This window comes from Mesorhizobium sp. M0119, assembly GCF_040322615.1.
GTDB lineage: Bacteria > Pseudomonadota > Alphaproteobacteria > Rhizobiales > Rhizobiaceae > Mesorhizobium.
This window is the reverse complement of record NZ_JAMYTU010000027.1, coordinates 1-53,734: the sequence shown is the minus strand read 5'-3', so window position 1 is coordinate 53,734 and position 53,734 is coordinate 1. Positions and strand designations below refer to the sequence as shown.

Here is a 53,734-nt window from a genome sequence, read left to right as displayed (position 1 = left end):
CCCATGTTTGTTTTGCCACCCGCCCTTATTCGCATTTCCTCCGCCTGCCTAAATATGAGGCATCGCGAATACAGCGCCCGAACGCCCGATGCAAGGGAAGGTTCCGGCGCGCAGAGGTCACGAAATAATAACACGAAGGAAGCAGGGCCAATGGTCCGGCCGGAGGTAGGACTTAGGTACGACGCCCCGCCGGACAGAGGGCTCCGGTGGCTTATCGGCTGGCGAGGACCATGCGGTTGCCTTCGCTGTCGCGAAACTCCGCCACCGTGCGCCCCGGCTGCCACGTCGCCTCATGCGGTTCGGTGACGATCTCGACGCCGCCCGCCTTCAACGCCGCGATCATTGCTCCGACATTTTCGTCGACCAGCACCAATACGGGCTCCGCGCCGGGGGCGGCGTCGGCGCGCCTGGTGAAATGCAGGTTCGTCACGGCATGCGGAAATGCCAGCTCGATCCAGCGCCAGCCGCCATCGCCCATCTTCTGGTCGGCCAGCACCTGACAGGCGAGATGCCTGGTGTAGAACGCCTTGGCGCGATCCTGGTCGAATACCGGAAGCTCGGCAAACTGGATATGCATGATCGTCTCTCCTGCTTGATGGCTGCCGCGCAGCCGCCCACGCGGGAAAGACGATGCGGGCAACCGAAAAGATTCTTCGGCAAGGAGAATCTTTTCAGCGCAGCCGGTCGTCCTTCGTTCATACCAACCAATCAGGAGACGACAATGGACTACGCGCTCATTCGATACGGTGTGAACCAAGCCGACCTGGCAGATAACCGCGCGCTGGTCGAACTAGTGTTCGAAGCTCTGGGCGAGGCGGCACCGCCGACGGTGCGCTATCTCGTGCTCGAGCTTGACGATGGCTCGTTCGTCCACATCGTCGGCCAGGACGGCGATTCGTCGGCGCTGACCGGGCTTGCCGCCTTCAAGGCATTTACGGAAAACCACGCCGAACGCCGTTCGACCCCGGCAATGCGATCGCCTGTCAAAGTCATCGGCAATTACCGTATGCTGGCGGATCAGAAGGCGGGATAGCGCCTGCCATGCCGCTCGCGCAGATACGGGATGCTACGCCGAAATGAACAGGGCGACTTTGGAGGCGATGCTCGTCGAGTTGCGGCCAAGGCTGCATCGCTACTGCGCGCGCATGGCCGGCTCGGTGATTGACGGCGAGGACATCGTCCAGGAGGTGCTGATCAAGGCGCTGCAGGCGATCGACGGGGGCGCCATGGTCGAACGGCCGGAGCAATGGCTGTTTCGTATCGCCCACAATGCCGCGCAGGATCATCTGCGGCGGCGCAATCGGGAAAGGTCGCGCATGACCGAGGCCGACATGAGCGTGATCGAGGATCCCTCCGGCAGCGCCGATAGCCGGCTCGCCGCCCAGACCGGCCTGCGCTCCTTCATGCAGCTTTCGGTGCCGCAGCGCAGCGCCGTGATCCTGGTCGACGTGCTCGGGCTCAGCCTGCATGAGACCTGCGAAGTGACCGGCGCGACGCTCGCCGCCACCAAGGCGGCACTGCATCGCGGGCGGGCGCAGCTCAAGCTGCTGGCGCTGCAGCCCGAGCAGGCGCTCGCCCCGAGGCTCGACGCCGACGACGAGCGCCGGCTGCGGCGCTATGTCGACCTGTTCAACGCGCGCGACTTCGACGCGGTCAGGGCACTGATCGCCGAGGACGTCCGGCTCGATGTCGTCAACCGCGTCCGCCTGCGCGGCAAGGCCGAGGCGTCGACCTATTTCGGCAATTACGACCGTATCAGCGACTGGACATTGTCGCTCGGCTTCGTCGACGGCAGGCCGGCGATCCTCATCCGCGACCCACAAGCGGCCGACGGCGCCGTGCGCGGCTTCATGCTGGTCGAATGGGCGGGCGAGGAGGTCATCCAGATCCGCGACTTCCGCTATGCGCCCTGGTGCCTGGTCGACGCGGAGATCAGGGCCGTCGAGAGGTGAGGAGGGGCTGGAAATGGTGCCGAGATGGCGCGCGGAGGCGACGTGGCCAAGGTTGCGCCACCGGACAAGTCTGCCATCGCCTCGATCACCAAGCTGAAGGGCTCCGCTTCCGATTTCGGGAGCGGTATCGTCGCGAAGAGGATCTACGGCCTACACCCGTCATGCTCGATAAATAGCGGTGCCAGCTTTCGGATCAGGCAGCCTCCTCCTGGGTGACCCAAACGCAATTGCCACATGCCAGCAAGTTCTTAGAGCGGATCCGGTTCTCCTGGAACCGGTAACCCGCTCTAACTATCTGTTTTGCCGCATTTATGCGGACGCCAAATGCTTCCATTTGGCTCAAAATGCTCTAGCCGATACGCACGCGGCGCGTCACCTGGCCATTGCTTTCCCAGTATGTGTGTTTCTTGGCAATCAAGGGATCGTCCATCGCCGGTTGAATTTGTCCCGTGGTGCTGACCGCGCGCGAGGTCACCGTGTGTTCTCCAGGAGAAGGATTTGCCCAAGCCAGGGACCAGATTTTCCAGGCGTGCTCGGCCTCCTCACTATGGTCAATGGTCGCTGGTGCCCAAGGCCCTTGATCGATTTGCACTTCGACCCGTTCGATCGGCGCCCCCCAGGCTGCTCCAACGATGCGGTAATCTGAGTCTTTCCGGGTAACCTTCGCAGGCGCGGACTTTATCAGCGCTCGCCCGACCGAAGTCTCGGCCCATACGGTCTCGCCGTTGTGATCCTCCTCCCGGATGGTGACATAGTCACGGGCCATCAGAAGGCTCATGAACCGCGTATCGCGAACCTCGATGCGTTTTAGCCACTTGACGTTGGCGATCCCGTACCAGCCTGGAGCAATGAGCCGTACCGGGAAGCCATTGGCCGCCGGCAAGGCGGCTCCATTCATTTCATAGCAGAGGAGATTGTCGGGGTTCATCGCGTCGGCGAGCGACATGCTACGAGCGAAGTTCTGCTTCATTTTTACGTCGCGTATCGGGATCTCGCCGGTGTCGGTACCGAAAAAGACGACCTCGATGCCCTTCTCCAGAACACCGGCTTCCTCGAGGATCGGGGCGAGCGGCGTCCCTGCCCAACGGGCATTGCCGATGCCGCCGGTGAAAAAGGGAAATCCGTGGTTGCCCGAGCATTCCACTGTGAAGACGACCTCCTGCCGCGGTCGCGCCTTGATGTCGGCGAGCGTTAACTCCAAGGGCTTCTTGACCAGGCCTCCGATCTCCATCGACCATGTCTTCTCGTCGATCGTTGGTCGGTTGAAATGCGAGATGCTGAAGAACTTGTCGTTTGGCGTTATCCAGCTGTCCAAATCCTCCCAGACAAGCTGCTTCTGGATACCCACCGGATCGGGATTTTTGGTCGGCTGATCCAGCCACGGAATAACTTCCTCGCTCGGCCGTGTTGGAAAAGCGTAAGCCCGACGCGAGGTATAGAGAGCAGCAATTGCGGCAAGAGCCGCGCTTCCTTGAACAAGAAGTTCTCTGCGCTGAAAATCAGGCATGTTGTTTACCTCCCAGTTGATCCGGAACGGGCTGCAACGTGCCTTCGGTCGTAGCCTGATCACGGATAGGCGACACAATGTGAGGTCTGCCCATTCGGAAGTATCCGGATAGGTCAGACAATCACCGACGCAAGTCAGGCATGTGAAGCGTTGGACGAAACTCTGGCTCGCGTTTCGCATGCCAAGAGTGCGCCTTTGAGAAGAAAGTGTCCACAACTTGGACGGGACATGATGATCATTGCAGCATTCCATGCCGATTTCCGGTCCTGCCAAATCGTTGCTGCTCGGATCGCTGCCGGAACGCCCGCTTCTGGGGTCATTTCCGGACCTTCGTGGGTTATGGTCGAACCGGTGTTTCCTGCCGGCCCGTGGGTTGGCCGGGCGGCCGGCATCGCCCTGATCGCCTGGGGCAGCGCAACGCTTTTGGCCTGACGACCAGGGCCGCCTCGAATGTCGCTTTTGCAGGAAACGATCCCTCCTGACGCAAAGTGCATCGCACCGCCCCAGCCAGGCCGGCTCACAACGCGTCGGGGCGGACCGGCGGTGACGTCAAGCTTACGCAGGCACTCAGGCGTCGAGGAACTTTGAATCTTGGCGTCCGTTTATCCGAATGTCGGGTATGAAGGGCTCCGCCAATGAATGTCAGCGATGAAAGGACTGTATCGCTTTGGGCGGCAACCGAAGTCGCGCCTGATACCGTTCCGCTCGAGCGGAGTGAACAGGTCGATGTCGTGGTCGTCGGGTCTGGAATTGCCGGACTGTCGGTGGCGTACGAACTGGCCGGCGCCGGGCAAAGGGTGGCAGTGCTCGATCGCGGCCGGATCGGAAGCGGCATGACGGCACGCACCACCGCGCATCTGTCATCGATCTGCGACGACTATTTTTCGGAACTGATCAAATTGCGCGGCGAGGAACTGGCGCGGATTTACTACCGAAGCCAGTCGGCCGCTATCGACCGTATCCAATCGATCCAGGACGCAGAGGGTATCGCGTGTGATTTCCGCCGCCTCGACGGCTTTCTGTTTCCGGCGTCAGGCAGAAAGGAATCCGTCATCGAGCGCGAACTGGACGCCGCTCTGAAAATCGGAGTCGACGTCGAGAAAATCGTCGGCGTGCCGCTTGCAGGATTTTCGGATGCGCCCGTCCTTCGCTACGCCAATCAGGCGACATTTCACCCGCTCAAATATCTCCGCGGGCTGGCTGCCGCCATTCGCGCGCGCGGCGGCGCGCTTTATGCTGAGACCATCGTCGACAAGGTCGAGGAGACCGACGGCGGCGTGCGCGTAAGCACGGTCTCGGGCTTTGCCGTGTCTGCCAGATCGGCCGTTGTTGCCACCAACTCGCCGATCAACGATCGGGTCGCGCTCCATACCAAGCAAGCGCCGTATCGGACCTACGCGATGGCGTACGAGATCGCGCGCAACGTTTTGCCGGATGCACTCTATTGGGACACGCTGGATCCCTATCACTACGTTCGCCTGCAGCCTGGTGAAGGCAAAACCGACTTTCTGATCGTCGGTGGTGAAGACCATAAAACAGGGCAGGCCGACGATGCCGACGACCGCTTCGCGGCCCTGGCGGCCTGGACCAAAAGGTTGGTGCCCGATATCGGCGCTGAAGCCAATCGATGGTCCGGGCAGGTAATGGAGACCGTCGACTATGCCGGCTTCATCGGCCGCAATCCCGGCAACCGGCATGTCTTCGTGGTCACAGGCGATTCCGGTCAGGGCATCACCCATGGGGTTGTTGCCGGCCAACTGATTTCCGACCTGATCCTGAAGGGGGAAAGCCCCTGGCGGGAACTTTACGAACCCTCCCGCAGGACGGCACGCGCGATCGGCGACTATCTGGCGGAGAATGCGACAGCGATCAGGAGTTTTGCCGAGTATGTCGCGCCTGGTGAAATCGATTCCGCCGACAAGCTGCGGCCGGGAGAGGGCGCTATCGTCCGCGAGGGACTTACCAAAGTGGCGGCTTTCCGCGATGAGGACGGCACGCTCTACAAATGCTCGGCCTCATGTACCCATGTCGGCTGCCATGTCCATTGGAACTCGTTGGAACGCTGCTGGGACTGCCCCTGCCACGGCTCGCATTTTGCCGTCGACGGCACGGCCTTGAACGGGCCGGCCGTATCGCCCCTAGGTTCTGTCGGATAGTCTTTTTCGACATCAGTATCGCCAGACTTTCGCCCCGGCCAGGCCGGCTCACAACTCCTTTTCGGCCAGTTCGCGAAAGGCATCGGGAACCGACCGCTGTAGTCCGAGCGCGACCGAGGCGTAGCCGACCGCCTCCCAGCCGAAGCGGTCGCGGATCTTGTCGATGGCGCGGTCGGCGGTCCAGCGCGCCGCGCCCTTCCTGGTGCCGGGGCGGCGGCGGTCGTCGTCGAGCCCGAGCGGCAGTTCCAGTTGCAGGCCGGCATGCTGCTCCAGATGCGATACGGCGATCGCCAGCAGCGAGATGGTCTTTTCGTGCGGATGATCGATAAGCACCTTGCGCACCAGCGCCTCGGCGATCTCGGCCAGCATGGCGGTTGCCGATATCGGCTGGTCGAGCGTGATCGAGCGCGTCACCGATCGCAAATCGGCAAAGCGGACGCGAACCGTGACGGTGCGGCCGGGCCGGGATTTCGCCCGCAACCTCGTGGCGACCCTGTCGGCCAGATGCAGCAAAGCGGGTACGAAGACGTCCTCGTCGGCCGGTTTTCGGCCAAGCGCCGATTGCGCGCCGGCCGATCGCGCGCGGCGCTGCGTCTCGAGCTTGCGCGGATCGCGGTTCCACGCCAGCGCGTTGAGTTTTTCTCCGGCCGCCGGCCCGAGCAGGCGCTCCAGCGCGCCACTGTTGGTCTTCGCCAGCTCGCCGATGGTGTTGACGCCGATGCCGGCCAGCCGCTCCCTGGTGACCGGGCCGACGCCCCACATCAGCTCGACCGGCAGGTGGTGCAGGAACTCCAGCTCGTGGCGCGGATCGACCACCACCAGCCCGTCGGGCTTTGCGACCTGTGAGGCGATCTTGGCCAGATGCTTGGTGCGGGCTACGCCGACCGAGATCGGCAAGCCGAGCTCGGCCCGCACGCGGCGGCGGATCTTGCTGGCGATCTCGGCCGGCGAGCCGAACAGATGGGTGCAGCCGGCGACGTCGGCAAAGGCCTCGTCAATGGAAATCCGCTCGACCACCGGCGTGAAATCGCCGAGCACCTTGATGGCCGCATCGCCCAGCCGCTGATAGTCCTTGAAATGGCCGCCGACGAAAATGAGTTGCGGGCAGAGTTCCCGCGCTCGCCGTCCCGGCATGCCGCCGCGCACGCCGAACGCCTTGGCTTCATAGGATGCGGCAAGCACTACCCCGCCGCCGACGGCAATCGGCTTGCCGCGCAAGGCCGGGTCGAGCAATTGTTCGACCGAGGCATAGAAGGCATCCAGATCCGCGTGGAGGATGTTGGCTTCCATCCGGCCCGTTCGCCCGCGGCGGTTCGAACGCCGCATTGTCTCGAGTTGTGATGAGAACATAAAGAGAACATTGCCGGCGGATTGTCAAGCAGCGCGGAGGCTGCCGCAGATGACGAGAGGGCGGCAATGTTCAGCCGCGCAGCCGATCGCGGGCCTGCATCAGCGCGAATCCCAACAGGTTCTCGCCGCGCCACAGCAGCGGGTTCACCGCCCTCTCGTCATCCGCCGCAAGGCCGTTGCCCCACACCCGGTCGATGGGGCTCGCCTCGACCAGCACCCGGTCATGCGTCGACAGCAGATATTCGCGCAGCGCCGCGTTCTGGCGGAACTTCTGAAAGCTCCCTTCGGTGACGATGCGATATTTGTCGGCATCCCATTTGGTGCCATCGAAGCCGCTCACCTGGCGGCCAAGTTGCTTTGCCTGCTTGGGGCTCGCCGCCTCGAGGATTTGTGTTGCCGTCTGAGCATCACCGAACAGGCGTGCCTTCTCGGCCATCATCCAGTGTTCGGCAGTCGGATAGCTCAGACCATCGACGGTAAAGGGCGCATGCCACCACTGGCTGAAGCACGACGTGGTTATGCGGCCGTCCTTGGACGGCTGATGGCCCCAGAAGAACAGGAACTTCTGCCGGGGCTTTGCGCGAAAGGTTTTTTCAAGCCAGGTTCGGTCGTAAATCATCGAGCGGATGGAGCAGGGCGAAAGGTCGGCTTGTCAATGCTCCATCCAGAGTGGGGTAGCGAAGATGAGCGGTCGGCGCTGAATGCGATGAAATGCTGATCTACAGCGCCATCTTGTAGCCGAGATGACTGGCGGTGAAACCGAGGCGCTCGTAAAAAGCGTGCGCCTCCCGTCGACCTTTGTCCGTGGTGAGCTGGACGAAGCTGCAATTGCGCGAACGGCACGTTTCAATCGCCCATTCGATCATCAGCTTGCCGACCCCGCGGGACCGCCATTGCCGGGCGATGCGAACGCCTTCGATCTGGCCGCGCCAGGTGCCTTTCCTCGAAATGCCTGGAAGGAAGCTGAGCTGCAGCGTTCCGACCACTTGCCCGGCGTCGACGGCGACGGCCAGCAACTGGTTGGGATCGGCATCGATTGCGCTGAAAGCATCGAGATAGGATGGCGCAAGCGGCGTGGACGGGTCTTCCCGGTCTGCGCCGAGCACATCGTCGGCAAGCATTGCAACGATCGCCGGCAGGTCAGGCGCCTGGGCACGACGGAATTCGATCTCGCTCATCGCGCGGAGACATACGGCGCAGTGTTGGCGATCGCAATATCCGTTTTGCCTTGCAAGGGAGGCGCGCGTCTTCAGGCGGCCTCGAGCGCCCAGAGACGATGACCGTAGCGGCGGAAGAAGCGGGCGAAGAGGTGTTGTTGCCTGGCGCGGGCGAGGTCTGCGGCGCGCCTTTCCTGCCGCCAGCGCGGCATGTTGCGGAACATCGACAGGAAGCGGGCGGCGTCATCGAGTGCTTCCTCGGCTGACTGTGCCGGGCGGATCGCCGCCAGGAACAGAGCGCGGCTCGGCTTCATCTGATCAATCGCCGCCTTGCGCTGGCGATGACCCTGGCGTGCCTTGCGGATGCCGTGCTGGCGGATGGCCGCGAAAGCGGCAAGCATAGCCGGGCTGTCGCCGCTATAGCCGCAGGCATGGGCGAACTGGGCTGGGTCCATCGTCATTCCCTTGCTGCCGGCCGGCTGCGGTTCTGTTGCTCGCGCCGATTCCAGTCCGCACCAGATATAAGCATAACTCAAATAATCGAACAAGCGAAACTTTCATGTTGGTGTAAGCGGAACCGACTCGACTCCGCTTGGAAAACCGATAATGATGCGAACAAAGCAGGAACAACGATGGGGATGGCCATGGCATTGGCAGGCAAGGAAGCGACGATCGCCGATGTTGTCTCGATTGCCGTCGAGTGCATCGACTGCGGACGCAACAGGTGGTGGAAGCCGGCCGAGCTCAAGCGGCATGGGGTGATGCCGGAGACACCGCTGGCCGCACTTTCGGGGCGCCTGATCTGCAAGGCCTGCCGGGCCGACGGCCTGCCGGGCGCCGCGGTCTCCATCCAGGCCGCCTTCATCGACGACCGGCAACGGACCCGCGCCGAGGCGCGCCTGCTCAACGGTCGAGAGCTGGAGCAGTCGAGGCGGGCTTGAGGGGGCGGGCGTGGTGCTCTTCCCTTCTCCCGCAAGGGGAGAAGGCAACAAGCCTCAATACCCCAGCAATTCCTTGAGCGGGATGACGCGGAAGACGTTCTTGATGGCGTAGCGGTTGAAGGTCAGCGTCTTCGGCGGGTTGTACTGTTCGACGATCAACTCGGCGGCGGTGCGCTTGACCAGCTTCTTGATGAAGGCCTTGCCGTTTTGCTCGTTCTCTTCGGGCAGCGTCTCGATCACCACATGGTCGCCGGGCAGCGCTTCGCGGCCGCCGCAATAGATCATCTCGCCGGGCTCGTAGCGCGGCACCATCGAATCGCTCAGCACGTGCAGCGCAAACACATTGCGCAGATGCCGGATCCCCGGCGGCCGCTGGACATAGCCGGCCGGCTGGCCGTTGAAGGTGAAGTCGCCATCGTCGCCGCCGACGGCGGTGCCGAGAAGCTGGATGTCCATCGGCCCGGCGGGCAGGGGGCCGGGATCGGTGACGATCTCGGCATCGGCGACCGGTCCGGCATCTTCGAGGAAGACGACCTCGCCCTTGCCGAGCGCCACCGGGTCGACGCGCAGGAAAGCGGCGGTCTTCAAAAGGTTCTCGGTCTTGGGCAGGTTGCGCCCGGTCTCCCAATTGCCGACGGCAGCGACGTCGGTGTCGTTGTGCTCGGCAATGTGGCGCATCACCAGGCCGCGCTGCTTGCGCGCCCGGCGGATCGCCGTTCCGACCTTGATCGACAGTGCAGTTTTCGCCATGGCTCCATCTGAGGCATAAGATTCGATTTCGTCTATGCAAGAATCGCTTGCATTTACGGTTTGAGTTATGCTCTTATGTGGGCATGCACAAGTCGCTTCACCAGCAATCGGTCATCGAATCCGCTCTTCAGCGCGCCGGCAGCGCTCGCCTGGAGGCGGTACCGCAAACGATCGCCAAGGCCATGCATGTGCCAACCCTTTCCCCTTCGTCGCGGCTGTCCTCCTCCCCAGCCGGGACGATGCCCGAGGCTCGCGCCTCGGATCCGGCAGCCCAAGCGGCCGGAACGGCCGGAGCCGTTCCCCTCACGGCTCCGGCCACGAATTACCTGCCGGCCGGCAATGCGGATGCCGCGGTTTCCTGCATCCGCACCGAAGACGGCACGGTCATCGCCTTCGACAAGCGGACGGGCAAGACAGTGTCCGGCGCAACAAGGCAGGCGGCCGAGATGAAGCTCGATCGCAGCAGACCACGCGAAGGCTGACCGGCTTTCGGGCCTGAGGCCGGCGAAGCCGGCGCCGCACACAACCATCTTTGCAGGGAATGAAACATCATGGCCGCCCGCTATTCCGCCTCGGAACTGGAACAAATCGAGAACTGGCTGATGAGCGGACTGTCGGCCGCGAAGATCGCCACCAGGCTCGGTGCGCAGCGTGGTAGCCCGGTCTCACGCGCGGCCATCATCGGCATCGTCCATCGCACCGCCCGTCTGCGCGCCATCGGTCTTGCCAGATCCAAGGGCTGGTGTGGCGGACGGTCGGGCGGCCGGCTCGGAAATTCGGCGCCTGAGCCATCAAGCACCGCAGGTCAAGCGGAGGCGGCTCCGAAAGCCGAGCCACGCTGCCGCCTGGCAAGGCTGTCGGCCAGGCTGGCGCCGCCGGCCTGGCAGCCGGGTCCTGCTCGGATCACCGGGGCCGATGGCGCGCCGCTCGAAATGCCGGCGCCGCGCCCGATCGCCGCCGGCGGCCGCCAGCCGCATTTCGTTGCCATGCGCTTCATCGATTGCCTGTTCGAGCGCTGCCGCGCGCCGCTCGACACGACGCTGCAGGAGGATGCGGAAAACGACGCCCCCGGCTGCCGGCCCGGTTTGGACATGCTGTGCTGCGGACTGCGCACGAAGCCATCGAAAAGCTACTGCGCCTATCACGCTGCGCGCTTCCTGCGCACGCTGCCGGCCGAAGCGATTTGAGCCCGCTTCCATGAGGCTGGAAGTTCGCCACAGCCCGACGACCAAAACCCAGGAGGACTGACCCGATGAGCAACAAAACCGCCCAGAAGGCCAAAGCCAGGCCACCGAGATTGCCGAAAGGCGAGGCCGAGCAGGTGCGCATCCGCAAGGAGATCGGTCATGATTTCGCGCTGAAGGACGACCGGTTCGGCCGCAAGCGGTTGGCCAAGGGGACGCAGGAGGGCGCGCGCCTCTACGAGGTTTCCAATGATGGCCACACCGCGACCGGCGGTATCGCTCGGGTGCGCAATGTCGACCCGCTGAGCGGCCTCACCTCGCTGTCGCGCCAGCAGCGCGAGGCGGGCATGCGCTATCGCCAGGATTTTCGCGACTCGTCAGAGGCAACCGCCAAGCCGATGGCCTGGGCCGAGCGCGTCGACGGCGGCCGCACCGGCAGCGGCGTCGCCGAACACATCCTGTCCGCCGGCCGCGACCATGCCGAGGCCACCAGGGCGCTTGTCCATTGGGAGATCGCCGGCATCGTGCAAAAGGTCTGCTGTGCCGACACAACGGTCAAGAGCCTGGCGGAACAGGCCGGCGAGCCGCGCGACGTGGTGGTGAAACTACTCAAGATCGGGCTCGACATATTGGCCGTGCATTACGGCATGATGCTGATGCGCAAGCCGAGATGAGAAGCCCCGCCGATCCGGCCGGCACTACCGGCCGGATCGATCCGTCAACGACGGCAGACACGGATTCTTTCGATGATCCGGTGGTGATGACGCCAGTGCCTGATGACTTCGGTGTGGCAGCGCCGGTGGTACCGGTACCGGTAGCGCGGCGCGTAGTCCTCGTTGTAGACATCATAGCGGTAACGGGGGACGTACTCATCGTCGTAATCGGAATACCGATGGTGGCGATAGTAATAGTCGTCGTCATCATAGCCGTTGCCGATGCCGATCGTGACGCTGCCGCCGGCATTCGCCGGGCCGATCACGGAAGCCGCCGAGGCGATGGCGATCACCGAGGCAAGCAGGAGCTTCTTCATAGCTACCTCCTTCTTTAACGTCCCTCTAATAGAAAAACCCTTGAGGGGCAGCCTCGTTCCATAGATTGGCAAGATGTAACGAACGGACGAGCCCGAAGTTTAGCGCCTGGTGGCGCGAAAATGCCGCTGGCTGCGGCGGGGTCGGATCGCCGACGCGGCGTGGCCGCTCCTCTCATGGAACAGCGGCAAGCGTCTTTTGCCGACGTCTGCCTACAGAACATGGCCCAGTTCCAGCAAAACGAAAGCGGTCGCACCCAGCACAGCGAGGGCATAGGCCGCATAAAGAACAAGCAGCATCACCTCAAAGTCCCGGACGAAGCTTGCGGCAATCCTGGTCTCCTTAGGCTCCGCTTTCTCGATGCGGTCGGTTTCCAGCTGCTCCGTTGCCACGACGAGGCAGACGATCCTGTCGTTGTCGGCCGCCTGTAATATCCGTTCCGTCGAATCGACGGCAATCACTGGATCATCGGCCAACTGATCCCGCGATAGCCGGCTCTCAGTGACGGTCTGGATTTCACGCTTTCTCACGCACGCATAATTGCGTCGACTAAATTAGGTTCCACTAAAATACATAGATTGCCTCGGACCCGATCGCGATGGGTGAGGCGTGAGCCCAGCCGGGGGGAACTCCCGCCCGAGGCCCGCATTTGTCGACTGTCGAGGCGAATCCTCGATCCGCATCCTCCGATCAAAGGGCGCGGGCTTCTTCATAGGCTGCTACGATGCGCCAGTGCTGGTAGGTCGCAATGCTAAAGCCGCCAAACCTTCATATCGCGAACGCCGCGCCGACGTCTTCGGTGCTGACCGGTTATGATGAAGATCGCATGCTTACTTATATCCGGCTGCTCGACGCTTCGGCGGAAGGAACCGATTGGCGCGAGGTCGCCCGCATCGTTCTGCATATGGATCCGGAGCGGGAGCCGGAGAGGGCTTTCCGGGCGTGGGCGACACATCTGGCGCGTGCACGATGGATGACCAGGAAGCGGAACGAACTGCGCCAATTGCATGATGAGTGGTGGGGATGAGCACCATCTAAGCGGAACTGCCGTCCGGTCTGGCCGTTGAGGGAGGAGGCCAACATGGAAAAGCGACCAATGATTTCTTGGCCAGCCAATACTTTCGAGCTGTGCTGCCTTCTTGCAGTTCCGCTGTCGCTGATCCTTACGGTCTTCCTGGCTGGTCTTATCCTTAGCTGACCCCGCATGGTTGCTTGCCGGGGCTGGGTCGTGATCCGACAAGATCCGGTACCGTTACTTTACAGCCGCCGCCATCACATCCGAAAACAGCGCCCGCTCCACTGCCGGTTCCAGCGTTTCGGCGAAGGGCGTCGCCAGGTGGTGGCGGTCGCGGAAGGCTAGTTTGCCGTCGATGAAGACATGGCAGGTGGTCTGGTCGCAAAAGCGGTCGGTCATGTCGATGTAAGCAGCGTTCGGTGTCGAGCGCACGATATCGCGCTCGACGGTGGCGATGTCGTCGTTTGCCGCCATGATCCGAGGCGTGTCGCATGTCGCGGGCGTCTGGCCCCGCCACAGCGCCCGCGCCACGCATTTGTCGGCGTAGCTTGCATTGTAGGGAACGTCCCTAATGACGGCGACCTTGATTCCGGCCTGGCTGAAGGCTTGAAGCGTCCAGGTGAGGCCCGTCCGCCACTGCGCTTGCCAATCGGCGTGCTTCAACTCCTCGGGCGATTCCTTCATCACGTTGCCGATCGAGAATTCCGAAATCACCACCAGTTGCGGATGGAGCGCGATGATGTCCTTGACCGACTGCTCGCGCCATTGGTCGCATTCGGTGTAGTCGCGCTTCAGCCGCCAGTTCCAGGTCGTCACCCGCGAAGCCCGGCAGGACGATTTGAGAAAGGTGACGACGCGAAAGTTGTTCTTCTCGGCCGCCTTGATCAGCGGCGTCGACCAATGGTCGGCATGCGAGTCGCCGAACAGCACGACCGAGCGCTGGGCATCCTTGCGGCCGAACATGCAGGGTTTTGGCTTGACGGTCTCGAAATCGAGCACGCAGCCGCCATTGGTCGCGCGCACGGTGGAGAGTTGGGCGGCGCTGTCGGCGATGACGTGCTGTTCGGGGCTGAGATTGTGCTCGGCAAAGCGCGCATTGCCGTAGGCCGCGACCACGCCGGCGCCGGTCAGCGCGACGGCGGGCACCAGCGCCCGCGCTGCTCCGGCCATCAGCCAGCCGTTGCGACGGATCGGGTTCTCGATGAAATGATAGGTGAACGTCGATAGAGCCAGCGTCAGCGGCGCGCAGGCAAAGCGGTCGAGGATGGACAGGCTCGGAACCACCATCGCCGCATAGACGATGACCGGCCAGTGCCAGAGATAGAGCGAGTAGGAAAGCCTGCCCAGCCATTGCAGGGGCGGCAGCGCCAGCACGGCGCTCGGCAGATTGCGGCCGCCGCTGCCGCTGAGCAGCAGCAGCACGGTGCCGGCGACAGGCGCCAGCGCATTCACCCCGGGAAAGGGCGAGTCTTCGTCCAGCATCAGATAGGCCCAGGCGATCAGTGCCAGACCGAGGCATGCCTGGAGGGTGGCCAGCAGCGGCCGGTCGCGCCAGATCTTTGCCGGTGCCATGGTCGCGAGGCCGCCGGCGGCGAATTCCCAGGCCCTGAGCGGCGAGAAGTAGAAGGCCCAGGGCTGCGACACTTCCGTCAGCCAGGCGCAGGCGGCGAAGGAGCCCGCGCCGGCGACGCCGATGACGACGATAGCGGTGCGCTTGCCGGGGCGCAGCCATGCGGCAGCAAGCAGCAGCGCCGGCCATGCCAAATAGAATTGTTCCTCGACCGAGAGCGACCAGAAGTGGATGAAGGGGTTGTTGGTGGCGTCGGCGGCGAAATAGTCGAACGACCAGCGGATCAGCCAGAGGTTGATCATGTAGGCGGAGGCGAACATGGCGCCTTTCGAATAGAGCGCCTGTTCCTCGGGCGACAGGATGAAGTAACCCGCAAACAGCGTGGCGAGGATGACGAACAGTGCCGCCGGCAACAGGCGCCGGGCGCGCCGGGCATAGAAGCGCCAGAGGTTCAGCCGCCCGGTCTCGGTGATTTCCGTAACCAGGTGCCGGGTGATCAGATAGCCCGAGATGACGAAGAAGATGTCGACGCCGGCAAAGCCGCCGGGCAGGCCGGAGAGACCAAAATGGAAGGCGATGACACCCGCCACCGCCAGCGCGCGCAGCCCTTCGATGTCAGGCCGAAATGATGCCGACACAATCACCTCATGCAAGGAATGCCCACCTCGCAGAGGCTCGACCTGATGCGCCGATATTGCAATGCAACAAATCTAACGCAGTGCAACATTGGGGGAGGGCGAGGTTCCTCGCGTGGGCGATTCACTCAACATGAGCGATTCGAGACCGATTGATATGGAAGCGAAGGGTGCCGAGGCAATCAGGCCTTTTTCAAAAACTCGGTCTTCAGCACCAGGCCCTTCACCTGCTTGGTGCTGCATTCGATCTCGCCGGGATTGCCGGTGAGGCGAATATTCTTCACCAGCGTGCCGCGCTTGATCGTCTCCGACGTGCCTTTGACCTTGAGATCCTTGATCAGGGTCACGGAGTCGCCCTCGTGCAGCGCCGTGCCATTGCTGTCTCTTACGATCGCGTCGGTCATGGCAGGTCTTTCGCGGGGCTCCGATGCGGAGGCGGTTGGCTCACTACCCGGCCTATTCCACGGCTGGCGGCGAGGTCAAGCGTGCTGGGGGTCAAGTCCACTGGGTCAAGCGTGCCGGCTGTCAATGCCATGCGGACGGCCGATCCGAAAACCCGGGTTGCGAGCAGACGGGACCCCCTGGGCCCATAGTGGCATTGCCGCTCCGCGACATGCGCTCCGACCAGGCCGTCATCCGTGCGATGGCGCCACGACAATCGAACAAAAGCCGTGGCCTTCATTACGTGGATATTCCGGCACGAGTTCAAATAGTTGAACGCCCGCCGGTGCGGACTGGAAGGTCGCACAAGGGCGGAGCTGCCCGCCCTTTCGCTTGGTCCGTTATTGCAATCGGCAAGAAGCCGGGGTCACTTGTTCCCGAGCTGGTTGGCCATCTTGCAGAAGTCGGCATGCATCTTGGCAATGCCTGCGTCGCTGCATTCCTTCAACATCATGGCCCGGTCGCTCGTGGACATGGCCATCCATGCCGCCTTGAATTCGGCTTCCGACCTCATGCTCTTCATGCCGGCGTCGGTGAAAAAGGGCGTCATTTTCTGCGGATCGTCGAGCGCCGAAGTGCCAGTGGCACCGGCGGCAAGCGCTGCGCCGGTCATCATCGAAAGCGCGATCGCGCCCATGCAAAGCATCTTGATGTTCATGATCATTCCTCCTGAGCTGCTGCTTTGAGGTTGTCCATCAGCGATCTACGAAGGAACGGTGTTTTGACCCGAAAGTTCCACGTTCTGGCGCAGGCATGGAACAGGATTGCCCGTGACGCCATTAATGCAGAAAATTCTACCATGACTGAATTTGCGGCGCTGCCGACGAGGGCAATCGGCGTCCAGCTGGGTGAGACGCTACGAAGTTGCACGCCGGCTCAATATGCCCGATCATGGCGACGGCGGGGCGGAGGTATCAAGTGGCGGCAAATCGTCGAAACGGCGCGCACCTGTCGGAGCCCCGGCGGGCGGGCATTGTTTCCGCGGCTAGGGCGCTTCCGCGCACATCCTTGCCCAGCGTAGCGTCGGTCGTGACGGCCGTCGCGGCGCTCTATTTCGGGCGCGAGGTCTTTCTGCCGATCGCAATCGCGCTGCTGCTTACCTTTGCGCTCGTACCCATGGTTTCGACACTCAAGCGAGCCGGCATTCCGCGTCTTCCTGCCGTGATCGCCAGCGTGCTCGGCGCATTCACGGTGTTGGCGCTGTTCTCCTTCATCGTCGCCACGCAGGTCAGTGAACTGGCGCAGAACATTCCGCTTTACCAGGCGAATATCCTGACCAAGGTCCGGTCGCTCAAGGAAACCGGCGTCGGCGGAGGCATCGTTTCCAGATTAAGCCGGGTGATCGAACGCGTCGGCCAGGAGCTCGATAGACCCGAACCCGCTCAACCCGCCGCCGATCAGCCTCCGCGGGAGCCGATCCCGGTCGAAATCGTCGCGCGCGAACGACCGCTCGAAGTTCTCCAGAATCTGATCGGCCCGCTGCTGAGCCCGCTGGCATCGGCCGGGCTGATCGTCGTGGTCGTCATATTCATGCTGCTCGAGCGGGAGGATCTGCGCGATCGCTTCATACGCCTCGTCGGCTACGGCGATCTGCATCGAACCACCGAGGCGTTGCAGGATGCCGGCAAGCGCGTCGGCCGCTATCTGCTGATGCAATTGGTCGTGAACATCGTCTATGCCGTCCCGATTGCAATCGGACTTTGGCTGCTGGGCATACCCAATCCATTGCTGTGGGGTTTGCTGGCGCTGGCGCTGCGCTTCGTTCCCTATATCGGCCCGGTCATCGCGACGCTGTTGCCTCTGTTCCTGGCGCTTGCCGTGGCGCCCGGCTGGTCGCTCGTGCTATGGACCGCCGGGCTTTTCGTCGTGGTGGAACTGATCACCGGCAACGTGATCGAACCCTGGCTCTACGGCTCGCGCACCGGGCTGTCGCCATTGGCTATCATCGTTGCGGCGATCTTCTGGACCTGGCTCTGGGGGCCATTGGGCCTCGTTCTGTCGACGCCGCTCACGGTCTGCCTCGTCGTGCTCGGCCGCCATGTGCCGCAGTTCGAATTCCTCGACGTTCTTTTCGGCAACGAACCCGTGCTCGAACCGCACGCCCGGCTTTACCAGCGGCTGCTGGCCGGCGATCCCGAGGAAGCGACGGACCATGCCGAGGAGATGCTGGAGGAAAAATATCTGGTCGAGTTCTACGACGAGGTCGCGATTCCCGCACTTCTGCTCGGCGAGCAGGACCGGGTGCGTGGCGTGTTGAGCGATGAGCAAAGACAGCAGGTCGCGGGCAGCGCGCTGACGATGGTGGCGAACCTCGACGACAGCGCGCAGGAGGAGGCGGAAGAGGAGGACACGGCCGCGACCGAGGACAACGGCTCACGCGAGGACAAGCAGGTTCAGGGGGAGGTTCAGGGCGAGGACGACACTGAACTGCCGGATGGCACGGGCATGTCGGTGCTGTGCGCCGGAGGGCGCGGCGAACTCGACGATGCCGCTGCCGCCATGCTGGCGCAGGTGCTCGAAGTCCAGGGCGCTACGGTGTTGAGAGCGAGCTTCGCCAATATGGAACCGGGGAGCATTCGCCGCCTTGAACTCGACGCCGTCGATACCGTCGTCGTCGGATTTTTGAACCGGGATTCCGTCAAGCACGGCCGGTTCCTGGTCCGTCGGCTGAAACGCGCCAAACCAAGGTTGCGGGTGGGCATCGTATTGTGGTCGGAAGCCGACAGCGACAACCAGGAGGCAGACGCCAGATTGGCCAATGAGATCAGCGCCGATTTCGTCGCACACGGCATGGTCGGTGCGGTGCTCGGTGCGTTGTCCAGCGCTCCGCCGGTGGCGCTGAAGACCACCGCCAAACGCCGCGTGCGCCGCCTGGCGCCGGCGCGCAAGAAAGAGTCGCTCGCCGCGGCAAAATGAGCGCGGCGAAGACCGCGGCAGGTCGGGTTATTACCGCTTTCGCGAAAACGGCAATAACGAAACGGATCAGGTGTCTTCGCAAGCGTCGCGCTGAACCGTTCGGATGCTACCGCGACGAACGGCGCCAGTCTTCACACAGTCCAGAAATAGCGCACCGTATGGAAGAAAACCGGGGCGGCGAAGACCAGGCTGTCGGCACGGTCCATCATGCCGCCATGGCCTTCGATCAGATGGCCCCAGTCCTTGACGCCTTGATCGCGCTTGATGGCGGAGGCGACCAGCCCGCCAAGGAAGCCCATCAGGCAGGCGATGAAGGCGACGCCGGCTGCCTGCAGCGGCGAAAACGGCGTCAGGAACGACAGCAGCGCGCCTAGCAGGCTCGATGCCGCCAGCCCGCCGACCAGCCCCTCCCAAGTCTTCGACGGCGAGACCGTCGGCGCCAGGAGATGCCGGCCGAACAGCTTGCCGAAGATATATTGCAGCACGTCGCTGCCTTGCACGGTGATGATCAGGAAAGCGATCAGCAACAGGTTGCGGCCTTCGAAGCCTGGCACCTCGAGCGTCAGCAGCGCCGGCACGTGGCTGACGCAGTAGACCGAAATCATGACGGCCCATTGCTGCGCCGAGACGCGCTTGAGAAAGCGCTCGGTGTCGCCGTGCAGCGCGGTGATCGCCGGCATCAGCAGGAAGCAGTAGACCGGGATGAAGATGGTGAAGAGCCCGTACCAGGCGGTCCACACCAGCCAGTACTGGAACGGGATAACGATGCCGAACATGCCGAGCAGCACCCAGTGGTCGCTGCGGCGGCTGTGGGTCAGCGTCACGAATTCGCGCAGCGCGGCGAAGGAAATCAGCGCGAACAGGATGGTCATGCCGGGGCGGCCGAAGAAGAAGGCGACGGTGATCGCCACCACCATCACCCACCAGGCATTGATGCGCTGGGTGAGGTTGACCAGCGTCGGCGACAACGGCTTTGGCGCGCGCCATGACAAGACGCCGGCGACGACGCTGGCGCTGATCAGCACCGCCAGCAGGCCGACAATCAGAATGAGGGTTTCGTGCATCATCGGCAGCATTTTGCCTTGGTCCTCAATCGTCTCGCTGCGGCCGGGGGTTCAGCGCCAGCAGCGTTTCGCGGGCGCGGTCGAGAAAGGCGCGGCGTTCCTCAACCGGTTGAATGGCGATCGGCGCGCCGAAGACGACGCGGCAAAGCAGCGGCACCGGCACGAATTGCCCCTTGGGCAGCACCCGCGACATGTTCTCGATCCAGCACGGGATAAGCTCGACATCGGGTCGCGCCATCGACAGATTGTAGAGGCCTGAGCGGAACGGCAGCACCGGTTCGTCGGTCATGTTGCGCGTGCCTTCGGGAAACAGGATCAGCGAATGGCCCTGGTCGAGCACCGACAGCATGATCGAGATCGGGTGCTGCGTTTCGTCCGTCCATTGCCGGTGGATCAGCACGGAAGACAGCATGTCCTCGGCGATGAAACGGCGCAGCCGCGTCTTGCCCCAATAATCGGCGGCCGCCACCGCATGGGTACGGGCGCGTTCCTTCTCGCTGAGGCAGGCCGACAGCAGGATGAAATCGCCGTGGCTGGCATGGTTGGCGAAGTAGATACGCTGCCGGTCCGATGGCTGGCTGCCGTTCCAGATCGGCCGCACGCCGGTGACCACCCAGGCCAGTGCCGACAGGCCGACCGAGGTCACCGTCTGCAGCAGGGTATAGGTGCTGACGCGAAGCTTTGTCATGGACGGGCTCAAAAGAATGCCGTGACGACCGAGGCCGCCGCGAACAGGCTGAAGGCGATACGCTGCTTGGCGAGCAGGCGGCGCGTGCCGGCCATCCGCTGGTCGAGCGAGCGGCCGCCGGCCGCCGTGGGTTTCATCCGCATGCGCGCCAGCACGTCGTCGATCGCCGCACCGCCGCCCGCCTCGCTGGCGTGGCTGGCCATCAGCCGGAACAGCAGCGCGTCGAACAAAAGCAGGGCCGAGAGAATAATTGTGGCTATGGCACCCGCGGCGGCGATCAGCCAGGCCGCCGCGGATAGCGACGATGTTTGCGGCGCAGCCGCCAGCCCGATGACCGGCGCTGCCAGCAAGGCAGCAGCAATCAACAGCAGCGGCCATGCCACCTGCACCATCAGCCCGGCGGCGAACGCTTCGGCCCTGTCACGATAAGCGGTCATGTCGCCGCGTCCACGCCAAGATGCACTGGCCGGCCCGCGGCGGCGAGCTTGCCTCGCGCCTGATCCGGCGTGGCGGCCCGGCCGCTGGCGACCAGCCACTCGGCGACGACGGCAGCGCTGCGCTGGAAGCCGAGCGCACAGCAGACCAGCACCGTGCCCTTACTCTGCGCCGTCTCGATCGCCGCCACCGCTTGCGCACGCGCCTCGCGAGACGGCGGCAAAAGGTCGACCATGGGCAGGCTCACCCAGCGGATCGAGGCGCCACGCGGCCTTTCCAATTCGCCGGCAAGGTCGATCACCGTGCCGAAGGCGGCTTCGGCGGCGGTCGGAAAACGGCCAAGGGAAACGCCGTCGGCGATGACGATCTGCGCCGGAAACTTTCGCGTCCATGCCCACACATTGGCCTTGGCGCCAAGGCGGTAGGGCCAAAGCAGAACACGGCTGGCCAGCGACACGCGGCCATCGGCTGTTTTCTGGAACACTTTGGCGCCGGCGCCGGCATAGGCGAAAGCGACGATGGCCAGCGCCAGTGCCGGCCACAACAGGATGAGCCACAGCGCCGAGGTCAACGCGCCGGCAGCGGCGCCGGCCAGCGCAAGGGTTGCGCCGAGCGCATACAACAGAGCCAGCCGCCGCGCCTTCGGGTCAGCGCTCAGGCGGAAGCCGGCGAACGGCAGCGCGCCGTCGCGCGGAAACAGCCACAGCGCGAAAAGGCCGAGCAGCGCGCCGGTCGGAATGTCGATGAAATGGTGCTGCCACGTCGTCAGCACCGAGGCGCCGATCAGGAAACACCAGACATGCCAGGCGACGCCGGCGATGCCGGTCAATCTGTGACGCCAATGGTCCCAGATGATGACCAGCAGCGCAATGTGCAGCGACGGCGCCTGGTTGAAGGGTTTGTCGAAGCCGCCGAGTACGGCGAACATGAAACCGGGCAGGCCGCTCGTCTGCGGGCGCACGAAGGTCGCCGTCAGCGGGAACAGGATGAAGCAGGCGACGGCGACGAGCTGCGCCGTCAGATAGCGGCCGGCAAGGCGGTCGACGCCGCTCTTCGAATTGTTCAACAGCAGCGACAGGCCATAGAACAGATTGATCGACCAGTAAGGCACGATCGTCCAGGCAAGGAACGGGACGCCATGCTCCCAGCCGAAGACGATGCTGCCGACGTCGTCGCGCCGCGACGCCAGCCAATTGGCGAAGCCGTAGGTGGCGTAGAAGAACGGCGCCAGAAATGCCAGCCACAGTGCGGCGCGCAGGACTATCCCGGGATACGGCTCGCGCGGCAAGGCCGGAAGGGCAGGGGCATCGCGAGGAAAGGCAGAAGCAGGCAAGTCCATGTTCAGACGCGCCGCGCGACCGAAACGGTGAAGATGCCCCACTGGTCGATGCGCTGGTCGAGCTTCTCGAAGCCGGCGGCCGCCACCAGCTGGTCCATCTCGGGCTGCGTGCGGCGGCGCATCACCCAGGCCTGGCCGCCGCGGTGCGAGGTCAGGCTGCGCGCGATCATCTCGAGCTGCGGATGCCAGGGCTGGTTGGTGTAGACGAGCAGGCTTCCGGGCTGCATGGCGCTGGCCAGTCCACCGAGCGAGCGGGCGATCATGGCATTGTCGGAAAACAATTCGTAGAGCCCCGAGACGATGGCGAGATCCGGCGCCGGGTCGAGCCCGGCCAGCATCGTGGCGTCGAAGGCGTCACCTTGATGAAACGAGACGCTCGCCGGCAGCTTGCGCTCGGCGATCAGCTTGCGGCCGAGCGAGACGTTGAGCTCGGAGAAATCCTGCAGCCGTACGCTTGCCGGCGGCTCGGCGCATTTCTGCACGGCATCGAGCACGTAGCGGCCATGGCCGGCGGCGATATCGACGATATGGACCGGCCGGCCGGCGGCCTTCAGCGTCTCAGCGGCGCTGCCGATCAGCTCTTCCAGATGCAGCTTGCGCTGGCGGATGCCGCGCCAGCCGATGGCGTCGAGAAAGGTGCGGTCGATCATGCGGCCCATGGGGCTGATGCCGCGCGCCTCGTTCTCGTAGACATAGTCGAGCGTCGAGCCGGAATCGAAGCCGGTGACGATGCCCGTCTTCATGCCGGACGACAGCCAGGCGCCCATGCGGATCGAGGCGCGGCTCATTGCCCAGTAGAGGCCCCTTAGCGACAGCAGCGGCAGCGGCGAGGCCAGCCGGTCGGCCTCGTCGCGTGTGTAGCCGGCGCGGTCGGCCTCGGTCAGGTCGACCGGCTTTTCCGGCGCAGCGAATTGCCTTTCGAGGAAAGGCCCGATCAGGTCGAGTGCCTTGTGGCGGTCGCGCTCGCCAAGCGTGTCGTGGAAGAAGCTGGGCAACACATGCCGCTCCTTGGCCGGGCTCGCCAGGTTGACGAAAAACTCGTGCTGCGGTCCATGCCGCACCACCCAGTCGCTGCCCGAGATCAGAACCTGTGTCGGCACGGTGATGGCACGGGCGTCGGCGACGATGCGCGCGGCATGATCGTAGAGCTCGACCAGGATGTTGGAGGCGATTGGCCGGGTGATCAGCGGGTCGGCGTCGAAGGAGGCGATGCGCTCGGGGTCATGCGTCAGGAATTTCGCCTTGACGTAGGAATTGACGAAGAAGCGGCCCTTCAGCTTCTGCCACAACGCAATGCCTTGCTTGGCCAAGGGCACGTAGAGCTTGACCGAGAAGGCCGGCGAGGCCAGCACCAGGGCGCGAATGTCGGGCGCATAGTCATGCACCCAGGCGGCGGCAAGCACGGCGCCGAAGGACTGCGCGATCAGCGCAATGTCGCGCCGGGCAAAACCGTCACTGCCGATCTCGCGCACGAAACAATCGATGTCGCGCACCAGCGCGGCAAACGACGGCGCATAGCCGCGTTCGCCGGCGGAGCGGCCATTGCCGCGCGCGTCCCAGGCATAGAAGGCGTGGTCGGGCATCTGGAGCTCGTCGACCAGATGTGCCATGCGGCCGCCATGCTCGTGGCCGCGGTGGAACAGCAGGATGGCACCCTTGCGGTTTTCCGACAGTGCCGGCCAATAGCGATAGAAGATCTCGGTGCCGTCATGGCTCTTGAAGCTGCGCTCATGCGCCACCCGCTCGATGTTGGCTGGAGCCACGGCGGCAACCGTCTGTTGGTGAAGCATGTTGTTCTCCCTGGCGAGACCGGAATTCAGCTGCCGCTCCCGTTAAGGCCGCTGCGTATCCGGTTGATGGCGGTCACCAGCGAGAGTGTAGCCATGGCCGGAAACACGAGCGGCGTGAGCGCCGGGACCCACAGGCCGGACGCGATAAGCACGGCGAGGATGCCGAGCGCCAGCGCCCGGTCGCTTTTGCCGAACGGGCCGGCATAGTTGCGCCCGGTTCCTGCGGCGATGCCGAGCACGCCGGCGAACTCCGTAATCATCGCCGCGATAGCAAATGCAACGACGCCCCAGGCAGGAAAAAGGACGGCAAAAGCCAGGATCAAAGCGAGATCGGAGACAACGTCGCAGAGCTCGTTGAGATACATGCCGAGCTTCGAGGCCTGGCCATGTTCCCTTGCGAGCATACCGTCGATCGCATTCAGCGCCATTCGCATAAACAGCACGAGCGGCATCAGCAGAAAGACCACGCGGTGGCCGGCAAGGGCTGCCACCACAAGGCCGGTGGCGAGCGAGAGGGCCGCGGCCAGCAGCGTGATCTGGTTGGCGGTGATGCCCGCCCTGGCCAGGCCGTCGGCAAGCGGCCGCAGCCTGGCCTGGAAGGCCGGTTTCAGCGCATAAAGCGTCGGCATATGCGAACCCCCCGGCCGCGGTGCAAAGTGATGTTGGCGAGGATGGTCAATTGGCGCGCAAGACGCAAGCGCGGCGCCCTGCCACTTTTCGACATCCGGTTGCGTCGGCGCTAGCTTTCGCTGTCGCCACTGTCGCCCGGGAACCGTGCGGGCAAGCTTTCTTCGGCCGCCGCCCAGGCGCGACTATGATAACGCCGCAGGATGAGAATGCATGTCGCGAAGACCGCCAGCCCGCAAATCACGCCGGGCGACATGCCTCCGCCGAAAGCGGACTTAGCAACGATGCCCGCGAAGACGCCGGCGATGGCGCCGTTGATCGTGCCCACCATCCCCGCGGTGGTCATGAAATATTGCAGCGGCGAGGGCCTGAGACCTTTGTCGACCAGCACCGCCGAGGGGTCGTCATGCGTGGAATTGACAAGGTATCTTTGCAGGACGGGCGCCAGTTCGACGAAATAGTGGCGGATCCTGGCCATGCCGCGGGCATGCACCATGTCCTCGATGGCAACCTGCACCGCGCGCACGAAGGTGACCAGCCCGATGAAGAAAAGGCAAGGCAGCAAGATCAGGCTGAACAACACGAACGGCCTGCCCATCTCCGTGACCTGCGCGACGAAGGACAAGGCAATCGTTGCGCTCGAGACCGAGGTCAGGAACAGATCGGCTCGCTGGTTCGCTTCCTGAATGGTCGCGGCGCGAGCGTTTTGCAGCACGAAATGCTCGGTCGTCAGGCACTGCAGGGCGTGCTGCGCCTGGTCAGGCGGAACCGGAGTGTCGGGAGAACGGGTCATCGACATTTGCCCCCCTCTGCCCGCCGGAACCGGCAGGGCAGAAGGGGCGTCGTCCTGCTGCGAGCCATCAGGACTTGCCGTTGCCGTCGTTGATGGCGATACGCTTGGCCTTGGCCTGGGCGCGCTCCGTCTTCGGCAGCGTTACGCTGAGCACGCCGTTCCGGAACGCCGCGTTCACCTTGTCTTCGTCGACTTCGTAGCCGAGCGGGATCCGCCGCTCGAAACGGCCATAGAAGCGTTCGGAGAACTGCCTGTCCTTGTCCTCGGTCTCTTCGCGCTTCTCGCCGCGCAGCGTCAGCACGCCGTCCTCGAGCAGCAGCTCGACGTCCTTCTCGTCCATGCCGGGAATCTCGGCGGTGACGCGGATCTCCTTTTCGCCATCGGAGATTTCGACACTCGGCCAGCTGGCGCGGGCAGCGGAGAGGCCACCGAGCGACGGCAGCCGCGTGTCGAAGCCGCGGAACGCCTCGTCGAACAGGCGGTTCATTTCGCGATGCAGCGCCAGGAAGGGATCGCGATCGCCGTGGCGGAACAGGCTGGGGGCCTGATTGTTCTCCCGGCCCCAGGGAATGAAATCACGAATAGCCATTGCATAGTCTCCTTTCTCGACCGGTGCGTTCAGGCGGCCTGCATGTTTGCTTCGACCTGCGCGACCTTCGGCCCGGTCTTCGGCGCGGCGACGTCGGTCGCGATGGCGATGCGCCGCGGCTTCATCTCCTCGGGTACCTCACGTACCAGATCGATGCTGAGCAGGCCGTTGTCGAGCGAGGCGCTTGCGACCTTGACGTGATCGGCAAGCTCGAAACGGCGGGTAAAGGGCCGTGCGGCGAGGCCACGATGCAGATACTCCGCGTTATCCGGATCCTTGTACCGGCCCGAGACGATCAGGAGGTTCGGCTCGTGGGTTATCTCGAGGTCGTTCTCGGAAAAGCCAGCGACGGCGATGGTGACGCGGTAGTTGCTCTCGCCGCTGCGCGCGATGTCATAGGGCGGCCAGGCGTCGAAAGCCTGCGGAGCATTTTCCAGCAGGTTGAAGACGCGGTCGAAGCCGATGCTCGACCGATAGAGCGGGGAAAAGTCGAATGCGGTTCTCATAGCTACATCCTCCATCGAGCAACATAGATACGAGGAGCGCCAAAGAGCTGGCGCTCCCTGGTTTCACCGGCCCCGTTTCGGCGACCGGTGCCTTCGATCTGGTTACTGTCCGCCGCAAGTCAAGACCCGGTGGCTTTCGCGTTGCCGGTTTTTCGGGCCGGTTTTTCGGTCGGTTCGGCGAGGCTGCCAATCTCCCCGCTTGCGGAGAGATGTCCGGCAGGAGATTGCCTGTTTGCCCGCTGGCTTCAATCGCCAACGCCGACTTCCCCGGCCGGTTATTGTCGGCCGCAGGTCAAGACACAGATTCTTGTGTTGCCGGGCCCATTCCCGGCACTCGCAGATGGAGCTGACCATGACACGCGACGAGATCATTTCTGTGCTGGGCCCGGTCGACGACGCCGTCATCGCCGACATTGCGGCGACGGACGGGACGGTCCAGGAATTGCGTGAGGCCCTGGCCTGGATCGCCGCCGACGAGGCGCTGGTGAACGAGGGCCGACCGCTGCCGACGGCAAGAGTAGCGATGCTGATCGAACTGCTGCAAGGGCCGGACGAGGAAGAATAACCGGCTGTTGCCGCGATGCTCTTGAACCGCGCAAAGAGACGACCACCTTCGGCGGCGCCGGCCGGCCGTCGGTGCCTGCCAGCATAACGTTGCTTGCTCAAACAAGAAGACGATCAGAAAACAAGGAGGAAGTGATGGACGACGTCCGCTTTGCCGAGCCGATCACGTTGAAATTCCAATCCAGCGAGCGCAAGGCCGCCAGCAGTTGGGAAGCCATCGAATGCATGCGCCAGCAGTGGGCGGACCGTGCACGCGGCCGGAGTTGGCGCGCCGCCTATCGGACCTGCCGCGACGCGCTCGACGGTTGGCGTACCGCGCGTGATGCGCGCAAGGCCTTCGTCAGGGCGGCGCGCAAGGCCGGATTGCTCGCATCGGCCCGCAAGCCTGTCGACCACGCCGGCTGGCCCGGACCCCGTCCGATATCGTGAGATCCAAAACAAGTGGGGGAGAGGCAGCTGCCTTTCCCCCACCTCGGAGCTTTGTCTGCTGTCTAGCGGCAGATTGGCTTGCTCCTCAGTGGACGGTGATAATGCCGTTTACGGCCCGCCATTCGGAGGGCTGGATCAGGTGATGATGGGCGACGCGCACCGAATGCAGCGGGCCTTCGATCTCGCGCTCCCAGAAATCGAGGAAATGCTTCAGCGTCGGGAAATCGGGGGCAATATCGTATTCCTGCCAGATGTAGAGCTGCAGCAGGCTCCGATGATCGGGCAGGCGGTAGTGGATCTCCGCCGTGGTGAGGCCAAACCCTTGCATCTGGAGCTGAAAGTCCCTGCTGGTCATGCGAGCTGTCCTTTTCAATGAACCTCAGTCTGCAAAACGCCTCGCCTTCCACATAGGTTCCAGCTCGCCGCGAGCGGCTCCGGTAACGGACCGATTTTGGAAATCCCGCTAAAATTTCAAGCGTCATCGCGCTGGCAACGGCGGATGTGCGAGCAATTACAGCGCATTGGCACTCTCAGGTGTCGAGTGCTAAAATTTTTGCGCGATCCTCTTGAAAGCTGAAAAAGGCGCGACTAGTTCGTATGCGCGCGATGGCTGATGAAGGGGTCGCGCACCCCGTGCCGGGCCGATTATTGCCGGTCCGGTCAGGAGGATGTTCGAAAATCTGTTTGTCCCGAGAGGAGAACGATATGACGTTCCGTCCATTGCACGACCGCATCCTGGTCCGCCGCATCGAGGTCGACGAGAAGACCGCCGGCGGCATCATCATCCCCGACACCGCCAAGGAGAAGCCGCAGGAGGGCGAGGTCATTGCGGCCGGTCCGGGCGCGCGCGACGACAGCGGCCAGTTGCAGCCGCTCGACGTCAAGGTCGGCGACCGTATCCTGTTCGGCAAATGGTCCGGCACCGAGATCAAGCTCAATGGCGAGGATCTGCTCATCATGAAAGAGAGCGACGTGCTGGGCGTTATCGAGGGCGCCGGCGAGATGATGAGGGCCGCCTGAGCGGGGCCTGAACAAGCATTCCAGTCAACGAAAAGCTGCCTATTCGAAGGAGTGATCCAATGGCTGCCAAAGATGTGAAATTTCATACCGAAGCCCGCGAGAAAATGCTGCGCGGCGTCGATATTCTCGCCAATGCGGTGAAGGTAACGCTCGGTCCCAAGGGCCGCAATGTCGTCTTCGATAGGTCGTTCGGCGCCCCGCGCATCACCAAGGACGGCGTGACTGTCGCCAAAGAAATCGAGCTGGAGGACAAGTTCGAGAATATGGGCGCGCAGATGGTGCGCGAGGTCGCCTCGAAGACCAGCGACACCGCAGGCGATGGCACCACGACCGCGACGATTCTTGCTCAGGCCATTGTCAGGGAAGGGGCCAAGGCGGTCGCTGCCGGCATGAACCCGATGGATTTGAAGCGCGGCATCGACAAGGCGGTCGACGCCGTCGTCGCCGACCTGAAATCCAATGCCCGCAAGGTGACCAGGAACGACGAAATCGCTCAGGTCGGCGCCATCTCTGCCAATGGCGATGCCGAGATCGGCCGCTTCCTCGCAGAGGCGATGGAAAGGGTTGGCAATGAGGGTGTCATCACTGTCGAGGAAGCCAAGACCGCTGAGACTGAGTTGGAAGTGGTCGAAGGCATGCAGTTCGACCGTGGCTATCTCTCCCCCTATTTCATCACCAACCAGGATAAGATGCGCGTCGAACTCGAAGAACCTTATGTGCTGATCCACGAGAAGAAGCTGTCCAACCTGCAGGCCATGCTTCCTGTGCTCGAAGCCGCGGTGCAATCCGGCAAGCCGCTGTTGATCATCGCCGAGGACGTCGAAGGCGAGGCGCTGGCGACGCTGGTCGTCAACAAATTGCGCGGCGGCCTGAAGGTTGCGGCCGTCAAGGCGCCGGGCTTCGGTGATCGCCGCAAGGCCATGCTCGAAGACATTGCCATCCTGACCGGCGGCACGGCGATCTCGGAAGACCTCGGCATCAAGCTCGAGAACGTCACACTAGAGATGCTCGGCCGCGCCAAGAAGGTGCTGATCGAGAAGGAGAACACCACCATCGTCAACGGTGCCGGCCGCAAGGATGAAATCCAGGCGCGCATCAGCCAGATCAAGGCGCAGATCGAGGAAACCACCTCCGACTACGACCGCGAGAAGCTGCAGGAGCGGCTGGCCAAGCTCGCCGGCGGTGTCGCAGTCATCCGCGTCGGCGGCTCGACCGAGATCGAGGTCAGGGAGCGCAAGGATCGCGTCGACGACGCCATGCACGCCACACGCGCGGCGGTCGAGGAGGGTATCCTGCCCGGCGGCGGCGTGGCGCTGCTGAGGGCGGCGAAGGCGCTCGATAACGTCGTCGTCGACAATCCCGATCAGAAGACCGGTGTCGACATCGTGCGTCGCGCCATCGAAGCGCCGGTGCGCCAGATCGCCGAGAACGCCGGTGCGGAAGGTTCGATCATCGTCGGCAAGCTGCGCGAGACGACCGACTTCGGCTATGGCTGGAACGCCCAGACCAACGAGTTCGGCGACCTGTACGGGCAGGGCGTCATCGATCCGGCCAAGGTCGTGCGCACTGCGCTGCAGGGTGCCGCCTCTGTTGCCGGCCTGCTGGTGACGACCGAGGCGATGGTGGCCGAGAAGCCGAAGAAGGAAACGCCCATGCCTCCGATGCCCGGCGGTGGCGGCATGGACTTCTAAGGTCAGGCTTCCAAAGCGCGATTTCGAAACGGCAGATGGACCGTGTCCGCCAAAGGCGGGCACGGTTTTGCCGGTCCGGGAACTGATGCTGAGCAGGTGTTGCCATGGATATGACGGACAGTTTTGGAAAGATCGCGGCGCCGACCCGCCCGAAGAACGATTTCAACTATGAAACCGATTGCAGGGCGGCGCTGGCGCCTTTGGTCGACGGCTTGCTGGATATGGCTGCGTCGGCCGGCTGGGATCGCCGCAAGGCGGCCTACACGCTGATGTTTCTGGCGGCTCAACGCGTGGGAGCCGGCATGGAGGAGCGCAAATGATCGCGGCGCGGATGCGCGATTGCCTGCTCTAGTGGGGCGATTGGCAGCTTCGCCGACAGCGCTCTAAGCCATCGGCAGCAGCCGGCGCATGATCAGCGAGGCGCGGCCTTCCACGCCATGCGCGGCCTCCCTGCGCTCGACCACTTCGAAGCCGTGCTTGCGATAGAAGGCGATTGCGCGGTCGTTGCCCTCGATCACTTCCAGTGCGATGCTGGGAATACCCGCATGCGCGGCAAGAACGGCGAGCAGCAGGTCGGCGGCAAGGCCGGTGCCGTACTCGCCTTTGTCGATATGGAGCCGCTCGAGCATGACCTCGCCCTTGTCGTCCATCGCCGCCATCGCGTAGCCGGCGAGCGAGCCGTCAGCCCGCTCGGCGACGAAGGACATCTTGTTGTCGTTCCTGAGCTCGGCCGCCAGCCGCTCCGGCGCGTGCTTCTCATCCGAAAGCCGTGCCGTGGTCTCGGCACCCAGGATGGGCGAATAGGTGTATCGCCAGGACTCTCCAAGGAGCCGCGACACCTTCGGCACGTCCTGTTCGGTCATGGTTCTTATCTGGGTCATTGGCACCTCGCCTCAGAAACCTGCCCCTTTTGAGCGGAGATGTCCGGCAGGACAGAGGGGTGCCGTCCCGCCGACCATGCACGGCCGAGTCCAGCGCGCATCCGCGCCGGCCACCATCACTATATGCTGGCAGACATTGTCGATATCGCGAATGACGTCGTCGTTCCAGAAGCGCAGGATAGTCTAGCCGCTGCTCTCCAAATAGGCGCTGCGTATCCTATCCCGCTCGGTGTGCTCAGCGTCGGCGTGCTGGCTGCCATCGACCTCGACGACGAGGCCGTGCGTCGGACAGGCAAAATCCACAATGTAGGGCCCAATCGGCACCTGCCGGCGAAAGCTCAAATCCATCAGCCGATGCGCGCGAAGCTCATTCCACAGTTTCAGCTCGGAGTCGGTCATCACGCGACGCATGGATTTTGCATTCTTGCGCTGGCGTGACGGAACGAGATCGTGCCCCACTAGGCGCCCCTGTCTTCGTGATTGGCGAAGTCATGGGTGACCGCCGATCTCCCCCCTTGCGGGGGAGATGCCCGGCAGGGCAGAGGGGGGGTGCTGTCCCGCCAGCTTGTCAGCCATTTGCAGTCTAATCCTCCTGCTGGAATGGGCTTGGAAGCGGCTCACATTGAGACGTTGGCGATCCTTCCCACCCCCCTCTGTCCTGCCGGACATCTCCCCCGCAAGGGGGGAGATTGGCTGTTGCCAGCGCTTTCGCCAACCTCCTGCTGCCTTGCAGCGAAAATCGTCGCTCCTCCACCATCACCGCCTTACCCGCGATTTCAGCCAGCGGTCGAAGGCCACGGCGAGGATGAGGATCAGGCCGATGACGATGCTTTGCGTGTAGGACGAGACGTTGTTGAACTGCAGCCCGTTCTGCAAGACGCCGATCAGTCCTGCACCGACCACCGTGCCGCCGACGCTGCCGATGCCGCCGAACAGCGAGGTGCCGCCGATGACGACCGCCGAGATCACCGTCAGCTCGTAGCCGATGCCGGCGACGGCTTCGGAGGAGTTGAGCCGCGCCGACAAAACGAAGGCGGCAAGGCCGGCGAAGAAGCCGACGATGATGTAGACCGAGATCAGGATGCGGTCGACCCGCAGGCCGGAGAGCCGCGCGGCCTCGGCATTGCCGCCGACGGCGTAGACGGCGCGACCGTAGCGCGTGTAGCGCAGCACGATGTGGCACAGGATTGCGGCAATCGCGAAGATGATCGCCGGCACCGGCACCGGGCCGATCAGGCCGGTACCGAACCAGCGCATCGAGGCGTCGAAGCCGGAGATCGGACCGCCATTGGAGATTGTCAGCGTCAGGCCGCGAAACACGGTGAGGCCGCCGAGCGTGACGACGAAGGGCGGCACTTTCAGCCTGGTGATGGCAAAGCCCTGGGCGCCGCCGGCCACGGCGCCGACGACGACGGCGGCGAGAAGGGCGGCGAACCAGCCATAGCCTTGCGTGCCCGTTGTCGACAGCGACAGCGTGTTGGCGGTGCCGCCTTTGGCTACCACGGCCGCGACCATGCCACAGAAGGCGAGCAGCGAGCCGACCGACAGGTCGATACCGGCGGTCAGGATGACGAAGGTCATGCCGAGCGCGATCAGCCCGGTGATCGAAATCTGGCGCATGATGTTGAACAGGTTGATCGGGTCGATGAAGCTCGGCTTCAGCACGGTGAAGACGACGATCAGCAACGCCAGGAACATCAGTGGGCCGAAGCTCATCAGCAGGCGCGCAATATTGACGCCGCCGCGCTGGCTCCGTTCGGTCGTGCTGGTCATTGCGTTGCTTCCTGCTTCTGGTCGAGCGCCATCAGTTCCATCAGTTTCTCCTCGGTCGCCTCGATGCCGGGCATCTCGCCGGTGATGCGCCCGCGCCGCATGGTGACGATCCTGTCCGACACCGCAAGCACTTCGGGCAGTTCCGACGAGATCATCATGATGGCGATGCCGCGCGCCGCGAGCTCCACCAGGATCTGGTGCACCTCAGCCTTGGCGCCGACATCGACACCACGCGTCGGTTCATCCACGATCAGCACTTTGGGGTCGCGCGCCAGCCAGCGGGCAAGGATGACCTTCTGCTGGTTGCCGCCGGACAGTCCCTCGATCGCCTGCTCGGGCGAGGCCATGCGGATCGACAGCGTCTTCCTGTAGTTCGCCAACGCCTCGCGCTCGCGCCGCTCGGCCATGAAGCCGACATTGGAGTAGCGGTCGAGCGCGGCGATCGAGAAATTGGTGAGGATGGCGAGTGCGGCGAAGATTGCCTGGTGCTTGCGGTCCTCCGGCACCAGGCCGATGCCGAGCTCGATGGCATCGGCGGGTGAGGCCGGCGCGATCGGCCTGCCGTCGAGCCTGATGGTGCCGGCGGCAATGCGGTCGGCACCGAAGATGGCGCGGGCGAGCTCGGTGCGGCCGGAGCCGACGAGCCCGGCGACGCCGAGGATTTCGCCGGCCTTGAGGTCGAGATCGACGCCTTCGAGCACGATGGCGTGCGGCGCCTGCGGATCGCGCACCGTGCGCAGGCCGCGCACCGAGAGCCGGACGTCGCCGGCGACATCGCGCTGGGTCGGCCTGGCATAGAGCTCGGAAGCGGCACGGCCGACCATCTTCTCGATGATCTTCGGCAGCTTGATCGGCCCGCCTTCGCGGTCGAGATGGCCGGCCAGCCTGCCGTCGCGCAGCACCGTCATGCGGTCGCAGATCGCCGATGCCTCTTCCAGCCGGTGGGTGACGAACATGATGGCGACGCCGTCCTTGCGCAGCCGGCCCATGATCGACATCAGCCTGTGCACTTCGGTTTCGGTCAGCGCCGAGGTCGGCTCGTCCATGATGATCAAGCGGCTCTTCAGCGACAGCGCGCGGGCGATCTCGACCAGCTGCTGCTCGGCCACCGACAGCGCCGACACCGGCGTCGCCGGGTCGAGGTCGAGGCCGACGCGAGCGATGATCGCGCGCGAATCTTCCTCCATCTTCCGCCAGCTGACCAGCCCGAACCGGCCGAGCGGCGCGCGGCCGATGAAGATATTCTCCGCCACGGTCAGCGTCGGGATCAGGCTCAGTTCCTGGTAGATTGTTACGATGCCGTGGCGCTTGGCATCCTGCGGATTGTGCGGGCTGAATTCGACCCCATCGAAGACGATGCGGCCGCTGGACGGCGGCATCACGCCGGACAGGATCTTGAGCAGCGTCGATTTGCCGGCGCCGTTCTCGCCGAGCAGGCCGAGTATCTCGCCGGGGCGGACTTCGAGCGAAACGTCGTTCAGCGCGGTGACGCCGGCAAAGCGCTTGGTCACACCCTCGACGATGAGGAGGGCGGGAGAGGGTGATGGCTCCAAGGCTTCGGCTGGCAAAGGATGCTCCTTCGATGCAATTCACGCCGCGCTTGAACACCCCCCCTCTGTCCTGCTGGACATCTCCCCCGCAAGGGGGAGATCGGATGTCACGCCGGCTTTAGCCAATTTTCGATCTTGCAGAAGAGGCGAGGCCAATGAAGCTGCCAATCTCCCCACTTGCGGGGGAGATGGCCGGCAGGCCAGAGGGGGGTGCTGTCCCGCCGGCTTCGCCTACTTCGTCTCGCCCAGCCTTTCCGCCTTGTCGAGATTGTCCTTGCCGATGACGATCGGCGTCAAAAGCACCAGCTTTTCCTTCGGCTCGGTCTTGTCCCTGGCGTAGGCGACCGCGATCTGCACCGCGGTACGCGACTGCTCGCCGGGGAATTGCTCGACCGTGCCGGCCAGCTTGCCGTCGCGCACGGCGACCAGCGCTTCGGGAAGCGCGTCGAAGCCGTAGATCTTGACGTCGGTGAAGTTGCGCGCCGCGCAGGCTTCGACCGCGCCGAGCGCCATGTCGTCATTGGCGCAGATGATCGCGTCGGGCTTGCCGTTGGCGGCAAGGCCGGCCTCGGTGACGGACAGCGCCTCGGCGCGGGCGAAGTTGGCGGTCTGCTCGAAGATGATTTGGTACTTATCCTTCATCGGATCGAGGACGTTGTGCACACCCTTGTTGCGGTCGATCGCCGGACCGGCGCCGGGCTGACCCTGCAGATGGAAGATCTTGGCGCCGTTCGGGAACGCCGCCACCATGGCCTGTGCTTCGGCCTCGCCGCCCTTGACATTGTCGGCGCCGACATGGGCGAGGATGCCTTCGACGCCCTCGACGCGGCGGTCGATGGTGACGACGGGAACGCCGGCCTTCACCGCTTCCTCGATAGCTGGGGCCAGCGCGTTGACGTCGAGCGGCGAGATGACGATGGCGTTGACCTTCTGCACGAGTGCCGCCTCGATATCGGCGGTCTGCTTGGGCGCCGAGTTCTGGCCGTCGCTCTCGATCAGGTTGACGCCCTGCGCCTGGGCTTCCGCCTTGATCTGGTTCAGCATGTGCACGAAGAACGGAAAGCCGAGGCTCGGCACCGAACCAAGGATGGTCAGCTTGTCCTGGGCAAAAGCCAGTTGCGGAGCGGCCAGCGCCAAGGCGCCCATCGCCGCGGACGACAGCAGGAATTCACGTCTGTTGATCAATTTAGTCTCCTCCCAGATAAGCGCACGACCCCGAAACCGGAATGGGTTTTCCGGAAGGTTCCTTGCGTCGATTCAAAAATGGAGTGTCCTTTGAGCGCCCAACTCGTGTTTGAAGGGACGCAACGGCGCTCCAGCCGGTCCACCGCGACGTTCTCCTCCGCTCGATGCCGGCCGGCGGATGCTAGCCAAGGCCGGAGCTTTGCGCAAGAACGGGAGAAGGCAAGACCTACCGATCGATCATCACCATGGTGCGCTCGCCGTAGCGCGGACCGGCGACCTTGCCGGGCGCCAGCGCGTCGTCGAGCACCTGCATCTCGGCGGCGTCGAGCCTGATCGAAGCCGCGGCGACGTTCTCCTCGAGGTATTTTCTGCGCTTGGTGCCGGGGATCGGCACGATGTCGATGCCGAAGCCGCTCCCCTTGTGGAGCAGCCAGGCCAGCGCGATCTGGCCCGGCTTGACGCGCTTCGCCGCGGCAATGTCGAGCACGGTGGCTGCCGCCTGCATGTTGGCGTCATAGTTGGCGCCCTGGTAGCGCGGATCGCCGCGCCGGTAATCGCCCTGCGGATAGTCTTCGGCGCGCCTGACGTCGCCGGTGAGGAAGCCGCGACCGAGCGGCGAGAACGGCACCAGGCCAATGCCGAGCTGCTTCAGCAGCGGAATGATTTCCGGCTCCAGGTTGCGCTCCCACAGCGAATATTCGCTCTGCACCGCCGATACCGGATGCGCCGCATGTGCCCGGCGGATGTTGGCGGCACCGGCTTCCGACAGGCCGAAGAAGCGGACCTTGCCCTCAGCGATCAGCTCGCCGACAGCACCCGCCACGTCTTCGATCGGCACGGCCGGATCGACGCGGTGTTGGTACAAAAGGTCGATATGGTCGGTGGCGAGCCGGCTGAGCGAGCCCTCGACAGCCTCGCGGATATGCTCGGGCCGGCTGTCGCGCTCGGTGCCGATCTGCTTGCCGTTTTCGATGCGGAAGCCGAACTTTGTGGCGATCGTCACCGCATCGCGCCGGCCCTTCAGCGCGCGGCCGAGCAGTTCCTCGTTGGCGAGCGGCCCATAGACCTCCGCCGTGTCGAAAAACGTGCAGCCGAGCTCGATGGCGCGGTGCAGCGTGGCGATCGACTCCGCCTCGTCGGCCGGACCGTATGACTGGCTCATGCCCATGCAGCCGAGACCAATTGCCGAGACTTGCAGCCCTTGGCTGCCGAGTCTGCGCTTTGTCAATGTCATGTGAAGTTCTCCGGGTAAGCATCGCGTTCCAAACCGTCAGGTTCAATATAGCGCGCCGGGTCGGTTTCCACAGCCGATGGCTGACCGGCCATTTGATCCAGGTCAAAGTGCGCCGCATCGATGCGCTTACAGTGTCCGCTGTCTTGGGAAGGACGCAAGGGGGCGGGTGGTCCGGGCCGGAAAGGCCAGAAGCAGCTAGCTTCGGACCACCCGTGGATGGCGGGCCACGAACGATGAAGGTGTTGGCGAAGTCGGCCGCCGTAAATCAGACCATCAGTTGGCAGCAGTGCGCATATAAGACCAATCGCTGGCAGCGTAGCGGCCACCCCTTCGTGCCACGGCGAGCACGCGCCATGCGAAGGCTCCCTTATGACTTGAGAGAGCCACGTTCAGGCTCGAAATATCGACAAAGCCGGAATAGATTTCACTTGAACCAGATGGCACAAGTGCTAGCAACTCCACGAAGAAGCGCACTCCCTCTGGTTGCTGGCGTGCCGTCCACACTAGCTCGACACTATTTGCGCTGGAGCCAATCAACTCGCCATATCTAGGCGCGATGAGTATTGGAGCGGAAAGCGTCGCGGCCTTTGCGCCACCAGAGCGAATGGCAGTCAGGCGCGCGCGAGCAGCCGGGAGACCGGATGCTTTGAACCACGCACGGGCGAGATCGACGTTTTGCGGAACGCCTTGCCCTGCCTCGTAAAGCTGGCCGAGATTATATGCCGCTCTTCGAATGCCATGAGAGGCCGCACGCGCGTACCATGTGGCGGCTTGCGCCATATCCGGGGACACGCCGCGGCCGCTGTCAAGCATGATGGCAACATTGAATTGTGCTTCGGGCAGACCCGCTTCTGCAGCACGGCGGTACATGTCGAAGGCGAGCCGAGCACCTGTCGGCCCGCCCATCAAGTCTTGTCGCAGTGCCTCGCGAAACAAAGCACTCGGATCCTCGGCGCTAGCCGGCGTCACCGACTGTGCGAACGCGAGCAATAGACTGGCCGCGGTCACGAAGCGGCGCACGGCGTTAGCGCCAGGTGATCTCGACACGACGGTTTTCAGGTTCGGCAATACCCTCTTCGGTCGGAACCGCGAGTTCTGTTTCGCCTTTCGCCAGGACCTGGAACCGGTCGACCGGAAGTCCGCGATCGAGCAAAGCTTTCAGCACCGCTGTCGCCCTGCGCTGAGAAAGCAAGAGGTTCTGCGCTGGTGTTCCGGCACGATCGGCACTGCCAGTAACGATCATGACTTGCGGCTTGCCCTCGTTGAAGGCGCGAGACGCTTGATCGAGGACTTCTCTGTCCTTGGGAAGAATTGTGCTGCTGCCGGTGCCGAAATGGATGACCAATGGGGCCGGTCCACTTTGTGGTTTCGCGCTTTCCGGCGTCGCGGGCGAAGGCGGATCTGTTTGCGCGAAAGCAGATGTGCTTCCCAGCAGGACAATAAAGGCGAGATGGCGAACAAAGCAACTGAGGTTCATATCAGACTCCTGTTTTGCGCTACCTTACTAGTTACCGCCCGATTGCCACTTCGATAGTTCCGGGGCGGGGGAGTGAACCATCGTCTGCAAATGCGCGCTGGATGAGTGCAGCTTCCACAAGCCCAGCCGCTATACGCTCTGCGCTTGGTCGATCTTCATTATAAAAGTACATGACTTCGTTTGCCCGAGAGCTTGTGGGTGAATTGCCAGATTTTACGACGTCGAGCCCCTGGGCTCGCAGACTCCGCTCAAGGGTCGCCGCTCGTGTCCGCGCGGAATCGCGGTTACGCGCAAAGCGCAGAATGACTCGTGGAGTTGTATCTGGGGGCAGAACGATATCAGGCGATGTGCCGATGGTTGCGGTAGATTGAGGCTGAGACGATTCTTGAGGCTGAAATGCTTCAGCAAACTGCTTTTCAAGGCGATCCATCTGCTTTTCAAGGCGATCCATGCCGGCATGATTGTCCGTCGCCTGCCGCCGCAATTTCTCGATCTGAGCCACGAGCTCGGACCGCTGGCGATCGAGTGCGGCCGCATCCGGCGACGGCGCCCGGGCGACGTCGCTCACCTGCGCTCGCAACTGCGCCAGCTCCGTGCGATCGGCGGTCGCGTCCTGCCGCAGCTTTTCGATCTCGGCCACGAGCTCTGCCCGCTGGTGATCGAGCGTAACCGCATCCGGTGACGGTGCCCGAGCGATGTCGCTCACCTGCGCTCGCAACTGCGCCAGCTCCGTGCGGTCGGCGGTCGCCGCCTGCCGCAGCTTCTCGATCTGAGCCACGAGCTCTGCCCGCTGGCGATCGAGCGTAACCGCATCCGGTGGAGGTACCCGGGCGGCTTCTCTTACCTGCGTCCGCAGCTGCGCCACGGCCGCACGGTCGGCGGTCGCGTCCTGTCGCAGCTTTTCGATCTCGGCCACGAGCTCGGTCCGCTGGCGATCGAGCGCATCCGGCGGAGGCGCCCGGGCGGCTTCGCTCACCTGCGTCCGCAGCTGCGCCAGCTCAGCGCGGTCGGCGGTCCCCGCCTGCCGCAGCTTTTCGATCTCGGCCGCGAGCTCGGTCCGCTGGCGGTCGAGCGCATCCGGCGGAGGCGCTCGGGCGGCTTCGCTCACCTGCATCCGCAGCTGCGCCACGGCCGCACGGTCGGCGGTCGCCGCCTGCCGCAGCTTTTCGATCTCGGCCGCGAGCTCTGCCCGCTGGCGATCGAGCGCAACCGCATCCGGCGGAGGCGCCCGGGCGGCTTCGCTCACCTGCGCTCGCAACTGCGCCAGCTCCGCGCGGTCGGCGGTCGCCCCCTGCCGCAACTTTTCGATCTCGGCCGCGAGTTCAGTCCGCTGGCGGTCGAGCGTAGCCGCATCCGGTGGCGGTGCCCGGGCGGCTTCTCTTACCTGCGTCCGCAGCTGCGCCACTGCCGCGCGGTCGGCGGTCGCGTCCTGCCGCAGCTTTTCGACCAACTGGGGGAGGTTCGTGCTGTCGCCCGCCGCCACCTGCTGCAATTTTTCGATCTGACCCAAAAGTTCGGTCAGCTGGCGATCGAGCGTTGCCGCATCCGGTGGCGGCGCCCGGGCGGCTTCGCTCACCTGCGTCCGCAGTTGCGCCATGGTCGCGCGGTCGATCGTCGCGTCCTGCCGCAGCTTTTCGATCTCAGCCGCGAGCTCGGCCAGCTGGCGATCGAGCGGGGCGGCATCCGTCGAAGCCGCCTGGGCGGCTTCGCTCACCAGCTCCGTGTGATCGGCGGTCGCCTGCTGCCGCAGCTTTTCGATCTCAACTGCGGACGCAGTCGAGAGCGTAATTGTCGCGCCGACGATCAACATACTAGCCAAGAGTATTTTTTGCCAGTTGACACGAAACCAGCCCCTGGATTTCAGCAACTCGGCGCCGCTTGCAGGTGGAACCGCAGCTTTGAGGCCAATGTCTGTCCGTTTTCCGTGCGTCAAAAAAGCGACCTCGGTCGGGGGCTTGCTATCCCGCGACGCCAATTGGAAGACGTGCACCACGAGCCCACCCATAAATTCGAGCTTTCAGCTTCATCCATTCGAGCTTTCAGCTTCATCCATTCGAGGGATGCTTCATCCAGTCCGTGGAAGTGTCACGTCCTGATATATGGATGTCGGGCACTATGCGCCGGCGGTCGTTGGACGCTCGCTCGCCGAAATTGACACGACACCCCGTCTCAGCCATCCTTGAGCCGGCCGTCTTGTCTTGCGGCTCTGCGTGTATGAGCAAATTGCATGGCCAGTTCCGCTACCAGCCAAAAATCCAAGCGCGCCGCGGTGCGCAAGGCGCTCGAGGTCTACATCACCGCGCAGCGTTTTTCGGCCGGCGGCTACAGCGCGCGGGTGCTGGTCGACGGCGAGGCCTATTGGGTCGACGAATTCCGGCTCAGCCAGCTGCAGCAGGGCCTGTCGCCGGCCGAACTCGAATTGACACCGGCCACCGACGATTGAGCAGCGTGACCTCCCATCCTTCGTCATCCCAGGGCGGAGCAGGAGCGAAGCTACGTCGCGGAGACCCTGGGATCCATGCCGTGACATTGGAGCGCCGCTGCGATGGGATTTTGATGCTGCGCTCGTTGCTTTTGCCCACCACCTACGTCTAGTCCATGCCAGCTCCTTCGAAGCTCAAGGCCTATCGCGCCAAGCGCGAGTTCACGAGGACATCGGAACCGGCCGGCGGTCTGGTTGCCGGTGAGGGCAATCGTTTCGTCGTCCACAAGCATCACGCCACCGCCGATCACTACGATCTGCGCCTGCAGGTCGGCGACGTGCTGAAGAGCTGGGCGGTGCCGCGCGGCCCGTCGCTGAACCCGGCCGACAAAAGGCTGGCGGTCGAGACCGAGGACCATCCGCTCGAATATATCGACTTCGAAGGTGTCATTCCCGAAGGCGAATATGGCGGCGGGCCGATGATCGTCTGGGATACCGGCGTCTGGGCGCCGATGGACGATGTCGAGAAGAGCCTGCGCACCGGCTCCTTCAAGTTCCACCTCGCCGGCGAGAAGCTGAATGGCGGCTGGATGCTGACGCGGCTGAAACCGAAGCCCGGCGAGGATGAGGGCAAGAAGAACTGGCTGCTGTTCAAGGAGCGTGATCTCGCCGCCGACACCAAGCTCGACATATTGGAAGCCCGGCCGGAAAGCGTCAAATCCGGACGCCTCATCGAGGAACTGGTGGCAGCGCCGAAGCCTGCCGCCAAACCTGCCAGGCCGGTGGTGCTGAAACCCGGCGCTTTGCCGGGCGCCGTCAAGGCGCCGCCGCCTCCCCGGATCGAGCCGCAGCTGGCTACGCAGATTCCGAAGCCGCCGGGCGGAGATGACCCCGCGGCCCGAACGGGCGAAGTCTGGCTGCACGAGATCAAGTTCGACGGCTACCGCACCATGGCGCATGTTTCCGACGGGAAGGTCAGGCTGATCACCCGCGCCGGCCTCGACTGGACGAAGCGCTATGGCGACCTGCCGCTTGCATTCGCCAGGCTGCCGTGCCGCGAGGCGATCATCGACGGCGAGGTCGTCGCGCTCGACGCTAAGGGCATCAGCCGCTTCGCGCTTTTGCAGGACGCGCTGGCCGAAGGCGCCGGCAACAAACTCCACTTCTACGCCTTCGATCTTCTGAATCTCGACAGCTGGGACCTGAGACAAGCGCCGCTCCGCCGGCGCAAGGCGCTGCTTTCGCAACTGCTGTCCGGTCTCGGCGCCAACTCCGCGATCCAGCTCAGCGATCATGTCGAAGGCGACGGCCAGGCGCTCTATGACCAGGCATCCGAGATGGGGCTGGAGGGTGTCGTCTCCAAGCGCGCCACGGCGGTCTACCAGAGCGGCCGCACCAAGACCTGGACCAAGACCAAGGCGCTCCAGACCGGCGACTTTGTCATCGCCGGCTACACAGTCTCCGATGCGGCCGAGGGGTTGGCCGCACTCGGCCTCGGCGAATTCGAAGACGGCGAGCTGCACTATCGCGGCAAGGTCGGCACCGGCTTCGATGCCGCGACCGCCGGCCAATTGCTGGCGCGGCTGGAGCCATTGCGCGCCGGCGCGTCGGCGCCCGAAGGGGTTCCGCGCGAGATCATGCGCGAGATGAACTGGGTGCGGCCGCTGCTTTCGGCGCATATCCACTACGCCAACCGGACCACCGACAATGCGCTGCGTCATGCCGTGTTCCGCGGCCTGCGTGACGTCGGGCTGTCGACGCCGGTTTCGGCCAAGCGCAAGCGGCTGATCGCCGAGGCCGACCTTGCGACAATCTGGGTGACCAACCCGACGCGGCGGCTGTTCGGCAAGACCGGCCCGACCAAGCTCGACATCGCCGTCTATTACGCGCTGGTCGGCGATTTCATGCTGCCGCATATCCTTGGCCGGCCGGTGTCGCTGGTGCGCTGCCCGACCGGCAGGCCGCAGGACTGTTTCTTCCAGCGCCATGCCTTCACCGGCATGCCGTCATCCGTGGCGACCTTCGAGGCGACCAATTCGGAGGGCGAGACCAAATCCTATCTCTCGGTGGAAGACGCCAAGGGCTATCTGGCGCTGGCGCAGTTCGGCGTCGTCGAGTTCCACACCTGGGGCACCCATCGCACGCGGCTCGACAAGCCGGACCTGATCGTTTTCGACCTCGACCCGGGTGAAGGGATCGCCTGGCGCGAGGTGGTTGAGGCGGCGGTGCACATTAAGGGCGAGCTGGAAGCGCTAGGGCTGGTGCCGTTCGCCAAGACCTCCGGGGGGCACGGCATCCACATCACCGTGCCGGTGACACAAAAGCAGAACTGGAAGAAACTGCACCAGGCGACCAGCGCCGTCTCCACGCATCTTGCCGCCACCGCGCCCGACACTTTCACCACCACCATGGGCAAGGACAACCGCAAGCGGCGTATCTTCATAGATTATCACCGCAATGCGCGCGGCCACACCTCGGCGGCTCCCTATTCACTGCGCGCCCGCACCAACTTGCCGGCCTCGACGCCGGTGAGCTGGAGCGATCTGGAATCCATCGATGCTCCGCAGGATCTGAATTATTCCTCGCTGCCGGGCCTTCTGGCGACGTCAGGCGATCCCTGGGCCGACATGGAAGATTTCGCCCGGGATTTGCCGGTGATAGGCACCGCGAGGTAGTCCTGCGTGCGCGGCCCCAGACTCCATCGACGCTCCGGAAAATTTGAATTATTCTTCCACTAGGCCCCACCGCCGACTCCCGAGCTGAGATGGAAGATTTCGCTAGGGATTTGGCGGTATTGTAAGGGGGCAATGTAGGATTTCGGCAGCCGCATTCGTCCTCCGGACGAAGGAGCGCTGCGAACAGTTCGACAGCACAAGGCCGCGTAGGAGTATTTCATGGCGCCCAGGGCAAGTTGGAAAGGTTACCTCAAGCTCAGTCTCGTCAGCTGTCCGGTCCGGCTCTATCCGGCGACCAGTGCCAGCGAGCGCATCAGCTTCAACCAGCTGCACAAGAAGACGCACAATCGCATCAACATGAAGCCGGTCGACCCCGAGCTCGGGCTGGTCGAGCGCTCGGACCTGGTCAAGGGCTACGAATACGAGGACAAGCAGTACATCATCATCGACGATACCGATCTCGATGCGGTGCGCATCGAATCCAACCATACGATGAACATAGAGGCCTTTGTCGACGAGCATTCGGTCGACGTCATCTATCAGGATGCGCCCTATTACCTGGCGCCAGATGGCGCAATGGCCGAGGAGACCTTTGCCGTGTTGCGCGAAGCGATGCGCAAATCCGGCAAGCTGGCGATCGCGCGCCTGGTGCTGTCCAGCCGCGAGCGCGTGGTGACGATCGGCGCGCGCGAGAACGGCATGTTCGTCTGCACCTTGAGGAATCCGAACGAAGTGCGTGGCACAGCCGAATATTTCGGCAATATCCCGGCCGGAAACCCCGATCCCGAAATGCTGCAATTAGCCGAAGCGCTGATCAAGCAGAAGGAAACCACCTTCGATCCAAAGAATTACGAGGACCGCTACGAGATCGCGCTGATGGCGATGATCCGCGAGAAGCTCAAGGGCCACAAGCCGATCATCGCGGCGGCGCCTGAGCGCGGCAATGTCATCAACCTGATGGATGCGTTGAAGGCGAGCCTGTCCCAATCGGCCAAACCGCCGGCCAAATCGAAGAGCAAGGCCGACGAGGCGGCGAAACCGGCAGCCAAAGCAAAGTCCGCCAAGGGCGGCGCCAAGGAAAACCCGCTCAAGGCCAATCTGCTGCAGGCCGTCGGTAAGAGCAAAGGGTGACGGCGCCCACTGGCACGATCTTCGGCACCATCGGCGCGCTCGCGGCGTTTCCGCTTCGCATGGCGGCGCGCGAGGTCGCGCGCCAGGACGGCCAGTTGCGGCGCGGAGTGACCAGACGGACCACCCATGTCGTATTCGGGCGGACGTTCCTCGCCAAGGCTGATGATGCCGAGATTGAGCGCCGCGTCGTCACCGAGCGCGCGGCCGGGCGCAAGCTGGTCAGCGAGAACGGCTTCCTGCGCCTGCTCGGCCTGATGAAGGCGCCGGAGGCTTCGGCGCTGTCGCGGCAGTCGCTGATCGACCAATCGCGGCTGACCGGCACCGATCTCGACCTTTTGTCGCTGTTCGACGCCTTCGAGCATGATGGCGAACCGTATTCCTTCCGCGACCTGATCCTCGCCCGCAAATATGCCGGCCTGGTTGCCGGCGGCGCCTCATGGGGTGCGATTGCGCGCTCGGTGCACCGCTCCGGCCCGGTCGCCTCGCTCACCGCCAAGTCGCTCGCCGTCGGCTCACAGCACGGGCGGGCCGATGCGATCTACCTCGAAGGCGGTCAGAGCGAGCTGGACGGCCAGTTGCTGTTCGATCTGGGAACGCAGGATGACGATACGCTGGAAGAGCTGTTTGCCGATGCCGAGGCGGCGGAAGAGGCTGACGACCACGAGCAGGCCGCGGCACTCTACCAGCGCTGCCTGGCCATAGACCCGAGCGACGCCATCGCCGCCTTCAACCTCGCCAACTGCCTGCGCGCCGCCGGCCACGCGGCGGAGGCGGCGCACGACTATGCCCGCGCGATAAAGCTCGATCCCGGGTTCGTCGAGGCCTGGTTCAATCTCGCCGGGCTGATGAGCGAAGGGGGGCGGGTGGCGTCGGCGCGCCGCCATTTGCTGAGGGCGATCGCACTGGATGCGAAGTACGCCGATGCGGTGTTCAATCTTGCGAGGCTGGAGTTCGACGCCGGCAATCTCGCCGAGGCGCGGCGGAGCTGGGTGCGCTATCTTGAACTCGACGCCAGCTCCGAATGGGCGCGTATGGCGGCCAAGGGGATACAGTTCGTAGATTTGCAGCTGGCGCGGATGTCGGCGGGTTAGGGCTTCATTTGGTCGCGCTTGAACACCCCCCTCTGGCCTGCCGGCCATCTCCCCCTCAAGGGGGGAGATCGGCGGCTTCGGCGCTCCGCGTGCCTTTCAGCTTTGGTGGTTGGCGAAAACGCCGACGTCATCCAATCTCCCCCCTTGAGGGGGAGATATCCGGCAGGACAGAGGGGGGTGCGAAGGAACTCGGCCTTTATCTGCGGGCCACCCCATGACCACCTTCCTCTTCGACGGTCCCGACACCGCCGCCATCACTATCCTGCTCGCCCATGGCGCAGGCGCTCCTATGGACTCTGCCTCGATGACCGCCACGGCAAAAGCGCTCGCGGCGGCCGGCTTCCGCGTTGCGCGCTTCGAATTCCACTACATGGCGGCCCGCCGCTATGGCCACCGCAAGCCGCCGCCGCGCGCCGAGACGGTTAACCCGGAATACGTCAAGGCGATCGCGGACCTCCGGGCGAAGGGCGTGAAGGGTCCGCTGATCCTCGGCGGCAAGTCGATGGGCGGACGCGTCGCTTCGATGATCGCCCACGAGATGTTTTCGAAGGGCGAGATCTCGGGCCTGCTTTGCCTTGGCTATCCCTTCCATCTGCCGGGCAAACCGACGCAGCTTCGGACAAAACACCTCGCCGATCTCAAGACGCCGACATTGATCTTCCAGGGCACGCGGGACGAGTTCGGTACCAAAGACGAGGTCGCGACCTATGCTCTGTCCGACGCGATCGAGATCTTCTGGCTGGAAGACGGCGACCATGATCTGAAGCCTCGCAAAAATATCTCCGGCTTCTCCACCGCCGATCATCTGAAGACGCTCGCTGATGCGGTGAAGGCGTGGACCGAACGCATCGTGCGCTGAAGCAGGCCGATGAAGATCGCCACCTTCAACGTCAACAACATCAACAGCCGGCTGCCGAACCTGCTCGCATGGCTGGCCGCCGCCAAACCCGACATTGCCTGCCTGCAGGAGCTGAAGGCCAGGCAGACGCAGTTTCCGCGCACCGCGCTGGCGGCCGCCGGCTACGGCGCGGTTTGGGTCGGGCAGCCGACCTGGAACGGCGTCGCCATACTCGCACGGGGTGCAGAACCCGTTCTGACCCGCGAGGCGCTGCCCGGCGACGATAGCGACCAGCAGGCGCGCTACATCGAAGCGGCGGTCAACGGCATCGTTATCGCCTCGCTCTACGCGCCGAACGGCAACCCGCAGCCCGGCCCGAAATTCCAGTACAAACTGGCCTGGCACGAAAGGCTGGAGGCGCATGCGGCGCAGTTGCTCGACACCGGCCTGCCGGTGGTACTGGCCGGCGACTACAACATCGTGCCCGAGCCGCGCGACATCTACCCGACCCGCTCCTATGACGACAACGCGCTGGTGCAGCCGGAAAGCCGCGCATCGTTCCAGCGGCTGCTCGACCAAGGCTGGCTTGACGCACTGCGCAGGAAGCACCCGACGGACACGCTCTACACATTCTGGGACTACCGCCGCAATCGCTGGCCGCGCGATGCCGGCCTGCGGCTCGATCATATCTTGCTCAGCAAGAAGCTGTCGCGCCGGCTGGTAGCGGCGGGCATCGACCGCGACGTGCGCGGCGAGACCGGCGCCAGCGATCACGCGCCGGTCTGGGTGGAGTTGAAGTGAGGCACGGAGGCTGGCGCTGCCTTTCCGGGCGGCAACCAGTCAGGTTGGCCGCGCCGCCTCGCGGGCGAACGCTTCTATCAAAGGGGCGTATCCCTCAAGGTCGGGCTGCGTAGCGAAACTGTGGGTAGCGGCGGTCGAAGCCCAGGGCAGCTTTTCCGACGTGAAGACTTCGACGAAAGGCACATACCAATGATGTTCGTCCAGCATGGTCGCACGAACATTGACGAAAAAGTCCAGTCCATGCGGACGCGTGAACATCCAGTTCTTGCAATGCGGGCAATAGAGTTGCCGATGCGGGCCGTGCAGGCCGCCGACCACCGGCTCGCCTTGCGTTATGGCGAAACCGTCGCTGGGCACGGCGATGGTCAGGGAATACGCGCTGGCGCTCAGCTTCTGGCAGCCGGTGCAGTGACACGCCGTCGTCAGCAAGGGCGGCGCGCTGATGCGAAAGCGTATTCCGCCGCACAGGCAACCGCCGTCCCAAGGTAGTTTCCAATCGTCCATCGCCGGCCTCGCGTTAGCCTCTGCCAGCGATCTAGCGCGCGACCGCCAAGCTGCAATCTCCCCCACGAGGGAGGAGATCGGCAGCTTCACGTCCTTCGCTCAGGAATCGTGAACACCACGTCGGCGCGGCCGTAGCCGCCATCGGCGACCTCCTCGATCAGCACCATCGTGTAAGGGCGCACGCCTTCGCCGAACATCTCGACGAACAGGGCTGTGGTCTTGTGGACGAGGTCCTCCTTCTGTCCGACGGACAGCGCGCGCTCAGGCACCTTGAAGTTTGCAAATGGCATGATGTCGATTTCCTGTTGGTTGCTGGAGGTAAAGTCAGACGGTGCCGCCATTGGCGCGCAGCACCTGGCCGTTGACCCAGCCGCTGTCCGGTCCGGCGAGGAACGACACCACGCCGGCGATGTCGGCAGGCTGGCCGAGCCGCCCGAGCGGGATCATCCTGGTGATCGTCTCGACCAGTGCCTCGGACTTGCCGCCGAGGAACAGCTCGGTGGCCACCGGCCCCGGCGCCACGACATTGACGGTGATACCGCGCGGCCCGAGTTCCTTGGCCAGCACATGCGTCATCGCCTCGACGCCGGCCTTGGTGGCAACGTAAACGCCGTAGGTCGGCTGGTAGAGCCCGACCACGCTGGACGAGAAGCTGATGATGCGGCCGCCGTCGCGCAGCCGCCTTGCGGCCTCGCGCATGCCGCGGAAGACGCCGCCGAGGTTCACCGCGACCTGCTGTTCGAAACCGGCGTCGTCCATCTGCGCGATCGGCGCGAGTTTCATGATGCCGGCATTGTTGACCAGCACGTCGAGGCCGCCAAAGGCCTGCTCGGCTGCATCGAACAGATGCGCCGCGCCCTTGGCATCGCCGACATCGGCTTGAACTGCGATCGCCGTGCCGCCTGCCGCCTCGATCCCGCGCACCACGCCTTCGGCGGCTTCTGCGCCCCTGGCATAGTTGACGACGACCGAAAAGCCGTCGCGTGCCAGCCGCCTGGCAATTTCGGCACCGATACCCTTCGAGGCGCCGGTTACCAGCGCCACCTTTCCATTCGGCGTAGTCATGTCAGCTCTCCAATTCTTGTCGACTGAAAATAGGTGATAAATCTTGCGGGATAATCGCCCGGGACTTGCCAACACCATTCGGATATGGCGAACAATGGCGATGGACAGTCTCGACCGGATGCGCCTGCTTGCCCGTGTGATCGAGCGCGGCAGCTTCACCGCGGCGGCCGCCGATCTGTCGATGTCGCGATCGACCGCCACCGAAGCGATCAAGGACCTCGAGGCGCGGCTGGGGGTCAGGCTGCTCGAACGCACCACGCGCCATGTCACGCCGACGTTGGACGGCCAGGCCTATTACCAGCGCTGCCTCGCCATCCTTGCCGATGTCGAAGATGCCGAGGCCGGCTTTCAATCGGCGCAGCCGCAGGGCCTTTTGAGGATCGACGTGCACGGATTCATGGCCCGCCATTTCATCCTGCCGCGGCTCTCCGAGTTCCTCGACCGCTACCCCGGGATCGACTTGCATATCGGCGACGGCGACCGGCTGGTCGATCTGGTGCGCGAGGGCATCGACTGCGTGCTGCGTTCCGGCGAACAGGCCGACAGCGGCATGATCGTGCGGCGGGTGGCAACATTGCGCGAAGTCACCTGCGCCAGCCCCGCCTATCTCGAAAAGCACGGTATGCCGGCAACCCCCGAAGATCTCGAAGGCCATCTGATGGTCGGCTTCCGCTCGTCGCGGACCGGCGAAGTCATGCCGCTCGAATTCACCGTCGACGGCGCGTTGCGCTATGTCAGCCTGCCCAACCGGGTGACGGTCAACGGCTCCGACACGATGGCGGAGCTGGCGCGTCTCGGCTTCGGCTTGGTGCAGGCGCCGCATTACCGCTTCGCCGCGGATTTCGCACGCGGCACGCTTGTCGAAGTGCTGCCGGACTACCCGCCGTCGCCGACACCGCTGTCGGCGCTCTACCCGCAGAACCGCCAGCTCGCGCCACGGGTACGCGTGTTCATCGACTGGGTGACCGGGATTTTTGGCGAGGATGGGACAGCGGGCCGGGTGTGATCGCGCACCGGGGCGCCGGCTATTTTGCGAAGGGCGATCGGACGAGATATGCCGTGACGGGCGGGATTGGGTGAGACAAAGGCTGCGCGCTCGCTGCGTTCGCGTCCAAAGGCCGGCAAACTGTAGGAGATCACCGACATCGTTACGCTGATCGAAGCGAAGGAAGCCGTAAAGCCGATGGTCGCGGAACGTATAAAAACGGACCGCCTCACCTTCACGATGGAAAATTCGGACAGTTAGCCGACAACTCGGCCCATGCTCGATCCAATTCGACTTTCGATTGGGTCTTTTCAATGCTTTTCGCGGTGGCGTTGTCGATGAAGTTGCTTTCGATCCGCATGACTCGAAAATTTCCACCTGACGGCCGCTGATAGAGGACAATATAGCCGCAGTAACGATCGATGTTTCCAAACTTCGCCGCTATGTCGACTGCGGCATAAACGCCGGGAAAGGCAGCGTTCGCTGGGTCCTTCAACCATGTGAATTTGAGTAGCCGGCGCTCGCGCACAGCGCCGGCCTGAGAATGAAAATCTTTACTTTGCTCCAAGAAGGCATTCGATGGGATCAAAGCTTTCGCGGTATCAGTCATCATTTCGTATGCCCGCCCATACTCTTGGTTATCGAGCGAAAGGAAATAGCGACCAACCGTTTCCGTTGCATCTCGAACCGCGTCCTCTGAGGGCGTCCACTCTTGCGATTGTGCGGGTAGGATCGCAACCAACACCGAAGTCACGATCGCAAGGAAAGCTACGGCTGCATGTGTCATGGGAATTTCTTCGCAGGAGCTTGCCACGAATGCAATCCGGTCACGGCCGATAGCCAGAATTTCGAACTGACCCACATCCCAATAGCGCGCTATGTTAGCGCTGCTGCAAGCGGATTGTCACATATCTCGAACTCCAGCCACCTGCCCTTGCGCTGCGCGTCATCGCGACCCTGATCCTTGATCAGCTCCGCCCTCGCGCTATAAAAAACCATGTCAGGGACCAGCCCCGCGGCCACTGCGCCGCTCATCGTGATCGATCTTCAGACCGGCATGTTCGACGCTGTCGCCGAACCGCCGATCCATGATGCCGACGGCATGGTCGCCCGCACCCGCGCGCTGATCGAATGGGCACGGCGCAGCGGGCGCAAGATCGCCTTCATTCGGCATGACGGGCCGCAGGGCGATCCTCTGGCGCCGGGTGAGCCGGGCTGGCCGGTGTGGCCGGCGCTCGGCCAGGCCGGGGACGAGCCGACTTTCGCCAAGCGTGTCGGCGACGCGTTCAGCAATGCCGCGCTTGCAGAATGGGTAGTCGGGCAGGGCGCCGGCGAGGTCGTTCTGATCGGCGCGCAGACCGATTTTTGCGTGGCCGCCACGGTGAAGGGCGCCTTTGCGGCGGGCCTGGGCGTCACCGTGGTTTCCGACGCCCACAGCACGCTCGACACCACCAGCGAGACCGCCGCGGAGATCATCGCCCGGCACAATGCGGCATTTGCCGCCGCCGGGGTCAAACTGGCGACGACAAAAGCCCTGACCGATAGCTGATCCGCCGGCTCATTCGGCAGGGCTACTTAAGCCAAGACTCGTATTCGGCCATTCCGTCGTATTCCCATTCGAAGCGTTTTCGTAATGCGCGGACGCTTTCCTTCCACGTTTTTCCTTCGCATTTGTCGAGAATGTTGAGGAGGCTTTGTTTGAGGCTGGGCCAGTCAAACTCTTCTACGAAGATGACCGAGCGCCGGTTGAGATTTATCTGATCCCTGATCTGGTTGGCGATGACGTGCACTTCGAAGTAGTCGCTTCCAATATCCTCGTCCCAACCGATCACCAGGGTTAGTGCCAGAGCGAAGCTCCTGGGATTCGTCGGCCGCCACTGTTCCAGTATTTTCTCGCTGTCCGGGATTTTCATGCCGGAGCGGATTTCCTGCTCGGTACAGCCCTCGCTGATCAGGCTTTTCGGAACAAGCTGACCGTTTTTCAATATTGGACCGAGATTCCCTGCGCTAACGCCTCTTAACCTCAGCCGGGATGGATAGACGATATTTGACATGGCCGTCTTTGCAAGCTTGCAATCACCGCAAGGTAGTGACCAATTCTCGGCCAGGCAATCGATGTCCATCAACCCAAAAGGCTTTGGGCGATTTGGCGCAGGTATTCATGATTTGCGGGCTTCCTCTGGCGCGGCCGATCGCGGAAGGCGCAGGGAAAATCCCCTGAAGCCTCGCATGGAAGCATGATACGTCTCGAGAATATCAGCAAACAGAACGGCCGCCAGATCGTCTTCATTGAAGCCTCCGCCGCCTTGCAGAAGGGCGAGAAGGTCGGGCTGGTCGGGCCTAACGGCGCCGGCAAGACGACGCTGTTTCGCATGATCAACGGCGAGGAGCAGCCTGATGAGGGCCAGGTCTCGGTCGATCGCGGCGTCACCATCGGTTATTTCAGCCAGGATGTCGGCGACATGTCCGGCCGCAGCGCCGTTGCCGAAGTGATGGACGGGGCCGGGCCGGTGAGCGAAGTGGCGGCCGAGATGCGCAAGCTCGAGCACGCCATGGGCGACCCCGATCGCGCCGGTGAGATGGACGAGATCATCGCCCGCTACGGCGAGGCGCAGCATCGTTTCGAGGAACTCGACGGCTATGCGCTGGATGGGCGCGCTCGCGAGGTGCTGGTCGGCCTTGGCTTCAGCCAAGAGATGATGGATGGCGACGTCGGCAAGCTCTCCGGCGGCTGGAAGATGCGCGTGGCGCTGGCCAGGATCCTTTTGATGCGGCCCGACGCCATGCTGCTCGACGAGCCGAGCAACCATCTCGACCTCGAAAGCCTGATCTGGCTGGAGCAGTTCCTGAAGAACTATGACGGCGCGCTGCTGATGACCTCGCACGACCGCGAGTTCATGAACCGCATCGTCAACAAGGTGGTCGAGATCGACGGCGGTTCGCTGACCGCTTACTCCGGCAACTACGAATTCTACCAGCAGCAGCGGGCGATCGCCGACCGGCAGCAGCAGGCGCAGTTCGAGCGCCAGCAGGCGATGCTGGCCAAGGAGATCGCCTTCATCGAGCGCTTCAAGGCGCGGGCGTCACATGCCGCCCAGGTGCAGAGCCGGGTGAAGAAGCTGGACAAGATCGACCGTGTCGAGCCGCCCAAGCGCCGCCAGAAGGTGTCGTTCGACTTCCAGCCGGCGCCGCGCTGCGGCGAGGACGTGGTGACGCTGAAGAACGTGCACAAGGGCTATGGCAGCCGCTCGATCTACGAGGGGCTGGATTTTCAGGTGCGCCGCCGCGAGCGCTGGTGCATCATGGGCGTCAACGGCGCCGGCAAATCGACGCTGCTGAAGCTGGTGGCCGGCGCGTCCGAGCCGGATAATGGTACGGTGGCGCGCGGGCCGAGCGTCAAGATGGGCTATTTCGCCCAGCACGCCATGGAAGTGCTGGAGGGCGAGCGCACCGTGTTCCAGACGCTGGAAGACGCGTTTCCGCAGGCCGGCCAGGCGCCGCTCAGGGCGCTGGCCGGCTGCTTCGGCTTTTCCGGCGACGAGATCGAGAAGAAATGCCGCGTGCTGTCGGGCGGCGAGAAGGCGCGGCTGGTGATGGCGCTGATGCTGTTCGACCCGCCCAATTTGCTGGTGCTGGACGAGCCGACCAACCACCTCGACATCGCCACCAAGGAGATGCTGATCACGGCACTGTCGCAGTATGAAGGGACCATGCTGTTCGTCTCGCATGACCGCCACTTCCTGGCGGCGCTGTCGAACCGGGTGCTGGAACTGACGCCCGAGGGCATCCACACCTATGGCGGCGGCTATACCGAATATGTCGAGCGCACCGGGCAGGAGGCGCCGGGGTTGCGGAGCTGAGGCGCGGACCCGGCTCTGCCGCTCCCCGTCACCTAAAGTATCCGTTTTGATCAAGGGGTTTTAGGGGCCCATTTTCGCTGCGCCTTGAGGAGAGCGTTTGCGAGGATGATGAGCTTTCGCATCAA

General features: G+C 63.8%; 59 protein-coding genes and 1 pseudogene. 24 read left to right on the top strand and 36 right to left on the bottom strand.

The window, feature by feature from the left end:
• Nucleotides 1-211 precede the first annotated feature (211 nt).
• Nucleotides 212-577 carry a VOC family protein gene (locus NKJ40_RS22480; RefSeq protein WP_352467948.1) on the bottom strand — a complete coding sequence of 122 codons (366 nt, stop codon included), beginning with the start codon at nucleotides 575-577 and terminating at the stop codon, nucleotides 212-214.
• Between NKJ40_RS22480 and NKJ40_RS22475 the strand changes: the two genes are divergently transcribed.
• Together NKJ40_RS22475 and NKJ40_RS22470 are read left to right on the top strand one after the other, a co-directional pair.
• Nucleotides 572-1,033 carry a hypothetical protein gene (locus NKJ40_RS22475; RefSeq protein WP_352467947.1) on the top strand — a complete coding sequence of 154 codons (462 nt, stop codon included), beginning with the start codon at nucleotides 572-574 and terminating at the stop codon, nucleotides 1,031-1,033. The two genes, NKJ40_RS22480 and NKJ40_RS22475, sit on opposite strands and share 6 nt — an antisense overlap.
• Nucleotides 1,034-1,076: 43 nt before the next feature.
• Nucleotides 1,077-1,952, top strand: coding sequence for a sigma-70 family RNA polymerase sigma factor (locus NKJ40_RS22470; protein ID WP_352467946.1), 876 nt, complete (start codon nucleotides 1,077-1,079; stop codon nucleotides 1,950-1,952).
• Nucleotides 1,953-2,301: 349 nt separating this feature from the next.
• Here NKJ40_RS22470 and NKJ40_RS22465 read toward each other — a convergent pair whose 3' ends face one another.
• On the bottom strand, nucleotides 2,302-3,459 hold the full coding sequence (locus NKJ40_RS22465) for a sulfite oxidase (RefSeq protein WP_352467945.1): 1,158 nt from the start codon (nucleotides 3,457-3,459) through the stop codon (nucleotides 2,302-2,304).
• Nucleotides 3,460-3,687: 228 nt separating this feature from the next.
• On the opposite strand from NKJ40_RS22465, the gene NKJ40_RS22460 reads away from it, so the two are divergent.
• Together NKJ40_RS22460 and NKJ40_RS22455 are read left to right on the top strand one after the other, a co-directional pair.
• A complete protein-coding gene (locus tag NKJ40_RS22460) occupies nucleotides 3,688-3,891 on the top strand; it encodes a hypothetical protein (RefSeq protein WP_352467944.1) in 204 nt (67 codons plus the stop codon).
• 203 nt (nucleotides 3,892-4,094) lie between these two features.
• Nucleotides 4,095-5,615, top strand: a complete 1,521-nt coding sequence (locus tag NKJ40_RS22455) for an FAD-dependent oxidoreductase (RefSeq protein WP_352467943.1) — start codon at nucleotides 4,095-4,097, stop codon at nucleotides 5,613-5,615.
• Between the two features lie 48 nt (nucleotides 5,616-5,663).
• On the opposite strand, the gene dinB is transcribed toward NKJ40_RS22455, so the two are convergent.
• The 4 genes from dinB to NKJ40_RS22435 form a co-directional block, all read right to left on the bottom strand.
• A complete protein-coding gene (gene dinB / locus NKJ40_RS22450; RefSeq protein ID WP_352467942.1) occupies nucleotides 5,664-6,905 on the bottom strand; it encodes a DNA polymerase IV in 1,242 nt (413 codons plus the stop codon).
• 130 nt (nucleotides 6,906-7,035) lie between these two features.
• The gene (ybiA, locus tag NKJ40_RS22445) at nucleotides 7,036-7,584 is read right to left on the bottom strand and encodes a riboflavin biosynthesis intermediates N-glycosidase (protein WP_352467941.1); all 549 of its coding nucleotides are present in this window, start codon (nucleotides 7,582-7,584) and stop codon (nucleotides 7,036-7,038) included.
• A gap of 100 nt (nucleotides 7,585-7,684) precedes the next feature.
• Complete coding sequence (locus tag NKJ40_RS22440; RefSeq protein WP_352467940.1) at nucleotides 7,685-8,143, bottom strand: GNAT family N-acetyltransferase; 459 nt, start codon at nucleotides 8,141-8,143, stop codon at nucleotides 7,685-7,687.
• 71 nt (nucleotides 8,144-8,214) lie between these two features.
• Entirely contained in the window at nucleotides 8,215-8,577 is a 363-nt protein-coding gene (locus tag NKJ40_RS22435) for a hypothetical protein (RefSeq protein ID WP_352467939.1), read from the bottom strand.
• A gap of 189 nt (nucleotides 8,578-8,766) precedes the next feature.
• Between NKJ40_RS22435 and NKJ40_RS22430 the strand changes: the two genes are divergently transcribed.
• Complete coding sequence (locus NKJ40_RS22430) at nucleotides 8,767-9,063, top strand: hypothetical protein (protein WP_292663304.1); 297 nt, start codon at nucleotides 8,767-8,769, stop codon at nucleotides 9,061-9,063.
• Between the two features lie 54 nt (nucleotides 9,064-9,117).
• On the opposite strand, the gene NKJ40_RS22425 is transcribed toward NKJ40_RS22430, so the two are convergent.
• Nucleotides 9,118-9,813: an XRE family transcriptional regulator gene (locus NKJ40_RS22425; protein WP_352467938.1), complete on the bottom strand. Its 696-nt coding sequence runs from the start codon at nucleotides 9,811-9,813 to the stop codon at nucleotides 9,118-9,120.
• A gap of 83 nt (nucleotides 9,814-9,896) precedes the next feature.
• Between NKJ40_RS22425 and NKJ40_RS22420 the strand changes: the two genes are divergently transcribed.
• The 3 genes from NKJ40_RS22420 (at nucleotide 9,897) to NKJ40_RS22410 (ending at nucleotide 11,671) form a co-directional block, all read left to right on the top strand.
• Nucleotides 9,897-10,295 carry a hypothetical protein gene (locus NKJ40_RS22420; protein WP_352467937.1) on the top strand — a complete coding sequence of 133 codons (399 nt, stop codon included), beginning with the start codon at nucleotides 9,897-9,899 and terminating at the stop codon, nucleotides 10,293-10,295.
• A gap of 69 nt (nucleotides 10,296-10,364) precedes the next feature.
• The gene (locus tag NKJ40_RS22415) at nucleotides 10,365-11,000 is read left to right on the top strand and encodes a GcrA cell cycle regulator (RefSeq protein WP_352467936.1); all 636 of its coding nucleotides are present in this window, start codon (nucleotides 10,365-10,367) and stop codon (nucleotides 10,998-11,000) included.
• A 65-nt stretch (nucleotides 11,001-11,065) separates the two neighbouring features.
• Complete coding sequence (locus NKJ40_RS22410; RefSeq protein ID WP_352467935.1) at nucleotides 11,066-11,671, top strand: DUF6456 domain-containing protein; 606 nt, start codon at nucleotides 11,066-11,068, stop codon at nucleotides 11,669-11,671.
• 44 nt (nucleotides 11,672-11,715) lie between these two features.
• Here the strand turns inward: NKJ40_RS22410 and NKJ40_RS22405 are convergent, their stop codons facing one another.
• Together NKJ40_RS22405 and NKJ40_RS22400 are read right to left on the bottom strand one after the other, a co-directional pair.
• A complete protein-coding gene (locus NKJ40_RS22405) occupies nucleotides 11,716-12,027 on the bottom strand; it encodes a hypothetical protein (protein ID WP_352467934.1) in 312 nt (103 codons plus the stop codon).
• Between the two features lie 210 nt (nucleotides 12,028-12,237).
• A complete protein-coding gene (locus NKJ40_RS22400) occupies nucleotides 12,238-12,486 on the bottom strand; it encodes a hypothetical protein (RefSeq protein ID WP_352467933.1) in 249 nt (82 codons plus the stop codon).
• 287 nt (nucleotides 12,487-12,773) lie between these two features.
• On the opposite strand from NKJ40_RS22400, the gene NKJ40_RS22395 reads away from it, so the two are divergent.
• On the top strand, nucleotides 12,774-13,052 hold the full coding sequence (locus NKJ40_RS22395) for a DUF2285 domain-containing protein (protein ID WP_352467932.1): 279 nt from the start codon (nucleotides 12,774-12,776) through the stop codon (nucleotides 13,050-13,052).
• Between the two features lie 225 nt (nucleotides 13,053-13,277).
• Here NKJ40_RS22395 and NKJ40_RS22390 read toward each other — a convergent pair whose 3' ends face one another.
• From NKJ40_RS22390 to NKJ40_RS22380, 3 genes are all read right to left on the bottom strand, one after another.
• Nucleotides 13,278-15,248, bottom strand: a complete 1,971-nt coding sequence (locus NKJ40_RS22390) for an acyltransferase family protein (protein WP_352467931.1) — start codon at nucleotides 15,246-15,248, stop codon at nucleotides 13,278-13,280.
• A 179-nt stretch (nucleotides 15,249-15,427) separates the two neighbouring features.
• Nucleotides 15,428-15,649, bottom strand: coding sequence for an alkylphosphonate utilization protein (locus NKJ40_RS22385; protein ID WP_352467930.1), 222 nt, complete (start codon nucleotides 15,647-15,649; stop codon nucleotides 15,428-15,430).
• 404 nt (nucleotides 15,650-16,053) lie between these two features.
• On the bottom strand, nucleotides 16,054-16,344 hold the full coding sequence (locus NKJ40_RS22380) for a hypothetical protein (protein WP_352467929.1): 291 nt from the start codon (nucleotides 16,342-16,344) through the stop codon (nucleotides 16,054-16,056).
• Between the two features lie 260 nt (nucleotides 16,345-16,604).
• Between NKJ40_RS22380 and NKJ40_RS22375 the strand changes: the two genes are divergently transcribed.
• Nucleotides 16,605-18,602 carry an AI-2E family transporter gene (locus NKJ40_RS22375; RefSeq protein WP_502903742.1) on the top strand — a complete coding sequence of 666 codons (1,998 nt, stop codon included), beginning with the start codon at nucleotides 16,605-16,607 and terminating at the stop codon, nucleotides 18,600-18,602.
• Between the two features lie 131 nt (nucleotides 18,603-18,733).
• On the opposite strand, the gene NKJ40_RS22370 is transcribed toward NKJ40_RS22375, so the two are convergent.
• From NKJ40_RS22370 to NKJ40_RS22330, 9 genes are all read right to left on the bottom strand, one after another.
• Entirely contained in the window at nucleotides 18,734-19,669 is a 936-nt protein-coding gene (locus NKJ40_RS22370) for a phosphatidate cytidylyltransferase (RefSeq protein ID WP_352467927.1), read from the bottom strand.
• Between the two features lie 22 nt (nucleotides 19,670-19,691).
• Nucleotides 19,692-20,354, bottom strand: a complete 663-nt coding sequence (locus tag NKJ40_RS22365) for a lysophospholipid acyltransferase family protein (protein WP_352467926.1) — start codon at nucleotides 20,352-20,354, stop codon at nucleotides 19,692-19,694.
• An 8-nt stretch (nucleotides 20,355-20,362) separates the two neighbouring features.
• Nucleotides 20,363-20,791: a hypothetical protein gene (locus tag NKJ40_RS22360; RefSeq protein WP_352467925.1), complete on the bottom strand. Its 429-nt coding sequence runs from the start codon at nucleotides 20,789-20,791 to the stop codon at nucleotides 20,363-20,365.
• Nucleotides 20,788-22,128, bottom strand: a complete 1,341-nt coding sequence (locus NKJ40_RS22355) for a phosphatase PAP2/dual specificity phosphatase family protein (protein ID WP_352467924.1) — start codon at nucleotides 22,126-22,128, stop codon at nucleotides 20,788-20,790. The genes NKJ40_RS22360 and NKJ40_RS22355 overlap by 4 nt, the downstream gene beginning before the upstream one ends.
• Nucleotides 22,129-22,130: 2 nt before the next feature.
• Nucleotides 22,131-23,918 carry a bifunctional alpha/beta hydrolase/class I SAM-dependent methyltransferase gene (locus tag NKJ40_RS22350; protein WP_352467923.1) on the bottom strand — a complete coding sequence of 596 codons (1,788 nt, stop codon included), beginning with the start codon at nucleotides 23,916-23,918 and terminating at the stop codon, nucleotides 22,131-22,133.
• A gap of 26 nt (nucleotides 23,919-23,944) precedes the next feature.
• Nucleotides 23,945-24,547 carry a CDP-alcohol phosphatidyltransferase family protein gene (locus NKJ40_RS22345; protein ID WP_352467922.1) on the bottom strand — a complete coding sequence of 201 codons (603 nt, stop codon included), beginning with the start codon at nucleotides 24,545-24,547 and terminating at the stop codon, nucleotides 23,945-23,947.
• A 110-nt stretch (nucleotides 24,548-24,657) separates the two neighbouring features.
• On the bottom strand, nucleotides 24,658-25,338 hold the full coding sequence (locus NKJ40_RS22340; RefSeq protein WP_352467921.1) for a hypothetical protein: 681 nt from the start codon (nucleotides 25,336-25,338) through the stop codon (nucleotides 24,658-24,660).
• 67 nt (nucleotides 25,339-25,405) lie between these two features.
• Nucleotides 25,406-25,927 carry an Hsp20/alpha crystallin family protein gene (locus NKJ40_RS22335; RefSeq protein WP_352467920.1) on the bottom strand — a complete coding sequence of 174 codons (522 nt, stop codon included), beginning with the start codon at nucleotides 25,925-25,927 and terminating at the stop codon, nucleotides 25,406-25,408.
• Between the two features lie 29 nt (nucleotides 25,928-25,956).
• A complete protein-coding gene (locus tag NKJ40_RS22330) occupies nucleotides 25,957-26,433 on the bottom strand; it encodes an Hsp20 family protein (protein ID WP_352467919.1) in 477 nt (158 codons plus the stop codon).
• A 352-nt stretch (nucleotides 26,434-26,785) separates the two neighbouring features.
• On the opposite strand from NKJ40_RS22330, the gene NKJ40_RS22325 reads away from it, so the two are divergent.
• Together NKJ40_RS22325 and NKJ40_RS22320 are read left to right on the top strand one after the other, a co-directional pair.
• Complete coding sequence (locus NKJ40_RS22325; protein WP_292664633.1) at nucleotides 26,786-26,998, top strand: hypothetical protein; 213 nt, start codon at nucleotides 26,786-26,788, stop codon at nucleotides 26,996-26,998.
• Nucleotides 26,999-27,132: 134 nt separating this feature from the next.
• Nucleotides 27,133-27,426, top strand: coding sequence for a DUF982 domain-containing protein (locus tag NKJ40_RS22320; protein WP_352467918.1), 294 nt, complete (start codon nucleotides 27,133-27,135; stop codon nucleotides 27,424-27,426).
• A gap of 85 nt (nucleotides 27,427-27,511) precedes the next feature.
• Here NKJ40_RS22320 and NKJ40_RS22315 read toward each other — a convergent pair whose 3' ends face one another.
• Nucleotides 27,512-27,781, bottom strand: a complete 270-nt coding sequence (locus NKJ40_RS22315) for an usg protein (protein ID WP_023718102.1) — start codon at nucleotides 27,779-27,781, stop codon at nucleotides 27,512-27,514.
• A gap of 350 nt (nucleotides 27,782-28,131) precedes the next feature.
• Here NKJ40_RS22315 and NKJ40_RS22310 point away from each other — a divergent pair, with 350 nt between their 5' ends.
• The 3 genes from NKJ40_RS22310 to NKJ40_RS22300 all read left to right on the top strand — a co-directional run bounded on the left by NKJ40_RS22310 (nucleotide 28,132) and on the right by NKJ40_RS22300 (nucleotide 30,457).
• Nucleotides 28,132-28,446: a co-chaperone GroES gene (locus NKJ40_RS22310; protein WP_352467917.1), complete on the top strand. Its 315-nt coding sequence runs from the start codon at nucleotides 28,132-28,134 to the stop codon at nucleotides 28,444-28,446.
• 59 nt (nucleotides 28,447-28,505) lie between these two features.
• Nucleotides 28,506-30,137, top strand: coding sequence for a chaperonin GroEL (gene groL / locus NKJ40_RS22305; protein WP_352467916.1), 1,632 nt, complete (start codon nucleotides 28,506-28,508; stop codon nucleotides 30,135-30,137).
• A 104-nt stretch (nucleotides 30,138-30,241) separates the two neighbouring features.
• Nucleotides 30,242-30,457, top strand: a complete 216-nt coding sequence (locus NKJ40_RS22300) for a hypothetical protein (protein WP_352467914.1) — start codon at nucleotides 30,242-30,244, stop codon at nucleotides 30,455-30,457.
• Between the two features lie 63 nt (nucleotides 30,458-30,520).
• On the opposite strand, the gene NKJ40_RS22295 is transcribed toward NKJ40_RS22300, so the two are convergent.
• From NKJ40_RS22295 to NKJ40_RS22255, 9 genes and pseudogenes are all read right to left on the bottom strand, one after another.
• A complete protein-coding gene (locus NKJ40_RS22295; RefSeq protein ID WP_352467913.1) occupies nucleotides 30,521-31,018 on the bottom strand; it encodes a GNAT family N-acetyltransferase in 498 nt (165 codons plus the stop codon).
• A gap of 12 nt (nucleotides 31,019-31,030) precedes the next feature.
• Nucleotides 31,031-31,477, bottom strand: a pseudogene (locus NKJ40_RS22290) (endonuclease domain-containing protein).
• Nucleotides 31,478-31,774: 297 nt separating this feature from the next.
• On the bottom strand, nucleotides 31,775-32,791 hold the full coding sequence (locus tag NKJ40_RS22285; RefSeq protein WP_352467912.1) for an ABC transporter permease: 1,017 nt from the start codon (nucleotides 32,789-32,791) through the stop codon (nucleotides 31,775-31,777).
• The gene (locus NKJ40_RS22280; RefSeq protein WP_352467911.1) at nucleotides 32,788-34,359 is read right to left on the bottom strand and encodes a sugar ABC transporter ATP-binding protein; all 1,572 of its coding nucleotides are present in this window, start codon (nucleotides 34,357-34,359) and stop codon (nucleotides 32,788-32,790) included. Before NKJ40_RS22280 ends, NKJ40_RS22285 begins: the two co-directional genes overlap by 4 nt.
• A gap of 213 nt (nucleotides 34,360-34,572) precedes the next feature.
• Nucleotides 34,573-35,523, bottom strand: a complete 951-nt coding sequence (locus NKJ40_RS22275) for a substrate-binding domain-containing protein (RefSeq protein ID WP_352467966.1) — start codon at nucleotides 35,521-35,523, stop codon at nucleotides 34,573-34,575.
• A 229-nt stretch (nucleotides 35,524-35,752) separates the two neighbouring features.
• Nucleotides 35,753-36,760: an aldo/keto reductase gene (locus tag NKJ40_RS22270; RefSeq protein WP_352467910.1), complete on the bottom strand. Its 1,008-nt coding sequence runs from the start codon at nucleotides 36,758-36,760 to the stop codon at nucleotides 35,753-35,755.
• A gap of 273 nt (nucleotides 36,761-37,033) precedes the next feature.
• Nucleotides 37,034-37,828 (bottom strand): tetratricopeptide repeat protein, encoded by a 795-nt coding sequence (locus tag NKJ40_RS22265; RefSeq protein ID WP_352467909.1) that lies wholly within the window; start codon nucleotides 37,826-37,828, stop codon nucleotides 37,034-37,036.
• Nucleotides 37,785-38,237, bottom strand: coding sequence for an OmpA family protein (locus NKJ40_RS22260; protein WP_352467908.1), 453 nt, complete (start codon nucleotides 38,235-38,237; stop codon nucleotides 37,785-37,787). Before NKJ40_RS22260 ends, NKJ40_RS22265 begins: the two co-directional genes overlap by 44 nt.
• A gap of 31 nt (nucleotides 38,238-38,268) precedes the next feature.
• Nucleotides 38,269-40,242 (bottom strand): coiled-coil domain-containing protein, encoded by a 1,974-nt coding sequence (locus tag NKJ40_RS22255; RefSeq protein ID WP_352467907.1) that lies wholly within the window; start codon nucleotides 40,240-40,242, stop codon nucleotides 38,269-38,271.
• 222 nt (nucleotides 40,243-40,464) lie between these two features.
• Between NKJ40_RS22255 and NKJ40_RS22250 the strand changes: the two genes are divergently transcribed.
• The 6 genes from NKJ40_RS22250 (at nucleotide 40,465) to NKJ40_RS22225 (ending at nucleotide 47,195) form a co-directional block, all read left to right on the top strand.
• On the top strand, nucleotides 40,465-40,680 hold the full coding sequence (locus NKJ40_RS22250; protein ID WP_352467906.1) for a hypothetical protein: 216 nt from the start codon (nucleotides 40,465-40,467) through the stop codon (nucleotides 40,678-40,680).
• Between the two features lie 155 nt (nucleotides 40,681-40,835).
• The gene (gene ligD / locus NKJ40_RS22245; RefSeq protein ID WP_352467905.1) at nucleotides 40,836-43,334 is read left to right on the top strand and encodes a DNA ligase D; all 2,499 of its coding nucleotides are present in this window, start codon (nucleotides 40,836-40,838) and stop codon (nucleotides 43,332-43,334) included.
• Between the two features lie 219 nt (nucleotides 43,335-43,553).
• Nucleotides 43,554-44,465: a non-homologous end joining protein Ku gene (ku, locus tag NKJ40_RS22240; RefSeq protein ID WP_352467904.1), complete on the top strand. Its 912-nt coding sequence runs from the start codon at nucleotides 43,554-43,556 to the stop codon at nucleotides 44,463-44,465.
• Nucleotides 44,466-44,524: 59 nt separating this feature from the next.
• Nucleotides 44,525-45,556 carry a tetratricopeptide repeat protein gene (locus NKJ40_RS22235; protein WP_352467965.1) on the top strand — a complete coding sequence of 344 codons (1,032 nt, stop codon included), beginning with the start codon at nucleotides 44,525-44,527 and terminating at the stop codon, nucleotides 45,554-45,556.
• Nucleotides 45,557-45,770: 214 nt separating this feature from the next.
• Entirely contained in the window at nucleotides 45,771-46,415 is a 645-nt protein-coding gene (locus NKJ40_RS22230; RefSeq protein WP_352467903.1) for an alpha/beta hydrolase family protein, read from the top strand.
• A gap of 9 nt (nucleotides 46,416-46,424) precedes the next feature.
• A complete protein-coding gene (locus NKJ40_RS22225; RefSeq protein WP_352467902.1) occupies nucleotides 46,425-47,195 on the top strand; it encodes an exodeoxyribonuclease III in 771 nt (256 codons plus the stop codon).
• Between the two features lie 39 nt (nucleotides 47,196-47,234).
• Here NKJ40_RS22225 and NKJ40_RS22220 read toward each other — a convergent pair whose 3' ends face one another.
• From NKJ40_RS22220 to NKJ40_RS22210, 3 genes are all read right to left on the bottom strand, one after another.
• A complete protein-coding gene (locus NKJ40_RS22220; RefSeq protein WP_352467964.1) occupies nucleotides 47,235-47,699 on the bottom strand; it encodes a GFA family protein in 465 nt (154 codons plus the stop codon).
• Nucleotides 47,700-47,785: 86 nt separating this feature from the next.
• On the bottom strand, nucleotides 47,786-47,989 hold the full coding sequence (locus tag NKJ40_RS22215) for a tautomerase family protein (protein ID WP_352467901.1): 204 nt from the start codon (nucleotides 47,987-47,989) through the stop codon (nucleotides 47,786-47,788).
• Nucleotides 47,990-48,023: 34 nt separating this feature from the next.
• Nucleotides 48,024-48,764, bottom strand: a complete 741-nt coding sequence (locus NKJ40_RS22210; protein WP_352467900.1) for an SDR family oxidoreductase — start codon at nucleotides 48,762-48,764, stop codon at nucleotides 48,024-48,026.
• Nucleotides 48,765-48,864: 100 nt separating this feature from the next.
• Between NKJ40_RS22210 and NKJ40_RS22205 the strand changes: the two genes are divergently transcribed.
• On the top strand, nucleotides 48,865-49,770 hold the full coding sequence (locus tag NKJ40_RS22205) for a LysR family transcriptional regulator (protein ID WP_352467963.1): 906 nt from the start codon (nucleotides 48,865-48,867) through the stop codon (nucleotides 49,768-49,770).
• A gap of 214 nt (nucleotides 49,771-49,984) precedes the next feature.
• Here NKJ40_RS22205 and NKJ40_RS22200 read toward each other — a convergent pair whose 3' ends face one another.
• Entirely contained in the window at nucleotides 49,985-50,536 is a 552-nt protein-coding gene (locus NKJ40_RS22200; protein ID WP_352467899.1) for a DUF4019 domain-containing protein, read from the bottom strand.
• Nucleotides 50,537-50,746: 210 nt separating this feature from the next.
• Here NKJ40_RS22200 and NKJ40_RS22195 point away from each other — a divergent pair, with 210 nt between their 5' ends.
• Complete coding sequence (locus NKJ40_RS22195; protein WP_352467898.1) at nucleotides 50,747-51,298, top strand: isochorismatase family protein; 552 nt, start codon at nucleotides 50,747-50,749, stop codon at nucleotides 51,296-51,298.
• A gap of 22 nt (nucleotides 51,299-51,320) precedes the next feature.
• Here NKJ40_RS22195 and NKJ40_RS22190 read toward each other — a convergent pair whose 3' ends face one another.
• Nucleotides 51,321-51,803, bottom strand: a complete 483-nt coding sequence (locus tag NKJ40_RS22190) for an Imm8 family immunity protein (protein WP_352467897.1) — start codon at nucleotides 51,801-51,803, stop codon at nucleotides 51,321-51,323.
• A gap of 183 nt (nucleotides 51,804-51,986) precedes the next feature.
• Here NKJ40_RS22190 and NKJ40_RS22185 point away from each other — a divergent pair, with 183 nt between their 5' ends.
• A complete protein-coding gene (locus tag NKJ40_RS22185; RefSeq protein WP_352467896.1) occupies nucleotides 51,987-53,609 on the top strand; it encodes an ABC-F family ATP-binding cassette domain-containing protein in 1,623 nt (540 codons plus the stop codon).
• The last annotated feature ends 125 nt before the right edge of the window (nucleotides 53,610-53,734 follow it).

Excerpts from the sequence above, each read along its gene's own strand:
- NKJ40_RS22475 (WP_352467947.1), top strand. The coding sequence starts at position 572 with ATGCATGATCGTCTCTCCTGCTTGATGGCTGCCGCGCAGCCGCCCACG.
- NKJ40_RS22480 (WP_352467948.1), bottom strand. The coding sequence starts at position 577 with ATGCATATCCAGTTTGCCGAGCTTCCGGTATTCGACCAGGATCGCGCC.
- NKJ40_RS22470 (WP_352467946.1), top strand. The coding sequence starts at position 1,077 with ATGAACAGGGCGACTTTGGAGGCGATGCTCGTCGAGTTGCGGCCAAGG.
- NKJ40_RS22465 (WP_352467945.1), bottom strand. The coding sequence starts at position 3,459 with ATGCCTGATTTTCAGCGCAGAGAACTTCTTGTTCAAGGAAGCGCGGCT.
- NKJ40_RS22460 (WP_352467944.1), top strand. The coding sequence starts at position 3,688 with ATGATGATCATTGCAGCATTCCATGCCGATTTCCGGTCCTGCCAAATC.
- NKJ40_RS22455 (WP_352467943.1), top strand. The coding sequence starts at position 4,095 with ATGAATGTCAGCGATGAAAGGACTGTATCGCTTTGGGCGGCAACCGAA.
- dinB (WP_352467942.1), bottom strand. The coding sequence starts at position 6,905 with ATGGAAGCCAACATCCTCCACGCGGATCTGGATGCCTTCTATGCCTCG.
- ybiA (WP_352467941.1), bottom strand. The coding sequence starts at position 7,584 with ATGATTTACGACCGAACCTGGCTTGAAAAAACCTTTCGCGCAAAGCCC.
- NKJ40_RS22440 (WP_352467940.1), bottom strand. The coding sequence starts at position 8,143 with ATGAGCGAGATCGAATTCCGTCGTGCCCAGGCGCCTGACCTGCCGGCG.
- NKJ40_RS22435 (WP_352467939.1), bottom strand. The coding sequence starts at position 8,577 with ATGGACCCAGCCCAGTTCGCCCATGCCTGCGGCTATAGCGGCGACAGC.
- NKJ40_RS22430 (WP_292663304.1), top strand. The coding sequence starts at position 8,767 with ATGGCATTGGCAGGCAAGGAAGCGACGATCGCCGATGTTGTCTCGATT.
- NKJ40_RS22425 (WP_352467938.1), bottom strand. The coding sequence starts at position 9,813 with ATGGCGAAAACTGCACTGTCGATCAAGGTCGGAACGGCGATCCGCCGG.
- NKJ40_RS22420 (WP_352467937.1), top strand. The coding sequence starts at position 9,897 with ATGCACAAGTCGCTTCACCAGCAATCGGTCATCGAATCCGCTCTTCAG.
- NKJ40_RS22415 (WP_352467936.1), top strand. The coding sequence starts at position 10,365 with ATGGCCGCCCGCTATTCCGCCTCGGAACTGGAACAAATCGAGAACTGG.
- NKJ40_RS22410 (WP_352467935.1), top strand. The coding sequence starts at position 11,066 with ATGAGCAACAAAACCGCCCAGAAGGCCAAAGCCAGGCCACCGAGATTG.
- NKJ40_RS22405 (WP_352467934.1), bottom strand. The coding sequence starts at position 12,027 with ATGAAGAAGCTCCTGCTTGCCTCGGTGATCGCCATCGCCTCGGCGGCT.
- NKJ40_RS22395 (WP_352467932.1), top strand. The coding sequence starts at position 12,774 with ATGCTAAAGCCGCCAAACCTTCATATCGCGAACGCCGCGCCGACGTCT.
- NKJ40_RS22385 (WP_352467930.1), bottom strand. The coding sequence starts at position 15,649 with ATGACCGACGCGATCGTAAGAGACAGCAATGGCACGGCGCTGCACGAG.
- NKJ40_RS22380 (WP_352467929.1), bottom strand. The coding sequence starts at position 16,344 with ATGAACATCAAGATGCTTTGCATGGGCGCGATCGCGCTTTCGATGATG.
- NKJ40_RS22370 (WP_352467927.1), bottom strand. The coding sequence starts at position 19,669 with ATGATGCACGAAACCCTCATTCTGATTGTCGGCCTGCTGGCGGTGCTG.
- NKJ40_RS22365 (WP_352467926.1), bottom strand. The coding sequence starts at position 20,354 with ATGACAAAGCTTCGCGTCAGCACCTATACCCTGCTGCAGACGGTGACC.
- NKJ40_RS22360 (WP_352467925.1), bottom strand. The coding sequence starts at position 20,791 with ATGACCGCTTATCGTGACAGGGCCGAAGCGTTCGCCGCCGGGCTGATG.
- NKJ40_RS22355 (WP_352467924.1), bottom strand. The coding sequence starts at position 22,128 with ATGGACTTGCCTGCTTCTGCCTTTCCTCGCGATGCCCCTGCCCTTCCG.
- NKJ40_RS22350 (WP_352467923.1), bottom strand. The coding sequence starts at position 23,918 with ATGCTTCACCAACAGACGGTTGCCGCCGTGGCTCCAGCCAACATCGAG.
- NKJ40_RS22345 (WP_352467922.1), bottom strand. The coding sequence starts at position 24,547 with ATGCCGACGCTTTATGCGCTGAAACCGGCCTTCCAGGCCAGGCTGCGG.
- NKJ40_RS22340 (WP_352467921.1), bottom strand. The coding sequence starts at position 25,338 with ATGACCCGTTCTCCCGACACTCCGGTTCCGCCTGACCAGGCGCAGCAC.
- NKJ40_RS22335 (WP_352467920.1), bottom strand. The coding sequence starts at position 25,927 with ATGGCTATTCGTGATTTCATTCCCTGGGGCCGGGAGAACAATCAGGCC.
- NKJ40_RS22330 (WP_352467919.1), bottom strand. The coding sequence starts at position 26,433 with ATGAGAACCGCATTCGACTTTTCCCCGCTCTATCGGTCGAGCATCGGC.
- NKJ40_RS22325 (WP_292664633.1), top strand. The coding sequence starts at position 26,786 with ATGACACGCGACGAGATCATTTCTGTGCTGGGCCCGGTCGACGACGCC.
- NKJ40_RS22320 (WP_352467918.1), top strand. The coding sequence starts at position 27,133 with ATGGACGACGTCCGCTTTGCCGAGCCGATCACGTTGAAATTCCAATCC.
- NKJ40_RS22315 (WP_023718102.1), bottom strand. The coding sequence starts at position 27,781 with ATGACCAGCAGGGACTTTCAGCTCCAGATGCAAGGGTTTGGCCTCACC.
- NKJ40_RS22310 (WP_352467917.1), top strand. The coding sequence starts at position 28,132 with ATGACGTTCCGTCCATTGCACGACCGCATCCTGGTCCGCCGCATCGAG.
- groL (WP_352467916.1), top strand. The coding sequence starts at position 28,506 with ATGGCTGCCAAAGATGTGAAATTTCATACCGAAGCCCGCGAGAAAATG.
- NKJ40_RS22300 (WP_352467914.1), top strand. The coding sequence starts at position 30,242 with ATGGATATGACGGACAGTTTTGGAAAGATCGCGGCGCCGACCCGCCCG.
- NKJ40_RS22295 (WP_352467913.1), bottom strand. The coding sequence starts at position 31,018 with ATGACCCAGATAAGAACCATGACCGAACAGGACGTGCCGAAGGTGTCG.
- NKJ40_RS22285 (WP_352467912.1), bottom strand. The coding sequence starts at position 32,791 with ATGACCAGCACGACCGAACGGAGCCAGCGCGGCGGCGTCAATATTGCG.
- NKJ40_RS22270 (WP_352467910.1), bottom strand. The coding sequence starts at position 36,760 with ATGACATTGACAAAGCGCAGACTCGGCAGCCAAGGGCTGCAAGTCTCG.
- NKJ40_RS22260 (WP_352467908.1), bottom strand. The coding sequence starts at position 38,237 with ATGAACCTCAGTTGCTTTGTTCGCCATCTCGCCTTTATTGTCCTGCTG.
- NKJ40_RS22255 (WP_352467907.1), bottom strand. The coding sequence starts at position 40,242 with ATGGGTGGGCTCGTGGTGCACGTCTTCCAATTGGCGTCGCGGGATAGC.
- NKJ40_RS22250 (WP_352467906.1), top strand. The coding sequence starts at position 40,465 with ATGGCCAGTTCCGCTACCAGCCAAAAATCCAAGCGCGCCGCGGTGCGC.
- ligD (WP_352467905.1), top strand. The coding sequence starts at position 40,836 with ATGCCAGCTCCTTCGAAGCTCAAGGCCTATCGCGCCAAGCGCGAGTTC.
- ku (WP_352467904.1), top strand. The coding sequence starts at position 43,554 with ATGGCGCCCAGGGCAAGTTGGAAAGGTTACCTCAAGCTCAGTCTCGTC.
- NKJ40_RS22235 (WP_352467965.1), top strand. The coding sequence starts at position 44,525 with ATGGCGGCGCGCGAGGTCGCGCGCCAGGACGGCCAGTTGCGGCGCGGA.
- NKJ40_RS22230 (WP_352467903.1), top strand. The coding sequence starts at position 45,771 with ATGACCACCTTCCTCTTCGACGGTCCCGACACCGCCGCCATCACTATC.
- NKJ40_RS22225 (WP_352467902.1), top strand. The coding sequence starts at position 46,425 with ATGAAGATCGCCACCTTCAACGTCAACAACATCAACAGCCGGCTGCCG.
- NKJ40_RS22220 (WP_352467964.1), bottom strand. The coding sequence starts at position 47,699 with ATGGACGATTGGAAACTACCTTGGGACGGCGGTTGCCTGTGCGGCGGA.
- NKJ40_RS22215 (WP_352467901.1), bottom strand. The coding sequence starts at position 47,989 with ATGCCATTTGCAAACTTCAAGGTGCCTGAGCGCGCGCTGTCCGTCGGA.
- NKJ40_RS22210 (WP_352467900.1), bottom strand. The coding sequence starts at position 48,764 with ATGACTACGCCGAATGGAAAGGTGGCGCTGGTAACCGGCGCCTCGAAG.
- NKJ40_RS22205 (WP_352467963.1), top strand. The coding sequence starts at position 48,865 with ATGGACAGTCTCGACCGGATGCGCCTGCTTGCCCGTGTGATCGAGCGC.
- NKJ40_RS22200 (WP_352467899.1), bottom strand. The coding sequence starts at position 50,536 with ATGACACATGCAGCCGTAGCTTTCCTTGCGATCGTGACTTCGGTGTTG.
- NKJ40_RS22195 (WP_352467898.1), top strand. The coding sequence starts at position 50,747 with ATGTCAGGGACCAGCCCCGCGGCCACTGCGCCGCTCATCGTGATCGAT.
- NKJ40_RS22190 (WP_352467897.1), bottom strand. The coding sequence starts at position 51,803 with ATGTCAAATATCGTCTATCCATCCCGGCTGAGGTTAAGAGGCGTTAGC.
- NKJ40_RS22185 (WP_352467896.1), top strand. The coding sequence starts at position 51,987 with ATGATACGTCTCGAGAATATCAGCAAACAGAACGGCCGCCAGATCGTC.